At 65.8% G+C, this 42,037-nt stretch carries 40 protein-coding genes, 1 pseudogene and 2 riboswitches; of the genes and pseudogenes, 27 read left to right on the top strand and 14 right to left on the bottom strand.

What is annotated here, in order from left to right:
• Positions 1–123 precede the first annotated feature (123 nt).
• From GWK18_RS11060 to GWK18_RS11050, 3 genes are all read right to left on the bottom strand, one after another.
• Positions 124–1,221: an NAD(P)-dependent alcohol dehydrogenase gene (locus GWK18_RS11060; RefSeq protein WP_166835272.1), complete on the bottom strand. Its 1,098-nt coding sequence runs from the start codon at positions 1,219–1,221 to the stop codon at positions 124–126.
• A 184-nt stretch (positions 1,222–1,405) separates the two neighbouring features.
• Positions 1,406–2,017, bottom strand: coding sequence for a DUF664 domain-containing protein (locus GWK18_RS11055; protein WP_166835270.1), 612 nt, complete (start codon positions 2,015–2,017; stop codon positions 1,406–1,408).
• A gap of 55 nt (positions 2,018–2,072) precedes the next feature.
• Positions 2,073–2,642: a DinB family protein gene (locus tag GWK18_RS11050; protein ID WP_123825978.1), complete on the bottom strand. Its 570-nt coding sequence runs from the start codon at positions 2,640–2,642 to the stop codon at positions 2,073–2,075.
• A gap of 109 nt (positions 2,643–2,751) precedes the next feature.
• Here GWK18_RS11050 and GWK18_RS11045 point away from each other — a divergent pair, with 109 nt between their 5' ends.
• The 5 genes from GWK18_RS11045 to GWK18_RS11025 all read left to right on the top strand — a co-directional run bounded on the left by GWK18_RS11045 (position 2,752) and on the right by GWK18_RS11025 (position 10,073).
• Positions 2,752–3,708, top strand: a complete 957-nt coding sequence (locus GWK18_RS11045) for a YafY family protein (RefSeq protein WP_166835268.1) — start codon at positions 2,752–2,754, stop codon at positions 3,706–3,708.
• A gap of 65 nt (positions 3,709–3,773) precedes the next feature.
• Positions 3,774–3,871, top strand: a riboswitch (glycine riboswitch).
• Positions 3,872–3,979: riboswitch (glycine riboswitch) on the top strand.
• A 46-nt stretch (positions 3,980–4,025) separates the two neighbouring features.
• On the top strand, positions 4,026–6,995 hold the full coding sequence (gene gcvP, locus GWK18_RS11040; protein WP_166835266.1) for an aminomethyl-transferring glycine dehydrogenase: 2,970 nt from the start codon (positions 4,026–4,028) through the stop codon (positions 6,993–6,995).
• Positions 6,995–8,152 carry a glycine cleavage system aminomethyltransferase GcvT gene (gcvT, locus tag GWK18_RS11035; protein ID WP_166835264.1) on the top strand — a complete coding sequence of 386 codons (1,158 nt, stop codon included), beginning with the start codon at positions 6,995–6,997 and terminating at the stop codon, positions 8,150–8,152. The genes gcvP and gcvT overlap by 1 nt, the downstream gene beginning before the upstream one ends.
• A gap of 100 nt (positions 8,153–8,252) precedes the next feature.
• Positions 8,253–8,630 (top strand): glycine cleavage system protein GcvH, encoded by a 378-nt coding sequence (gene gcvH, locus GWK18_RS11030; RefSeq protein ID WP_123826118.1) that lies wholly within the window; start codon positions 8,253–8,255, stop codon positions 8,628–8,630.
• 15 nt (positions 8,631–8,645) lie between these two features.
• Positions 8,646–10,073: an L-serine ammonia-lyase gene (locus tag GWK18_RS11025; protein WP_166835262.1), complete on the top strand. Its 1,428-nt coding sequence runs from the start codon at positions 8,646–8,648 to the stop codon at positions 10,071–10,073.
• Here the strand turns inward: GWK18_RS11025 and GWK18_RS11020 are convergent.
• Together GWK18_RS11020 and GWK18_RS11015 are read right to left on the bottom strand one after the other, a co-directional pair.
• Positions 10,042–10,605, bottom strand: coding sequence for a GNAT family N-acetyltransferase (locus GWK18_RS11020; protein WP_209280945.1), 564 nt, complete (start codon positions 10,603–10,605; stop codon positions 10,042–10,044). The two genes, GWK18_RS11025 and GWK18_RS11020, sit on opposite strands and share 32 nt — an antisense overlap.
• 181 nt (positions 10,606–10,786) lie before the next feature.
• Positions 10,787–12,268, bottom strand: a complete 1,482-nt coding sequence (locus tag GWK18_RS11015; RefSeq protein ID WP_123825966.1) for a PLP-dependent aminotransferase family protein — start codon at positions 12,266–12,268, stop codon at positions 10,787–10,789.
• Positions 12,269–12,362: 94 nt separating this feature from the next.
• Between GWK18_RS11015 and pdxS the strand changes: the two genes are divergently transcribed.
• From pdxS to GWK18_RS11000, 3 genes are read left to right on the top strand one after another with little or no spacing between them, the layout of a single operon-like run.
• A complete protein-coding gene (gene pdxS / locus GWK18_RS11010) occupies positions 12,363–13,268 on the top strand; it encodes a pyridoxal 5'-phosphate synthase lyase subunit PdxS (protein ID WP_166835260.1) in 906 nt (301 codons plus the stop codon).
• A complete protein-coding gene (gene pdxT / locus GWK18_RS11005; RefSeq protein ID WP_233568845.1) occupies positions 13,265–13,891 on the top strand; it encodes a pyridoxal 5'-phosphate synthase glutaminase subunit PdxT in 627 nt (208 codons plus the stop codon). Before pdxS ends, pdxT begins: the two co-directional genes overlap by 4 nt.
• A gap of 35 nt (positions 13,892–13,926) precedes the next feature.
• Entirely contained in the window at positions 13,927–14,460 is a 534-nt protein-coding gene (locus GWK18_RS11000) for a DinB family protein (protein ID WP_123825962.1), read from the top strand.
• 49 nt (positions 14,461–14,509) lie between these two features.
• Here the strand turns inward: GWK18_RS11000 and GWK18_RS10995 are convergent, their stop codons facing one another.
• The 3 genes from GWK18_RS10995 to GWK18_RS10985 all read right to left on the bottom strand — a co-directional run bounded on the left by GWK18_RS10995 (position 14,510) and on the right by GWK18_RS10985 (position 17,453).
• Positions 14,510–15,697: a PLP-dependent aminotransferase family protein gene (locus tag GWK18_RS10995; protein ID WP_166835258.1), complete on the bottom strand. Its 1,188-nt coding sequence runs from the start codon at positions 15,695–15,697 to the stop codon at positions 14,510–14,512.
• Positions 15,694–16,740, bottom strand: a complete 1,047-nt coding sequence (gene speB, locus GWK18_RS10990; RefSeq protein WP_166835280.1) for an agmatinase — start codon at positions 16,738–16,740, stop codon at positions 15,694–15,696. Before speB ends, GWK18_RS10995 begins: the two co-directional genes overlap by 4 nt.
• A gap of 146 nt (positions 16,741–16,886) precedes the next feature.
• Positions 16,887–17,453: an XRE family transcriptional regulator gene (locus GWK18_RS10985; RefSeq protein ID WP_123825958.1), complete on the bottom strand. Its 567-nt coding sequence runs from the start codon at positions 17,451–17,453 to the stop codon at positions 16,887–16,889.
• A 176-nt stretch (positions 17,454–17,629) separates the two neighbouring features.
• On the opposite strand from GWK18_RS10985, the gene GWK18_RS10980 reads away from it, so the two are divergent.
• The 17 genes from GWK18_RS10980 (at position 17,630) to GWK18_RS10900 (ending at position 34,603) form a co-directional block, all read left to right on the top strand.
• Positions 17,630–19,057, top strand: a complete 1,428-nt coding sequence (locus tag GWK18_RS10980; RefSeq protein ID WP_166835256.1) for a sodium:solute symporter — start codon at positions 17,630–17,632, stop codon at positions 19,055–19,057.
• Between the two features lie 44 nt (positions 19,058–19,101).
• Positions 19,102–20,541 (top strand): NAD-dependent succinate-semialdehyde dehydrogenase, encoded by a 1,440-nt coding sequence (locus GWK18_RS10975; protein ID WP_123825954.1) that lies wholly within the window; start codon positions 19,102–19,104, stop codon positions 20,539–20,541.
• A 128-nt stretch (positions 20,542–20,669) separates the two neighbouring features.
• The gene (locus tag GWK18_RS10970; protein ID WP_123825952.1) at positions 20,670–22,280 is read left to right on the top strand and encodes a thiamine pyrophosphate-binding protein; all 1,611 of its coding nucleotides are present in this window, start codon (positions 20,670–20,672) and stop codon (positions 22,278–22,280) included.
• A 136-nt stretch (positions 22,281–22,416) separates the two neighbouring features.
• Complete coding sequence (locus GWK18_RS10965) at positions 22,417–22,911, top strand: hypothetical protein (RefSeq protein ID WP_166835254.1); 495 nt, start codon at positions 22,417–22,419, stop codon at positions 22,909–22,911.
• Positions 22,912–22,933: 22 nt separating this feature from the next.
• Entirely contained in the window at positions 22,934–23,071 is a 138-nt protein-coding gene (locus GWK18_RS10960) for a hypothetical protein (RefSeq protein WP_166835251.1), read from the top strand.
• 224 nt (positions 23,072–23,295) lie between these two features.
• Positions 23,296–24,561, top strand: a complete 1,266-nt coding sequence (urtA, locus tag GWK18_RS10955) for an urea ABC transporter substrate-binding protein (RefSeq protein WP_123826523.1) — start codon at positions 23,296–23,298, stop codon at positions 24,559–24,561.
• Between the two features lie 50 nt (positions 24,562–24,611).
• The gene (gene urtB / locus GWK18_RS10950; RefSeq protein WP_123826524.1) at positions 24,612–25,496 is read left to right on the top strand and encodes an urea ABC transporter permease subunit UrtB; all 885 of its coding nucleotides are present in this window, start codon (positions 24,612–24,614) and stop codon (positions 25,494–25,496) included.
• Positions 25,493–26,656, top strand: coding sequence for an urea ABC transporter permease subunit UrtC (gene urtC, locus GWK18_RS10945; RefSeq protein WP_123826525.1), 1,164 nt, complete (start codon positions 25,493–25,495; stop codon positions 26,654–26,656). Before urtB ends, urtC begins: the two co-directional genes overlap by 4 nt.
• Positions 26,653–27,495, top strand: coding sequence for an urea ABC transporter ATP-binding protein UrtD (gene urtD, locus GWK18_RS10940; RefSeq protein ID WP_123826526.1), 843 nt, complete (start codon positions 26,653–26,655; stop codon positions 27,493–27,495). Before urtC ends, urtD begins: the two co-directional genes overlap by 4 nt.
• Before the next feature lie 17 nt (positions 27,496–27,512).
• The gene (locus GWK18_RS10935; RefSeq protein WP_233568880.1) at positions 27,513–28,187 is read left to right on the top strand and encodes an ATP-binding cassette domain-containing protein; all 675 of its coding nucleotides are present in this window, start codon (positions 27,513–27,515) and stop codon (positions 28,185–28,187) included.
• Positions 28,188–28,245: 58 nt separating this feature from the next.
• Positions 28,246–28,890 carry an urease subunit gamma gene (locus GWK18_RS10930; protein ID WP_123826528.1) on the top strand — a complete coding sequence of 215 codons (645 nt, stop codon included), beginning with the start codon at positions 28,246–28,248 and terminating at the stop codon, positions 28,888–28,890.
• Positions 28,880–30,604 (top strand): urease subunit alpha, encoded by a 1,725-nt coding sequence (gene ureC / locus GWK18_RS10925; RefSeq protein ID WP_123826529.1) that lies wholly within the window; start codon positions 28,880–28,882, stop codon positions 30,602–30,604. Before GWK18_RS10930 ends, ureC begins: the two co-directional genes overlap by 11 nt.
• Positions 30,605–30,665: 61 nt before the next feature.
• Positions 30,666–31,154 (top strand): urease accessory protein UreE, encoded by a 489-nt coding sequence (gene ureE, locus GWK18_RS10920; RefSeq protein WP_123826530.1) that lies wholly within the window; start codon positions 30,666–30,668, stop codon positions 31,152–31,154.
• Between the two features lie 83 nt (positions 31,155–31,237).
• Positions 31,238–31,876, top strand: coding sequence for an urease accessory UreF family protein (locus GWK18_RS10915; RefSeq protein ID WP_166835249.1), 639 nt, complete (start codon positions 31,238–31,240; stop codon positions 31,874–31,876).
• Between the two features lie 64 nt (positions 31,877–31,940).
• Positions 31,941–32,561: an urease accessory protein UreG gene (gene ureG / locus GWK18_RS10910; RefSeq protein ID WP_123826532.1), complete on the top strand. Its 621-nt coding sequence runs from the start codon at positions 31,941–31,943 to the stop codon at positions 32,559–32,561.
• 4 nt (positions 32,562–32,565) lie between these two features.
• Positions 32,566–33,492: an urease accessory protein UreD gene (locus GWK18_RS10905; RefSeq protein ID WP_167739458.1), complete on the top strand. Its 927-nt coding sequence runs from the start codon at positions 32,566–32,568 to the stop codon at positions 33,490–33,492.
• A gap of 22 nt (positions 33,493–33,514) precedes the next feature.
• Positions 33,515–34,603: a HoxN/HupN/NixA family nickel/cobalt transporter gene (locus GWK18_RS10900; protein ID WP_209280944.1), complete on the top strand. Its 1,089-nt coding sequence runs from the start codon at positions 33,515–33,517 to the stop codon at positions 34,601–34,603.
• A gap of 9 nt (positions 34,604–34,612) precedes the next feature.
• On the opposite strand, the gene GWK18_RS10895 is transcribed toward GWK18_RS10900, so the two are convergent.
• The 4 genes and pseudogenes from GWK18_RS10895 to ald all read right to left on the bottom strand — a co-directional run bounded on the left by GWK18_RS10895 (position 34,613) and on the right by ald (position 39,152).
• Entirely contained in the window at positions 34,613–35,047 is a 435-nt protein-coding gene (locus GWK18_RS10895) for a CPBP family intramembrane glutamic endopeptidase (RefSeq protein WP_166835245.1), read from the bottom strand.
• 55 nt (positions 35,048–35,102) lie between these two features.
• Complete coding sequence (locus GWK18_RS10890; protein WP_166835243.1) at positions 35,103–36,551, bottom strand: FAD-linked oxidase C-terminal domain-containing protein; 1,449 nt, start codon at positions 36,549–36,551, stop codon at positions 35,103–35,105.
• Positions 36,552–36,638: 87 nt separating this feature from the next.
• Positions 36,639–38,034 (bottom strand): annotated as a pseudogene (locus tag GWK18_RS10885) (thiamine pyrophosphate-binding protein).
• On the bottom strand, positions 38,034–39,152 hold the full coding sequence (ald, locus tag GWK18_RS10880) for an alanine dehydrogenase (protein WP_123826537.1): 1,119 nt from the start codon (positions 39,150–39,152) through the stop codon (positions 38,034–38,036). The pseudogene GWK18_RS10885 and the gene ald overlap by 1 nt, the downstream one beginning before the upstream one ends.
• 154 nt (positions 39,153–39,306) lie before the next feature.
• On the opposite strand from ald, the gene GWK18_RS10875 reads away from it, so the two are divergent.
• Positions 39,307–39,771, top strand: a complete 465-nt coding sequence (locus GWK18_RS10875) for a GNAT family N-acetyltransferase (RefSeq protein ID WP_209280943.1) — start codon at positions 39,307–39,309, stop codon at positions 39,769–39,771.
• Entirely contained in the window at positions 39,768–40,478 is a 711-nt protein-coding gene (locus GWK18_RS10870) for a M50 family metallopeptidase (protein WP_166835241.1), read from the top strand. The genes GWK18_RS10875 and GWK18_RS10870 overlap by 4 nt, the downstream gene beginning before the upstream one ends.
• A 113-nt stretch (positions 40,479–40,591) precedes the next feature.
• On the opposite strand, the gene GWK18_RS10865 is transcribed toward GWK18_RS10870, so the two are convergent.
• Positions 40,592–41,740: an N-acetylmuramoyl-L-alanine amidase gene (locus GWK18_RS10865; RefSeq protein WP_166835239.1), complete on the bottom strand. Its 1,149-nt coding sequence runs from the start codon at positions 41,738–41,740 to the stop codon at positions 40,592–40,594.
• Positions 41,741–41,830: 90 nt separating this feature from the next.
• Positions 41,831–42,037: peptidoglycan-binding domain-containing protein (locus GWK18_RS10860; protein ID WP_209280942.1), on the bottom strand; the 207-nt coding region annotated here is incomplete at its 5' end.

Genomic DNA, 42,037 nt, shown 5'->3' with positions numbered 1-42,037 from the left:
GTGTGGTAACCCACATCTTGCCCGGAGGCCTTCATCTACCCCGCGTGTTCACAACCTGCCGGGGAAGTACATCTAGGCCGAGTTGTTCCTTGAGGGACATGCTCACTTCCTTGTGCTGCGGGTTCAGAACACGATGACCGGTTTGAGCGTATCCCCGGAGTGACTGTCGTCGAAGGCCTGGTTGATTTCCTGCAAGGTGTAGGTCCGGATCAGCCGGTCGAACGGGAACAGGCCGGCCCGGTGCAGCCTGATGAGTTCGGGGATGAACACCTGTGGCATGGAATCACCCTCGATGACCATGGAGATCTTCTGCCCCGAGAGCATCTGGGTGCCGATGTCGATCGTGGATTCGGTTCCCAGCGCGCTGGCACCCACCAGCGCCGCGTGTCCCAGGATCCCCATGCAGTCCGTCATGGTCCGGAACACCGCCGCCACGCCCGTGGTGTCCAGGGCGTAGTCGGCACCGCCACCGGTGATGTCCTTGATCTGCTGAATCTGGTCCGGGTCGCGGCCGTTGACCGTGTGCGTGGCCCCCAGGGAGAGTGCCAGCTCCAACCGTTCGGCGACGACGTCCACGCAGACGATCGTGGTGGCGTTGCGGATCTTGGCTGCCATGACGGCAGACAGACCCACCGCACCCGCACCGAACACGACGACGGAGGAGCCGGGTCGTGGCTGCAGCACGTTGAGGATTGCCCCGGCCCCCGTCTGGATTCCGCAACCGAGCGGCCCCAGGAGCTCCAGCGGGGCGTGGTCGTCCACCCTGACCACGCTGCGTTCCGCCACGTTCGCGTACGTCGCGAAGGAGGACTGGCCGAAGAAGTGCGAGGAATGGACCTGGCCGTCCTTGCTCAACGCTGAGGAGTCGTCACCGCGCCGACCCTCGAAGTTGTGGGCGTAGAACTGCTCGCAGTAGGCCGGGTGCCCGGTCAGGCACAGACGGCACGAACCGCAGCTGTTGAAACTGAGGAGCACCTTGTCTCCGGGGGCCACCGCCGTGACCGCGCTGCCCACGGCGTCCACCACACCGGCACCTTCATGCCCCAGGACGGCAGGCAGCGGGGTGGGGTACCACTGGTCGCGCACGATGGCGTCCGTGTGGCAGATCCCGGTGGCGACCAGACGCACGCGCACTTCGTCGGGACGGGGTTCGTCCAGGTCCAGCTCGACGATCTCGAACGGGGATTTGGCGGCCGTGGCGACGGCGGCGGTGACCTGCATGGAACTTCTCCCTTGACGTGACCTTGATGCGGCTGGAAGCGAAGTTGAGGTGATCGCTTTTTCTGAAGGTCCGCCGACATGAGGTGAAAGCACTCGCACGGCGGTTGCGTGGACCACTGAATGTGATCCACGCAACCATTATCGAACCTCTGTGGGCGAAGGTGGAGGGCAGGAGATGAAAACCTCAGTTGCCCTGCCGTCCCTCGATCCACGCATCCCATTCCTTGCCCCAGTCCTCTGGCGGCCACGGTTCGCCATCGGCCAGGGCATTGAGTTCGTAGGCGATTTTTCCGTCGATCGATTGGCGGATGATGTCGGCGTGACCCGCGTGACGGGCGTATTCCTCGACGTAGTGCAGTACCACCCACCGGGTGGGCCATGACTCGAGGTCTTGGGGGTACCAGGGAGCGTCCGGCTTCTCCACCCGAGAATCCATGTCCAGTGTGGGGACCAGATTCTCCACCCATCGGGCCATGTCCTCGAGTGCCTCGATGAGGCTCTCCGAGGTGTCCTCCGGGCGGATGCCCGCGGCCAGTGGCTCACCCGCGGAGATGTCGCCCGTGCCGTGTGTCTCAGCCCTTGAAGGATCGACCGCGGTGGCCAGCAGTCCGTCGTTGCCCACGTACAGGCAGTGTCTGGCCAGGGAGGCCAGGCTCATGTCGCTGGCCGTGGGCGTGGCTCGGATCTGTTCGTCGTCCAGCCCGATCAGAGTGGTGGCGAGCTGGTGGATCTGTTGAGCTGCGTACGCAGCCAGGGCATCTTTTTCGGTGGTGACTTGACGGGTGAAGAACGGCATGACTGCTCCTATTGATGGGTTGTTGACACAGGTTGAATGTTCGGTGCGTTCGGGTTCAGCGGGTGTGGGCGTAGAGATCACGCAACAGCGAGACCTCGGACAGGTGGTGGATGAGTTCTCGGTTGATGTGCAGGATCAGGCTCAGCATGGGGCGGTCGGCCCATTCGCCTTCCGCCGGACCACACGGAGCCGCCAGGCGATCGGCGTCGAAACTGCGGATGCCGCTGAACCAGACGTCCAGCTCGTGCTCCAGCTGTTCGATCGCCCCGGCGGCCGTGGGCGAGTAGTCCCAGGTCATGTAGGAGGCCTCCGGGGCGCCCAGGTGGTCGTGGTTGCGAACGGCCAGCACACCGACGATCACGTGTCCGAGCCGCCAGGCGATCGTGGTGAACGGCGCGGGGTCCGGTTCCGGGAACTCGAAGTCGATCACCATCTCACCTGATCCGCCCTGAACGGCAGCCCCTTTGTGATCGCGGGAGTGGACGGTCCAGGCGGAACGGTCGTGGGTGGGGTCGAAGAAGTACTCGTCATCCGTCAAGGCGGAGAGTCGCGATTCCAACTGGTGCTTCCAGTGGATCTCGAACTGCTCGACGACGGCGGTCAGGGTGTCGATCTGGGTGTTCATCGGTGTCGCTCCTCCGAATGCGAACCGGGCGGTCCTTGCGCCCCGGACACCACCAGGTTCGCTCGGTCATAGGTCAAATTTTGTCCTCTGAAAAGGCCATGATGAATCCATGAGCGACACGACCCGACGTGCCCTGCGCCTGTTGACCCTCCTGCAGGCCCGACCGGTGTGGACCGGACAGAACCTGGCGGACGAACTCGGCGTCACCACGCGGTCATTGCGCCGTGACATCGAACGCCTGCGAGACCTGGGCTATCCCGTGCTGTCCGAGAAGGGCCACGGCGGCGGCTACCAATTGGGTGCCGGGCAACGTCTCCCGCCCCTGCTGCTGGAGGCGGACGAAGCCGTGGCCGTGGGGGTTGGGCTGCGTTTGGCCGCGGCTTCCGGCATCACGGGCCTGGACGAGGTGGCGGTCAGGTCCCTGGCCCACCTGGAACAGTTGGTGCACCAATCCATCAAGGATCAGATCGCAACCGTGGGGGCCGCCGTCGACGTCGTGCTCACGGGTGTCCCACCCGTCCAACTGGAGACCCTGCTGGTTCTGGCCCAGGGGGTCCGCGGGCAGGTCCAGCTGCGGCTGGACTACGTGGCACGGGACGGAGCCGCCACGCGACGCCGCGTGGAGCCGTACCGGGTCCTGTCCATGGGGCGGAACTGGTACCTGTTCGCCTGGGACCTGGACCGCGATGACTGGCGCACCTTCCGTCTGGACCGGATCGAATCCGCGCGGGTCACCACGTTCCGTTACACCGCCCGGCCCACCCCGGACATCCAGGAGCACCTGCGCCAAGCGGTGTCCCAAGGGGCTCGAACGACCCGGGTACGTGTGCGGTTCCTGGCATCGCGGGAGGAGGTCGTCGCCGTGATTCCGGCCGACGTGGGGACCTTGGAAGCCGAGGGGCCGGGCAGCTGTGTGCTGACCACGTTCACGGAGGAGTTCGACTGGGTGGCGTTCCGCCTGGTGTCCCTGCCCATGCCCGTCCAAGTGCTCGAACCACCCGAGCTGGTGGCCGCCATGAGCGCGATGAGTGAGCGACTGACCCGCACCGTGGAGCGCAGCCGGTGACCGACCCGGACCTTGGTGCGGAGACCCACGTCACGCTAAGCTCACCGCATAAACGAACATGCCGACGAGCGTTCCCGGGAGAGACCCCGCGGAAACTGCGTGGGGCGCCGTAGGAGCAATCCCTCCCCGGGAAACTCTCAGGCACCCGCACCGGGACGCTCGGCAACTCTGGAAAGTACGGGCCGGTCCTGATGGAGCGGACGCCGTCACCGACGGGGCAAACGGGAAGTTTCCCGTTGAATCTCTCAGGTTCCATGACAGAGCGGGGAGGATCCGGATGGGGCTCGCGCGAGGCCCCACGAACGAGGGAGTCCCGTATGAGTTCGTCAGAAGCACCCGCCCGCCCCGTGGGGCAGGATGCGCACGCTTTCGTGGACCGGCACATCGGTCCCCGGGGCGCCGAGTACGAGCGCCTGCTGAGCACCGTGGGCGTGGATTCCCTGGCCGATTTGGTTGACCGGGCGATTCCCGCCAGCATCAGGCAGGACCAGGAGCTGGAGCTTCCCGACGCACTCACGGAGGCGGAGGTTCTTGCCGAGCTTCGTAAGATCGCCGACCAAAACGACCCCGGCACCCCGATGATCGGCCAGGGCTTCTACGGAACGATCACCCCGCCCGCGATCGCCCGCAACCTGCTGGAGAGCCCGGCCTGGTACACCGCCTACACCCCGTACCAGCCGGAGATCTCGCAGGGCCGCCTCGAGCTGCTGCTGACGTTCCAGACGATGGTCCAGCACCTCACGGGCCTGCCGATCGCCAACGCCTCCCTGCTGGACGAGGCGTCCGCCGTGGCCGAGGCCGCGCTGCTGATGAGCCGCGCCAACCGCAAGGCCAAGAACGGCGTGATCCTGGTGGACCAGGACCTGTTCCCGCAGTCACTCGCGCTGCTTCCCGGCCGTGCCCGCGCCGTCGGCCTGGACCTGCGCATCCTGGACCTGACCGAGGGCCTGCCCGAGATCGACGAGCCGGTGGCCGGTGTGATTCTCCAGCAGTCCGGTTCCTCCGGGCGGCTGCACGACTGGTCCGGGCTGATCGGTGCGGCGCATGAGCGGAACGCGATGGTCACCGTGGTCGCCGACCTCCTGGCGCTGACCCTGGTGGCCGCCCCCGGGGACCTGGGTGCCGACATCTCCGTGGGCACGTCCCAGCGATTCGGTGTGCCGCTGTTCGCCGGTGGCCCCCACGCCGCGTTCATGGCGGTCTCCGAAGGTCTGCAACGTTCCATGCCCGGCCGCCTGGTGGGCGTGAGTCACGACGACGCCGGCCGCCCCGCCTACCGTCTGGCCCTGCAGACCCGCGAACAGCACATCCGCCGCGAGAAGGCGACCTCCAACATCTGCACCGCCCAGGCGCTCCTGGCGGAAGTGGCTGCCTGCTACGCGGCCTACCACGGCCCGGAAGGACTGACGGCGATCGCCAAGCGCGTCCACGGACACGCGGTCAACCTGGCGGCTGCTCTGACCGAGGCCGGAGTGGAGCTGGTGGTCGAGCAGTTCTTCGACACGGTCGTGGCACGAGTGCCCGGCCGGGCGGACGACATCCTGGCCGCCGCCGCAGACCGGGGGATCGACCTGCGGCGCGTCGATGCCGACCACGTGGGTGTCTCCACGGACGAACGCACGACGGCCGCGGACATTGCCGCCGTGGCCGAGGTGTTCGGCGCGAAGGCCCCCAGCTCGGAACTCCGGGAACCGGACCTGCCCGAGAACCTGCGGCGAACCAGCGACTTCCTCACCCACGAGAACTTCCACGCGTACCGCTCCGAAACCCAGATGATGCGCTGGCTGCGGCGGCTGGCCGACCGGGACCTGGCCCTGGACCGCACCATGATCCCCTTGGGCTCGTGCACCATGAAGCTCAACGCTGCCGTGGAGATGGCGGCGATCACCTGGCCGGAGTTCGCGGACGTCCACCCGTACTCACCGGCCAAACGCATGCAGGGGTGGCAGTACCTGGTCACGGACCTGGAGGAGCGGCTGGCCGAGATCACGGGCTACGCGAAGGTCTCCGTCCAGCCCAACGCCGGTTCCCAGGGCGAGTTGGCGGGCCTGCTGGCGATCCGCCGCTGGCACATCTCCCGCGGTGACGAACAGCGTGACATCTGCCTGATCCCCGCCTCCGCGCACGGCACCAACGCGGCGTCCGCAGTGCTCGCCGGGCTCAGGGTGCGGGTGGTCAAGACCGCTGAGAACGGCACGATCGACAGTGCCGACCTGGACAAGGCCATCGCGGAGAACGAGGGTCGGGTGGCCGCCATCATGATCACCTACCCCTCGACCCACGGGGTCTTCGAGTCCGAGGTCAGGGCCGTGTGCGACACGGTGCACGCCGCGGGCGGCCAGGTCTACGTGGACGGGGCCAATCTCAACGCCATGGTGGGACTCGCACGTCCGGGCCGCTTCGGTGGGGACGTCTCCCACCTGAACCTGCACAAGACCTTCTGCATCCCGCACGGTGGCGGCGGACCCGGCGTCGGACCGGTGGCCGTGGCCGAGCACCTGGTGCCCTTCCTGCCCGGTGACCCGCTGGCCGGGGACCCCGGCCGCCCCACGGTGGGTGGGTCCACGAACGACGCCGAACCCCCGAAGGACGCCGAGTCTCTCGGCAAGGGTCTCCCCGTCACGAGCACCCGCTGGGGCTCCACCGGCGTGCTGCCGATCTCCTGGGCGTACCTGGCCCTGATGGGAGCGGAGGGCCTGACCCGGGCGTCGTCGGTGGCGCTGCTGAACGCGAATTACCTGGCCAAGCGGCTCAACGAACACTTCCCGGTGCTCTACACGGGGGAGGACGGGCTGGTGGCCCACGAATGCATCCTGGACTTCCGCAAGCTCACGGCGCGTTCGGGCATCGCGGTGGCCGACGTCTCCAAGCGTCTGATCGACTACGGCTTCCACGCACCCACGGAGTCCTTCCCCGTGAGCGGCACACTGATGGTGGAGCCCACGGAGTCCGAGGACCTGGCCGAACTCGACCGGTTCGTGGACACCATGATCGCGATCCGGGCAGAGATCGAGGAGGTCGCCCAGGGCAAGATCACGGCGGAGGACTCCGTTCTCCGCAACGCCCCGCACACGGCCGCCGTCCTGGTGGCTGACGAATGGGACCGGACCTACAGCCGCGAACAGGCTGCGTTCCCCCTGTCGGCGCTGCGGGTGGACAAGTACTTCCCACCCGTCGGACGCATCGACGGCGCCCACGGTGACCGCAACCTGGTGTGCTCCTGCCCGCCCCCGGAGGCCTTCGCCGACGCGACCACGACCGCCACGACCGCCCAGGAGACCGAGTGATGAACACCGAGGAATCGAAGCCCACCCCGCTCACCGCGGTCCACGAACGCCTGGGTGCCTCCTTCACCGATTTCGGCGGCTGGTGGATGCCCTTGCGTTACGGGTCGGACGTGGCCGAACACAAGGCGGTCCGGGAATCCGCGGGCATCTTCGACCTCTCCCACATGGGTGAGATCTCCGTGACCGGTCCCGATGCCGGGGCCTTCCTGGACCACGCCCTGGTCGGGCGACTGTCCGCGATCAAGGTCGGCAAGGCCAAGTACTCACTGCTGTGCAACGAACAGGGCGGGGTGATCGATGACCTCATCACCTACCGACTCGGGGCCGACGACTTCCTGGTGGTGCCCAACGCGGCCAACACCCCCGCTGCGCTCGCCGCCCTGCGTGAACGGACCACGGGGTTCGACGGTGAGGTCTTCGACGTGACGATCGAGGACCGTACCGCCGCTACCGCGCTGATCGCGGTCCAAGGCCCCGCGTCGGAGGCGATCCTGTTGGAGGTCGTTGCTCCCGAGAGCACGGAGGCCGTCACGTCCCTGCGGTACTACGCGATCGTCGACGTCGTGGTGAACACCCCCTCCGGAGAGCTGCCGGTCAAGTTCGCCCGCACCGGGTACACGGGGGAGGACGGTTTCGAGATCTACGTGGACGCCCAGGACGACGACGGCGCCGCCGAGCGGCTGTGGACTGTGCTGGAATCAGCTGGCCAGGCACACGGACTGGTCCCCTGCGGTCTGGCCTCGCGCGACTCGCTCCGCCTGGAGGCGGGGATGCCGCTGCACGGGCACGAACTCTCCGAGCAGATCGACCCCTACAGCGCGGGACTCGGCATGGTCGTGGCGCTGAAGTCCAAGGAGGCGTTCGTGGGCCGGGACGCGCTCGCGCAGATCAAGGAGAACGGGCCGGCTCGCAAGTTGGTGGGCCTGGCCAATGACACCAAGCGTGCTGCCCGCCCCGGGTACACGGTGCTCCACAACGGTGAACCCGTGGGTGAGGTGACCTCCGGTGCGCCCAGCCCGACCCTTGGTCACGCGATCGCCCTGGCCTTCGTGTCCCCGGACCTCACGGAACCGGGGACGGAGCTCGAGGTCGATCTGCGCGGCAAGCCCACGGCGTTCCGCGTGGTCGAGCTCCCGTTCTACAAGCGAGCACGCTGAGCCGCATCGGGCGCCGGTGGGCCCACCCGACGCACCCCATCCGCACCATCCACCCACCATCACCCCAGGTCAGAACCGAGAGGAACCCACGATGAGCGCCATTGACAAGGTCAACAAGGACTACCGCTACTCCGCCGAACACGAATGGGTGGACTCGTCCACGCCCGCCAAGGTGGGTCTCTCCCAGATCGCGGTGGACGCCCTGGGCGACGTCGTCTACGTGGACCTCCCGGAGGCCGGAACCACGGTGACCGCGGGGGAGGTCTGCGGCGAGGTCGAGTCCACCAAGTCCGTCTCCGAGATCTATTCACCCGTCACCGGAACCGTGGTCGAGGCCAACGACGCCGTCGTCGATGACCCCGCGATGCTCAATTCCGACCCCTACGGCCAGGCCTGGCTGTTCACGGTCGAGGTGGAGTCCGAAGGGGAGCTGCTCACCCCCGAGGAGTACGCGGCGGCTCAGGACGACGAGGACTGAGGCAGGCGGAAACGGGTGGTCGTCAGTGTCTTCGATCTCTTCAGCATCGGCGTGGGGCCGTCCTCCTCTCACACGGTGGGCCCCATGCGCGCTGCAGCCGATTTCGTCACCGATCTGGTCGGGGACGGGTTGCTGGAGCGCGTGGCCACGGTGGGGGTCGACCTCTACGGTTCGCTGTCCTTCACGGGCAAGGGACACGGCACGTTCACCGCTGTGCTCCTGGGGCTCGAGGGGTACCGGCCGGAGCTGATCTCCCCTGAGACCGTCGACCGGCGGCGCGAAGCGTTGGAGGCGGGTGAACCCTTGCAGCTGGCCTCGGCGGTGGAGGGCGTCACGGAACCGCTCCGGTTGGACTTCCACGAAGGCGACATCGTGCAGCGACCGCTGACGCTGCTGCCGTACCACCCGAACGGCATGTGGTTCAGGGCCTTCGACGGTGACGGCGAGGTGATCGGGGAACGTACGGCCTATTCCTGCGGGGGCGGGTTCGTCGTCGTGGATCCGGTGGAGGGGGCCGATCCCATGGCCGATTCCGACGACGTCGCGGTGCCGTACCCGTACTCAGAGGCCACCGACCTCTTGCGGCTCTGCGCGGAGAACGACCTGACCGTGGCCGAACTCGCCCTGGCCAACGAGTGTGCACGGCGTCCGGAGCGGGAAGTGCTGGACGGGCTGGCGGAAATCGCCGCGGTGATGGAGGAGTCCAAGAACTCGAACCTGCGCCGTTCCGGTTGCCTCCCCGGGGGTCTTGCGGTGCGACGACGGGCACCGGAGTGGTACGCCAGGCTCAAGGCCATGGACACCACCTTCGACTCCCAGTACTGGGTCGAATGGGTCAACCTGGTGGCGCTCACGGTCAACGAGGAGAACGCGTCCGGCGGGCGGATCGTCACCGCGCCGACCAACGGGGCAGCGGGGATCGTGCCGGCCGTCCTGTTCTACGCCACCCACTACACCGCCGCGGCCCGCGGGCCCGAGGCGCGACCGCGCGCCGAGATCGTGGCGGACTACCTGCTGGCGGCCGGTGCCATCGGAGCCCTCATCAAGGAGAAGGCCTCGATCTCGGGTGCAGAGGTGGGGTGCCAGGGTGAGGTGGGGTCGGCGTCGTCGATGGCCGCCGCGGGACTGGCTCAGGTCATGGGCGGGACCCCCGAGCAGGTGGAGAACGCCGCGGAAATCGCCATGGAGCATCACCTGGGACTGACCTGCGACCCGGTGGGCGGGTTGGTGCAGGTGCCGTGCATCGAACGCAACGCGATCGCTGCCGTGACGGCGGTCAACGCGGCGCGGATGGCCCTGTTCGAGGACGGGCCCACGCACGTCAGCCTGGATCAGGTGATCGAGACCATGCGCGCGACGGGTGCCGACATGTCCGAGAAGTACAAGGAGACCGCGCGCGGCGGTCTGGCCGTCAGCGTTGGCGTGAACGTGGTCGAGTGCTGACGGCAGCCCCCGTCCCGATGCCTGGTGTCGCAGACCCGAGGCTCTCCGCGGAAGGGGCCTCCGACTGGTTCTCCCAATCCGTGGAGTAGAACCGTTCGTGGTCATCCGCGAAGGAGAAGACCATGCCGGCGCCTTCCATGACCTTCTGGGAAGCCACGTTGTCCCGGTGGGCGCTGCCGCGGATCATGCGGGCACCCTTGAGGTGGGCGATCTTGAGCAGGGCCCGGGCGGCTTCGGTCGCGTAACCCAGGCCTTGTGCCGATTCGGCGACCTCGTACCGGATGGTGGTCATGCCGTCCTCGTCCAGGGGTCGGTTGAACCCGGCGGTGCCCACGGGTCGACCCGAGTCCCGCAGCCGGATTTCGTAAGTGCCGAACGGGTGAGGGTTGCCCCGGAAGCGGTGGATCGTCAGGAAATCTGCGGCGGCTTCGATGTTCGCCGCTGACGGGTAGCCGGGGCTGCGGACGCCCGCGCGGATGACGGCCGTGGCTTCGGCCTCGGTCAGGGGATGCAGAATCAACCGATGGGTCATCAGGTCCTGCATGATGTTGCTGTCCGTTCATCGATTTGCGGTTGTGCGGTCAGAGTGCAAAATATCGCGCGTACACCCGTCTTGGCGAGTGAGAACCGCCGTGGGTGGTCACCGAAAAGTTGATTCCAGGCCCAGACCGGCACGGCAACCGTTCGAGGCCCGGCAGCTTCTTGTTCCCGTGTCACTCCGGTCGATCACAAACCTCCAGTAAGACGGGCAATACCCGTTGAAAATCGCTGTCGTCCGGGCGGGCAAACCCGACAACCACCCCGTGTCCACGATCCCCAGTCGGTGATACCTTGCCGTCGCCCCAGGTCCAGTACTCGGACTGGCCACCGACCACCAAGCCGCGTTCCCGGCAGGCCGCGATGACGTCCTGTTCCGGTCGATCCGTGTGAATCACGGCGTCGATACCCCCGTGCATCGGGACAAGTTGGGCGTGCGTGGCCTCCGAAAACACCGCCTGCACAGCGTCCCGGCGTCGTCGGTACTCGGTGCGCATGCGTTGAGTGTGCCGCCGGACCTGCCCCGAGGACAAAAGGTGAGCGAGCGCGAACTGGGTGATCGCAGCCACCGGGACGCCGAGGGTTTCACGGATGTGCCGCACCGCCGGGAGCAAATTTTCCGGTGCTGTCACGTACCCCGTGGCCAAGGACGGCGTGAGCAGCGTGGAAAAGGTGCCAAGCAGCGCAACCTGCTCACCCAAGGCGTCGAGGGCGGACAACGTGGGCAGCGGTGATCCGACGTACCGCAACTCTGAATCGAAATCGTCCTCGACCAGCAGGACGTCCCAGCGGTGTGCCCAGTCCAGGAGTTCGAGTCGCCGTTCCAGGGTGAGCGACCCTCCCAGAGGGTACTGATGGCTCGGGGTGACCACCAGGACGTCGGGGGCATTGCGGCCCGTGGGCAACTGGTCCACTCGTAGGCCGTTCCGGTCCACTGGGCAGGGCACCACCGTGTGACCGTGCGTGCTCGGCACCTCCCGAAGCCCCGGGTGCCCGGGAGCTTCCAGGCCCACGCGCAACTGGGCCCGTCCGTTGCGTCGTGCCGTGGCCGCCAACAGGAGGGTCAGTCCTTCCCGCGCACCCGCCGTGACCACCAGCGACGACGCCGGCACCGGCAGCGCGCGCATCAAACGCAGGTGTTCGGCTACTGCCTCACGCAAGAGATCAAGACCGATCGGTGCGGGGGAGAGGTCCGTGGGTTGGGCTGCTGCGTGACGCCAGGCGGCTCGCCAGGCGGGCCCCGCCACACGGCTGGAATCGGGTTGCCCGGGCCGCAGGTCGACGAGGGACTGGGTGTCTGTATCGGTGAGGGCGGTTGCGCCGTCGGTGTTCCGAAAGCTGTTTTGTGTTCCCGCTGACTTCGGCTGCCCCGAGAACCGGGGATGAATCTTGTTCAGTGCCGGGTGCACCACGGTCGGTTGCCCTTGCGAGGCTTGCAGGTAGCCCTCGCCCAGGAGCTGGTCGTAGGCGGTGACGACCGTGCCACGGGAAATGCCGAGACGTTCGGAGAGGTGACGGGTGGACGGCACCGACTCTCCGGGTGCCAGAACACCCGAGGTGATCTGCGCGCGGAGTGCGTCGGCCACCTGGACCGGCAACGAGCGGTGGTCGGTGCGGTCCAAGGTCAGGCTCACGTCCGTGGCTGCGCGCGCTGTCATGTTCCCAGTGTGGTCGCAATCCGCTCACTGGTCCATTCAAGGAGGCCTCAAGTGGATCTTGAGCTGAACCAGTCACCGGGCGAGCATGATCGTCATGACTGATTCCACAGCAACCACCGGATCTCCCCTCGTCAAGCGCGGCCTGGCCGAGATGCTCAAGGGCGGGGTGATCATGGACGTGGTCACGGCCGAGCAGGCCAAGATCGCGGAAGATGCGGGCGCCGTCGCCGTCATGGCATTGGAGCGGGTCCCCGCGGACATCCGAGCGCAGGGCGGGGTGGCCCGCATGTCCGACCCCGACCTGATCGACGGGATCGTCGAGGCCGTGTCCATTCCTGTCATGGCTAAGGCGAGGATCGGGCACTTCGTGGAGGCCCAGATCCTGCAAGAGCTGGGAGTGGACTACATCGACGAGTCCGAGGTCCTCAGCCCCGCGGACTACGTCAACCACATCGACAAGCACTCCTTCACCGTGCCGTTCGTGTGCGGGGCGACCAATCTCGGGGAAGCCCTGCGGCGGCTTGCCGAAGGTGCGGCGATGATTCGCTCCAAGGGCGAGGCGGGAACGGGCGACGTCTCGGAAGCCACCAAGCACATCCGAACCATCCGGAAACAGATCGCCGATCTGCAGGCCACGTTGCGCTCCAACCCCGACGAACTGTTCGTGGCCGCCAAGGAGTTGCAGGCCCCGTACGAGATCGTCCGGGAGGTCGCGGAGACCGGAAAGCTCCCCGTGGTCCTGTTCACCGCGGGTGGCGTGGCAACCCCGGCCGATGCGGCCATGATGATGCAGCTCGGGGCTGATGGGGTGTTCGTGGGCTCCGGGATCTTCAAGTCCGGCAACCCCGCCCAGCGGGCCGAGGCGATCGTGGCCGCCACGGCGCAGTACGACGACCCGGCCGCTGTGACCGCAGCCTCCCGTGGACTGGGGGACGCCATGGTGGGCATCAACGTGGCGGACCTCCCCGCGCCGCACCGGCTGGCAGAACGCGGGTGGTGAACCCGGGCATCACCGGGGTGCCGCGCATAGCTGTCCTGGCCCTGCAGGGCGGTGTCGCCGAACACGTGGAGATGTTGCGTGAGCTGGGTGCCGAACCAGTACCCGTGCGGTCTGCGGCGGCACTGTCTTCTGGCCCATGGCACGGCGTGGTTCTTCCCGGGGGTGAGTCCTCCACGATGGACCGACTGCTCAGGCGCTTCAGGATGCGGGACCCGCTCGCGGAACTGATCACCTCCGGGGTGCCAGTCCTGGCCACGTGCGCCGGGCTGATCCTGCTGGCCGAACGCATCGAGGACCCCGCGCCCGGTCAGACGTCGTTGGGAGTTCTCCCCGTCACCGTCCGGCGCAACGCGTTCGGACGGCAGGTCGATTCGTCCAGGGAAGAGGTCAGCACCGCCTTCGGTAAGGTCGATGCCGCCTTCATCCGGGCCCCGGAGGTGACGGCCGTGGGTGGCGATGTCCGGGTGATCGCACGTCGCGGGAGCTCTCCGCAGGGGGCGGGCGCCGTCGTCGCGGTGGCCACCGATCAGGTGATCGGCATGTCCTTCCATCCCGAGCTCACGCATGACCTCACGTTGCACTCGGAGTTCGTGCGTCGTGCGCACCGGCAACGGCACGCATAGCGTGGTGAGAAACCACCAGCACGGAGGAGGCAGTCATGTCAGAGACCCAAGAACCCCAGCCCGTGCCCGCCGACACCAAGAACTGGGTTGCCGTGTTGGACAAGGGGTGTGAACAGTGCGGTTGGCAGCCCTTCGAGCCGCGAGAGACCGCTGCGCGTCTGAGCGATGCTGCCCTGCGCTGGGAGGGCGTCCTGGAGGGCGACGACGTCTCAATGCGCCCCGATCCGCTCGTTTGGTCACCCGTGGAATACGCCTGTCACGTCCGTGATCTGCTGCAGTTGCTGGCGGATCGCGTCGAGGCGATTCTTTCGGAGGATGACCCGGAGTTCGCGAACTACGACGGCGACGCCGCTGCCGTCGAGCAGCGCACCTGGGCCTCGGATCCGCTCGTCGTGTCCCGGGAGATTGCTGAGGCCACGCAACGTGCGGTGGCTGAACTCAAGGCAGTGGGCGCCGACGACTGGCAACGTCCGGGCCACCGGGGTGACGGCGTGAGCTTCACCCTGGGGTCGCTGTGCCAGTTCAAGGTTCACGAGGCCGAGCACCATCTGTGGGACGTGGAGGTCTGACACGGGAGCCTCTAGGCATGCAGTGGCCCGTGACACCGATGTGGATGGTTCAGGCAGGCCGAACAGCCGAGGCCAGGCGGCGAATGCCTTCCTTGGCCCGGTCGGGTGTCACGCCGGAGAAAGCAACTCGTACGGCGTCGGAGGATCGACCGTCGGCGTAGCACGCCGCTCCCGGGACGATGACCACACCTTCCCGGATACCTCGTCCCAGCACGTCCGTCAGGCCCGCTCCCGGCATGCGAACCCAGGTGAAGAAACCACCGGTTGGATCGGTCCATTCGGCGCGGTCACCCAGGTGCTCGGCCAGTGCGCCTGTGACCGCAGCGGCTCGTTCGGCGTACAGCGCGACGGTGCGATCCAGGACGTCGGGCCATTCGGGTGAGCCCAGCCAGGCGACCGCCAACTCCTGGGAGAGCATCGACGGGTGGATCAGCACCGCTTCGGCTGCAATCTGCATCCGCGCACGGACTGGCCTGGGTGCCACCGCCCACCCCACACGCAGACCGGGGGAGAAGATCTTGGACGCGCTGCCCAGGTGGATCACATGGTCCGGGGCCAGCGAGTGCAAAGTGGGCGCGGGATCCGCGCCGCGGTCGAAGGCAAGCAGACCGTAGGGATCGTCCTCCAGGATCATCACGTCCCGCGCGGCGCAGACCTCCACCAGCGCGCGGCGTCGCTCGGTGGACAGGCTCACTCCGGTGGGGTTCTGGAACGTCGGCACGGTGTAGAGGAACGGGACACGTCGTCCCTCGCGCGCCAAGGTGTCCAGGGCGGCCGCGACGTCGTCGGGATTCAGACCCTCACCGTCGATGTCCACGTGACGAACCTCGACCTCGTAACTGCCGAACACGCCCAGCGCGCCCACGTACGTCGGACCTTCCGCGAGCACCACGTCGCCGGGGTTGCAGTACAGCTTGGTCACGAGGTCCAGCCCGGCCTGGGAACCCGCCAGTGGCTGCACCTGGTCCTCGGTGACCTGTGATCCGCGGCTTCTCATGAGATTCACGACGAGCGCGCGGAACGCCTCCGTGCCTGCGCCGGATCCGTACTGCAGGACTTCAGGGCCTCGGTCCGCCAGCAGGGTGGCGGCCAATGTTCCGATCGTCCCTCCCGGCAGTAGTGAGAGGTCAGGGTTTCCGCCGGCCAGAGACACGACGGACGGGTCCATGGCCGTCTCGAATACCGCGCGAACGGGCGACGGGCGGAACTCTTCGGCCCGCTTGGCGAAGGCGGTCATACCCGGCCACCGGGTTCGTCCTGCTCCGCCGACTCCCCGTACGTGGTCTCCGAGATCCCGTAAGCCGGTGAGCCCGGTGCCGCACCGGGGCCCAGAGCCAGCAGGGTCAGCATCTCGTACACCACGTGCGCGGCGGCGATACCCGTCAATTCCGCGTGATCGTAGGCGGGGGAGACTTCCACGACGTCGCAGCCGACGATGTTGAGGCCGCGCAGCCCGCGCAGGATCTCCAGCGTTTCCCGGCTGGTCATGCCCCCGGCCTCCGGGGTCCCCGTGCCGGGCGCGTGTGCCGGGTCGAGGACGTCGATGTCCAGGGAGACGTACAACGGTCGGTCACCCACCTTGTCGCGGAGGACTGCCACCACGGAATCCACTCCGCGGCGCATAACGTCAGCGGAGGACACGATGCCGAAGCCGAACCGTTCGTCGTCGTCGAGGTCCTGGGTGCCGTAGAGCGGGCCACGGGTGCCCACGTGCATGACGGCGTCGGGGTCGATCAGGCCTTCTTCGTGTGCCCGGCGGAACGGGGTGCCGTGGGTGTATTCGGCGCCGAAGTAGGTGTCCCAGGTGTCCAGGTGCGCGTCGAAGTGGAGCAGAGCCACGGGCCCGTGGGCCTTGTGGGCCGCGCGCAGCAGGGGGAGGGCGATGGTGTGGTCCCCACCGATGCTGACCAGCTTGGTGCCCACGTCCATGAGTTCGGAGGCGCCGGTGGCAATGGCGTCGATGGCTTCGGAAATGTCGAACGGGTTGGCCACCAGGTCCCCCGCGTCCGCGACCTGGCACAACGCGAACGGGGAGGCGCTCTGGGCAGGGTTGAAGGGACGAAGCAGTCGCGAGGACTCTCGGACGTGATTCGGCCCGAATCGAGCACCCGAGCGGTACGAAACCCCCGCGTCGAACGGAATACCCACGACGGCGATGTCCGCGTGCTCCACCTCGTCGATCCGCGGGAGCCGGGCGAATGTTCCCAACCCCGCCCACCGGGGGGTCTTGGCGGCGTTGACGGGGCCGACGAGTTGGCGTCCGTCCGGGCCGGTCGCCATGACGCGTTCGGGCTGTGTCCGTGACTGCTTGTCCGTGCTCATCTTGTCCGTGCTCATCTTGTCCGTGCTCATCTTCCTGCTCCTGCTCGCGTGACTGCTGAGTTCCATGCCTGGCTGCTGTGCTCCATGGGCGGTGTCGGTTGTTCTCACGTGGCCATGGCCCACAGGACCACGGCCTCCGTCTCTCCGGGGTTGACCCATCCGTGAGGTTCGGACCCGGGGAAGCTCACGGTGTCGCCCGCTTCCAGTTCGAATCGCCGATCCGGGGTGATCAGGCTGAACCTGCCCGCGATCACGTGCAGGGCCTCGTGCCGGCAGTCCATGCTGTACAGCTCGTCCTCGCTGCGCCCGCCCGGGGCAATGGTCGCGCGGATGAGTTGCAGGCTGCGATTACCCGACGGCGTGACCAGCTGCTCCCGGATGCCCTCCCCACCCAGCCGCACCAAGGGCGCCTCCGCCAACCGCACGACGTCGACGTCGGACTCCGCCGTGAAGACGTCACCGACCTCCACCCGTAGGACCCGGCACAGACGCACCAGGGCGTCCACGGACGGTGAGGTCAGATCCCGTTCGACCCTCGAGACGAAGCCTTTGGACAAGTCGGCCCCGGCGGCCAGCTGCTCCACGGTCATGTGATTGCGACGGCGGAGATTGCGCAGCCGCGCCCCGATCCTCGGGTCCCCGGAACCGCTGTGCACCGGCAGAGATTTCACGAGTCGACCTCCTCTGTGACCTGCGGCCGGACGTCGGATGATGAACCGAACCGACTGGATCTCTATGTCATGGGTCACATCTGTTATTACACTAATACGAAACTCTTGTTTCGCTACAGACAACTGGCGGGACGGCCCGCTCGATGAGCACCCGCAAGGAAGAGGGGGAGTCCCCAATGAACGTCGCAATCATCGTGCTCTACCTGGTCGCAATGGTGGCCATAGGACTCTGGGCTGCTCGCCGCGCGTCGACCACCGAGGACTACCGCGTGGCTGGTCGTCGGTTGGGGCCCTTCTTCTACACGGGGACCATGTCGGCCGTGGTGCTGGGTGGGGCGTCGACCGTCGGCGGCATCGGACTCGGCTACACCTACGGCATCTCTGGAATGTGGCTGGTGTTGGCCATCGCCATCGGCTTGTTGATCCTCAGCGTGGTGTTTGCCGGCCGACTCACCAGGCTCAGGATCTACACGGTCTCCCAGATGCTCGGTTTGCGCTACGGGGAGGGCATCGCCTCGAGGGTTTCGTCCGTCGTGATGCTCGCCTACACGCTGATGCTCGCGGTGACCTCGACCTCCGCGTATGCCTCGATCTTCTCCGTCCTGTTCCCCATCGACCGCACCGGTGCGATTCTGCTGGGTGGCTTGATCGTCGTGTCCTACTCGGTCCTGGGCGGGATGTGGTCCATCACGCTGACGGACATGATGCAGTTCCTGTTCATGACCGTGGGGATCTTCTTGAGCCTGCTCCCCTTCTCCCTGAGCGCGGCCGGTGGGTGGTCCGGGCTGACTGAAAGACTGGACGCCACGTTCTTCGCCGTGGATTCCATGGGGCTGCAGTCGATCGCCACGATGTTCGTGGTCTATGGCTTCGGGATGTTGATCGGTCAGGACATCTGGCAGCGGGTGTTCACCGCCAGATCACCCGGGGTGGCCCGCTGGGGTGGGTTGAGCGCAGCCGTGTACGTCGCCCTCTACGGCGTGGCCGGGGCGCTGATCGGAACAGCTGCCGCAGCTGTTCTCCCCGTGCTGGAGAGTCCCGACGACGCGTTCGCGATGATGGCCCAAGAGCACGTTCCGGCCGGGCTGGGCGGTGTGGTCCTGGCCGCCGGTGTCGCCGCCATGATGTCCACCGCCTCCGGAGCGCTCATCGCGTCGGCCACCGTGGCACGGGTGGACGTGGTGCCGCTGATCAAGACCTTGATCGGCAGCGGTGACGAGTCCCGACCGTCGCTGCGCGGCGACCGCGCCTATCTCCTGGTTTTCGGCGTGCTGGTCACGCTGGCATCGATCCTGGTCAGCGACGTGGTCACGGCGTTGACCATCGCCTACGACATCTTGGTGGGTGGCCTGCTGGTTGCGATCCTGGGTGGACTCGTGTGGCGGCGGGGCAACGCCTTGGGAGCCGCGTGGTCGATGGTCGCCGGATCCGTGGGTGTGGTCATCGGGATGTTCGCCTTCGGGGTCATGGCCAACGCGCCGATCTACATCGGGTTGGGGGTCTCGGCCGTCGTGTACGTCGTCGTGTCCCTTGCCAGCGGCCGTACTGACGACGCCGTGCTGGAGGCGTGGGACAGACGCCTTGCGGCCAAAGAAGTCAACTAGAAGCATGGCAAGCACGTGAACGACGACGCAAAGGAGCGACGACGATGAGCAACGGAACGCAGTACAAGACCGTGAACCCGGCCTCGGGCCAGACCACGGCCGAGTACGACACCGTCACCGACGAGCAGCTCGAAGAGGCTCTGGTGAAGGCCGAGGCAGGGTTCGCCGCGTGGCGGGCCATGCCGATCGAGGATAGGGCCGAGATCGTCACCCACGTGGCCGAACTGTTCAAGAACCGGGCCGACGACCTGGCCGCCATTGCGACCCAGGAGATGGGAAAGCCGTTGGCCGAGTCCCGCGGGGAGGCGGAGTTCTGCGCGGACATTTTCGGTTACTACGCCGATCAGGGGCCCGCGCTGGCCGCCGACCAGCCGATCAAGTCGACGATCGAGGGCAAGGCGGTGATCCAGTCTCGGCCGATCGGCGCCCTGCTGGGGATCATGCCGTGGAATTACCCGTTCTACCAGGTGGCCCGGTTCGCGGCCCCCAACTTGATGCTCGGCAATGTCATCCTGCTCAAGCACGCCGAGAGCGTTCCGCAGTGTGCTCTGGCCATCCAGGACATCATGCGGGAAGCGGGCGTGCCGGAAGGCGTGTATCAGAACATCTTCGCCAGTCATGACCAGATCGAGAGGGTCATCGGTGACCCGCGGATCCAAGGTGTGTCTCTGACCGGGTCCGAGCGGGCCGGTGCCAAGGTGGCCGAAATCGCCGGGCGCAACCTCAAGAAGGTGGTCCTGGAGCTGGGTGGGTCGGACCCGTTCGTCGTCCTGGACACCGACAACGTGGCCGAGTCCGCCCAGCTGGCCTTCGACACCCGGATCGAGAACACCGGGCAGGCGTGTAATTCCAACAAGCGGATCATCGTCTCCGGGGAAATCTATGACGATTTCGTGGCCGAAATGGTCCGCCTGACCTCGGAGCTCGAACCGGCCGATCCTGCCGCCGAGCGTCCGAAGACCTACGGTCCGATGTCCTCGCGTGCTGCCGCGGAGAAGTTGGATCAGCAGGTCAAGACGGCAGTGGAGGAAGGCGCGACCCTGCACGTCGGCGGTGAGCTGTCCTCCGGCCCGGAGGCCTTCTTCAGCCCGGCCGTGCTGACGGATGTCGCCGAGGGGACCCAGGCATACAAGGAGGAACTGTTCGGACCAGTCATCGTGGTCTACCGCGTCGAGTCGGACGAGGAGGCCCTCGCGTTGGCCAACGACACCCCGTTCGGGCTCGGAGGTTCCGTACACAGCACCGACCCCAAACGAGCGGAGGCGATCGCGCAGCTGCTGGAGGTGGGCATGAGCGCTGTCAACGCGCCGTCGGCGGAGACCGCGGAGATGCCCTTCGGGGGTGTCAAGCGTTCCGGCTACGGCCGTGAACTGGGCCCGCTGGGAATGGACGAGTTCGTGAACAAGCGGCTGCTGTTCATCGCGGGGCCGGAGGCCGAAGCCGAGGACGCCGGCGAACACCCGGCCACCGCCGCCCAAGCCTGATCCATGAGCCTGGCTGTCCGTGCCGCCGACCGCACCGCCTGTTGCGAGCACACCGCGTACACCCGGTGTGGTCGACACGAATCGGTGCGGTCGGTGCATCCGGGCCACGAATCCGAAGGGGCAACAGCATGACCGCGCACCGCACCACCGGCCGGGCTGTCTTGGAGGCCCTGCGCGGGTACGGGATCGACACGGTGTTCGGAATTCCGGGAACCCATTCGCTCGAGTTCTACCGGCCCATGCGTGACCTTGGCATCCGCGCGATCACGCCACGGCACGAACAGGGGGCGGCGTACGGCGCGGACGGATGGTCCTTGATCTCCGGCCTTCCGGGGGTGGTGATCACGACGTCGGGTCCTGGGCTGCTCAACTCTCTGTCCGGTGCGGCGACGGCGTACGCGGAGTCCCGACCCATGATTCTGCTCTCTCCGGGGCGGCCACTTGGACAGGACTTCCGCGACATCGGCGACCTGCACGAGACCAAAGACCCGTCGGGTGCGGTCAACTCCATCGTCGGGCGCTCGCGGAGGGTGACCAACGGGTCCGAGGCGATCACGATGATCCACGACGCCATGCGGGACTTCACCCATTCCCGTCCCCGACCCGTACACATCGAGATCCCGCTGGACATCCTGGAAGCGGAGCTCGAGTACACGGACCGCCAGGTCGCGCCCCGACCGTTGGGCGCCCCGCAACCCGCGCCCGTCGACGACGTCGTACGGGCTGCGCACGTGCTCACCGAGGCCGAACGGCCGGTGATCCTGGCCGGTGGCGGGTCCCTGGCCGCCGGTGAACACCTGCTGGAATTGGCCGTCAAACTCGAAGCGCCGGTCATCACCACCACCAACGGAAAGGGAGCGATCCCCGAACGCCATCGGTTGTCCCTGGGCGCGGATCTGCGGCTCACGACCGCGCACGAGTTCCTACGCGCGTCGGATGCTCTGCTGGTGATCGGGTCCAAGGTCGGTGCCGCGGAGCTCTGGGGTGGAGACATCACTCCCGCGGGCCCGATCATCCGCGTGGACATCATGCGGGATCAGATGCTGTGCAACGTGGACCCGGAGATCGAGCTGCCGGGCAACTCGGCCGCCGTCGTTCCGCAGCTGATCGAGGCTCTTGGGGACGTGGCACCACGGGAACCGCGGGACCTGTCCGAGGTCTTCGTTCGCCTGGACGCGGAAGGCCGACAGAGGGCGCCGGAGCTGGCTGAACTCAACGAAGCCATCATGAACGCCGTCCCGGACGACACCATCATCGGTGGGGACTCGTCCCAGGTCACGTACATGGGGTCCACCACATTTTTCCGCGCGCAGTTACCCAAATCACTGCTTTACATGGGGACATACGCCACACTTGGCTATGGGCTGCCCGCCTCGATCGGGGCAAAGCTCGCAGCACCGGAACGTCCCGTCGTGTCTCTGGTTGGCGACGGGGCGTTGATGTTCTCCATTCAGGAGCTCATGACCGCGGTGGAACTCGGACTGACCCTTCCCATCGTGTGCGTGGACAACGGCGGCTATGGAGAAATTAGGGCCAATATGGAAGACCGTCAGATTGATCCTCTGGCGGTCGACCTGCGGCAGCCGGACTGGGTTGCGCTGGCGAAGGCTTTCGGGGCCTGTGGCGTTTCGGCCACCACCGACGACCTCGCCACCCGCGTCCTGGAAGCCCTGGAAGCAGAAGGCCCCACGCTGATCCACTTGCCGATCTCGAAGAGCGTGGAGACACCGACGGGATGATGCGGCCGGATTAAACCTGGCCGACCTCAATGGAATCGGCACGCGACGGGCTGCAATGCAACCAATCAACGTGTGACAAGGTGTCTCCTCGGGACACGGCATACGACTGATGTTTCGATCGATTTGGAGGTCGCGCATGTCCCGGAACTCAGAGAATCCTGTGCCGTCGTTCCTGGGTGCGCTGCCGGAGTCCATCCGACGTGGCGCTGCTTTGGACGAGCTGCACCAGGACCTCTTGATTCTGGAAGCCAACCCCTGTGGCCGGTGGACAGGTGCCGTCTACGTCATTGATGAAGAGAACCCGGGTTACAGGAAGACGCAGGACCTCGACCTGTTGCGGATTCTGGGTTCCCATCCGGGAGCGTGGAGCCTTGAGGCAGCCAAGTTTCTGGCGCTCGGGATGTCGGCAACGTCACCGCAAGCGCGGACTGTGCCAGCCGAGATCATGGTTGACGTTGTCGGGAGACGAATCAGCGCACTGGGCATGGGGGCTGGATTCTCGCAGGTTGTGGCCAAAGTCAAGATCACGCGTTGGATAGGTGCCTTGACCGAGGCCGCGCAGAACAGTGCTGAGGGCAGTCTGACCGGTGACATCCGTCCTGACGTATCTGCTGCCCAGGCTGGAACGTGACACGCATCGTCTAGGTGGGCTCATGAATCTGCTTCTGGACGGTTGCATCCGTGCCGAGTGCGGCGTGCAGGATCCGGTGTTGCGCGTCTGGCTCGAAGGGTTCAGAGGCTCCGGGCAGGCTGCAAAGGCGGCGCGGAGGTTGTTGCAGCTCACTGCTTGAGAAGGGCACCCCGGCCACCGTGTTCACGGAAATCGGAATGGACGAAAGAGGAATTTCGCCACTGTTACAGCGGGTCAGCCCAGGGTGGGCTGCATTAGGACACATTCCTGCAACGAACTCTGCACACATCAGAAATAAAGCGCAAAGCCCAGGAAACACGGCCTCTCTAATGTCAGGTCTGCCTTGACCGCAGCGGGCCCTCCCGCCTGTACAGAGGAGCCGCCGTGTCCCCGCGCGCCACCCTGAGTGCCGTTCTCCCGTTGATTGCAGTTTTGGTCCTGACAGGATGCGGTGAGCGTTACGACCCTGAGGCTGAAGCGGCAGCCCAACAGATTTCACCAGAGTCTTGTGTCGACACCGAAGGTGACACCGTCAAAGTGGGTCTGCTCAATTCCTTGTCCGGGACCATGGCTGTCAGCGAAACCACCGTTAATCGATCCCTCAACATGGCGATCGACGAAATCAACGCCGACGGTGGTGTTTTGGGCAAACAGATTGAACCGGTCACGGAGGACGGTGCCAGCGAACCCACGATCTTTGCTGAACGGGCGAGCAAACTGATCCGTCAGGACTGCGTGGCTGCCACCTTCGGTGGTTGGACCTCGGCCTCCCGCAAGGCCATGCTCCCCGTGTTCGAGGCCCAGAACTCCCTGCTGTTCTATCCGGTCCAGTACGAAGGTCTGGAAGCATCTCCCAACATCTTCTATACGGGGGCAACCACCAACCAGCAGATCATCCCGGCTCTGGACTGGATGAGGGAACAGGGGCACAAGAAGATTTTCCTGGTGGGTTCCGATTACGTCTTTCCACGGACGGCGAACCGGATCATCAACGCATATGCCGAAGCGCATGACATGGAGGTCGTGGGGGAGGAGTACGTACCCCTGGGCTCCACCGAGTTCTCCACGATCGTCAACAAGGCCATGGCGTCCGATGCGGATGCGGTGTTCAACACGCTCAACGGTGATTCCAATGTGGCCTTCTTCCGTCAGTACAACGCGGTGGGCTTGGACGCCCAGTCCCTGCCTGTGATGTCCGTGTCCATCGCCGAGGAGGAAGTGCCGGGGATCGGCGTGGACAACCTGGAAGGCCAGTACGTGGCCTGGGACTACTACCAGACCGTGGACAGCCCCGACAACCAGGAGTTCGTCACCAACTTCAAGGACCGCTACGGCCAAGACCAGGTCACGTCCGATCCCATGGAAGCCGCCTATACCTCGGTTTACCTGTGGAAGGACATGGTGGAAGAAGCGGGTTCCTTCGATGTCGCCGCCGTGCAGGAAGCCGCGGACACAGGCGGGAGTGAGTTCGACGCCCCAGAGGGGCAGGTGAGCGTGGACGGCGAGAACCAGCACATTTCCAAGACTCCTCGCATCGGCCGGATCCGCGAGGACGGGCTGATCGACACAGTGTGGCAGGCACCGGAGCCCGTGGCACCGGATCCGTTCCTGGACACCTATTCCTGGGCAGGTTCCATCAACGGAGCCTGAATCTTCCGTATATCAATCGAGCACCACAACATTTCGAGAAGGGGGGTCTCATGGAGATTCTGATCAGCCAGCTCTTTGCGGGTTTGAGCTTGGGCTCGGTCCTGCTGCTGGCAGCGGTAGGGTTGTCTTTGACTTTCGGTCAAATGGGCGTGATCAACATGGCTCACGGTGAATTCATCATGGCTGGGGCATACACAGCTTTCACGGTCCAACAGATTCTTGGTAGTGCCGGGTGGTCGCTATTGGCCAGTATCCCCGTGGCTTTCCTAGTGGGCGGCGCCTTGGGGCTCATCCTGGAGATCGCGCTGTTGCGCCACATGTATCACCGTCCACTGGACACACTTCTGGTGACTTTCGGCGTCAGTCTGATCCTGCAGCAGCTGGCCCGGGACATCTTCGGTGCCCCGTCCGTGGACGTGAGGCTGCCCGAGCTGCTGTCCGGTCCCGTGACGATCATGGGGACCCCGGTTCCGGCGGCGCGGGTCTTCATTCTGGTCTTGACCGTGTTAGTGGTGGCAGGCCTGTCCCTGGTGATGAACAAGTCGTCCCTGGGGCGCAGGACCCGTGCCGTCGTACAGTCCCGTGATCTCGCCGAGGCCTCAGGCATCTCCTCGCGCCGTACCGATGCCCTGACCTTTTTCGTGGGCTCCGGGCTGGCGGGCGTGGCTGGGGTGGCCATCACGTTGATCGGCTCTACCAGCCCCACACTGGGTACCACCTATATCGTCGATGCCTTTCTGGTGGTGGTGGCCGGAGGCATCGGACAGATCCGCGGCGCCGTGATCGCCGCCGCGGGCCTCGGCCTGTTGCAGGTGTTCTTCGAGTTCGGCACCACCGCCTCAATCGCCAAGGTGATTGTCCTGGTGATTGTGGTTGCCTTCCTTCAGATCCGCCCGCAGGGCATCGTGGCCACGCGCACCAGGGGGTTGGCATGAGCGCCGCAGCACCATCAACTCCGTCAACATCGACGACGCCCACACCCGCCGGGACCCGCACCTTACCTGCGGTGACGGAGGGTGCGGGGGTGTGGACCACCGGACCTCGGGGGGCCCTGCTGGGCCTGGGAGTCGGCGCGATCCTGCTCCTGGTGGTTGCCCCGATGACCCTGAGCGGGTTCGGGTTGGACCTGCTCGGTCGCTACCTGTGCATGGCCATGGTGGCGGTGGGAATCGGCCTCGTCTGGGGCCGCGGCGGCATGCTGGCGATGGGCCAGGGCGTCTACTTCGGTCTGGGTGCCTACATCATGGCCATGCACATGACCCTGGCGGACACGACGCTGGAGGGTGAATCCATCCCCACCTTCATGCGCCAGAACGGTGTGGATCGCCTGCCTGAACTGTGGGGCATAGTGCAGCACCCTGTGGTCGCGGTGGCCGCAGTGGTGTTGGTGCCCACGGGGGTGGCCGGGTTGCTGGGCTGGGCCATTTTCTCTCGACGGGTCAAGGGCGCGTACTTTGCGATCCTGTCCCAGGCGCTGGCCGCGGCTTTCGCCGTTCTGATCATCGGCCAACCGGTGCTGACCAACGGCTCCAACGGCCTGTCCAACTTCCACTCGTTGTTTGGCTGGGACCTCTCCGATTCCACCAACCGCACGATCCTGTTCCTCGTTGTGGCCGCCGTTCTGCTGACCATGCTCGCAGTAACCTGGCAGTTGTACCGCTCCCGATTCGGTGAACTGCTGGTAGCGGTCCGTGACCAGGAGGAGCGCGTCCGCTTCCTGGGCTATGACCCGGCCCTGGTCAAGACCGTCGCCTACATGATCGCCGCCCTGTTCGCAGCTATCGGCGGAGCTCTGTTCGTACCCGTGGTTGGCATCATTTCACCGGCCGACATCGGGGTGGTCCCCTCCATCGCGTTCCTGATCGGCGTGGCCATCGGAGGTCGGGCCACGTGGTTGGGCCCCGTCCTGGGTTCCATCGCGGTGTCCTTTGCCGGAACCCAGTTGGCGTCTGTCTTCCCGTCGTTCTGGGTCTACTTCCAAGGTCTCCTGTTCATCCTGGTCATAGGTTTCCTGCCCGGTGGTTTGGCGTCCGTCACCGGATTTCTGCGCCGCCGGAAGACATCGGAAACCATCGAAATGGAGGTAACACGATGAACCGCGACCACCGGCCCAGTTACTTGGAAATTCGGAACCTGCGCGTGGTGTTCGACAGGTTCGTGGCCGTGGACGGCGTGGACCTGCGCGTGGACCAAGGGGATCTGCGGTTCCTCATCGGGCCGAACGGCGCCGGCAAGACCACGACCATCGATGCTGTCACCGCCTTGGCTCCGGCGCAGGGTTCCATCAATCACAACGGCCACGAGCTGGTGGGGCGCAAAACTCACAAGATCGTGCGTTACGGGGTCGGCCGAACTTTCCAGACCGCCAGCGTGTTCGAGGACCTGACGGTGGTGCAGAACCTGGACATTGCAGCCGGGCTGCGGCGACGTATGCGGGACATGGTGCGCAGCCGTCGTGGCGTGTCCCCGCGGATCCAGGAGGTTCTGGAGGCCATCGGGCTCACGGATCACCAGGAGACAAAGGCAGGGGTACTGTCCCACGGGCAGAAGCAGTGGCTGGAGATCGGCATGTTGATCGTCCAGGACGCCACCGTGCTGCTGTTGGACGAACCCGTGGCAGGCATGAGCCAGGATGAACGCGATGCCACGGGGGACCTACTGGCTGCATTGGCCGAACGGCACGTGGTGATCGTGGTGGAGCACGACATGGAGTTCCTGCGCAAGTACGCCCAGTCCGTGACCGTGATGGCCGCGGGGAAAATCGTTGCCGAAGGAACGGTAGCCGAGGTCCAGGCCAGTCCTCTGGTCCAGGAGATTTACCTTGGGGCTGCCGGTACCAAGAGCCTCGAAGAAGCACGGGTGGATGCACAGTTGGTGGGCCTGGATCCCGATGCGGTGACCGCGGACAGTGCACCTGAAGGGGCGAAGAACTGATGTTCAAACTCGAAAGCTTGCGATCAGGTTATGGGCGCACGGAAGTCCTGCACGGTGTGGACCTTGTGGTTCCTGACGACGGAGTGACCACCGTGCTGGGACACAACGGTGCTGGGAAGACCACACTTCTCAAGACCGTGATGGGGCTGCTTCCAGCCCGCTCCGGGAGGATCACCTGGGATGGTGAGGACATCACCCGCCTGTCCGCACACCAGAGAGTGCGCAGAGGTTTGGCCTGGGTGCCGCAAGGACAACAATCATTTGGCACTCTGACCACCCGTGAGAATTTGCTGGTGGTGGCCGAAGCTCATCCCGGCGGCCGCGGTCGCCTTGATGAGGTCCTTGCTCTCTTCCCCGCACTGGAGGAGTTGATGGAACGTCGGGCAGGTCTGCTCTCAGGGGGCCAGCGCCAGCAACTCTCAATTGCCCGTGCGCTGCTGACCGGGCCTCGGCTGCTGGTGCTGGATGAACCGTCCGAAGGCATCCAGCCGTCGGTGGTGCAGGAAATCGAGGAGAAGATCGTGGGCCTCGCCTCCCGCTCCGGTACCCAGGTGCTACTGGCCGAGCAGAAGGTGGGTTTTGCCCTGAACGCCGCTGACGAATACGCCGTCCTGGCGACCGGGCGGGTGGTTCGGGCCGGCCGGGCTGACGAAGCCGCGGTCGACGCCGCCAGGGAGGCACTCGCCGTGTAGACACGGGCAGGATCAGCGTGTCACAGGGCTGTAACGTGGCGCCGCTAACGTTCGGCACATGCAGTTGACACCCCGGGAACAAGAGAAGCTGCTGATCGTCACCGCTGGTGAGGTGGCGCGGCGTCGTCTGGACCGTGGTCTCAGGCTGAACCACCCGGAGGCCGTGGCTCTGATCACTGCGGAGCTCCTGGAGGCTGCCCGGGACGGGCGGACTGTGGCCGATCTGATGTCCTGGGGCGCCACGATTCTCTCCACGGAGCAAGTCATGGACGGTGTTCCAGAAATGATCCAGTCGGTGCAGGTGGAAGCGACCTTCCCGGACGGCACCAAACTGGTCACGGTTCACGATCCCATCCGCTCAGGCCCGGGGGCCACGGCCCCAGGCGGACCGAGGGTGAGACCCGGCGAATACGTCTTGCGGGACTCCCCGGTGACCATCAATCCGGACCGCTCCACAGTGGAAGTTGAGGTGGTCAACCGCGGAGACCGTCCGGTGCAGGTGGGCTCCCACTTTCCGTTCGCCCAGGCCAACCCGGGGCTTGAATTTGACCGCGATGCCACGGACGGCTATCGGCTCGATGTGCCGGCGGGAACGGCCGTCCGTTTCGAACCCGGGGACCGCAAGACCGTGCGGTTGGTGAGCTTTGCGGGGACGGGCGAGGTCGTTGTCGTCGGATGGAACGGAGAAGATCGTGGCGCGTGAGCTGACTCGGGCCGAGTACACGTCCCTTTACGGGCCCACCGTCGGCGATCGGGTGCGGCTGGCCGACACGGAGCTATTCGCGGAGATAGAACGCGACTTGACGAACCAGGATCTGACCGCTGCCGGAGATGAGGTCGTGTTCGGTGGCGGTAAGGTCATCCGTGACGGCATGGGCCACAATGGCCGTCTGACCAGGGGCGACGGTGTGGTGGACACTGTCATCACCAGCGCGTTGATCATCGACCACTCCGGGATCTACAAAGCGGACGTGGGGATCGTGGACGGCCGAATCTGTGCGATCGGCAAGGCAGGCAACCCGGACACCATGGACAACGTGAACATCCTGATCGGTGCCGCAACGGAGGTGATCGCCGGCGAGCACAAGATTCTGACTGCGGGGGGAGTGGACACACACATCCACTTCATCGGCTCCGATCAGGTGGGTACGGCTCTGGCCAGTGGCGTCACCACCATGATCGGTGGTGGTACGGGACCCGCGGAAGGCTCCAAGGCCACGACCGTCACCCCCGGGGCATGGCACATCGAGCGCATGTTCCAAGCTCTGGATGGGTACCCCATGAATTTCGGGCTGCTGGGCAAGGGGCATACCGCCGATCCGGCTCCCCTCGAGGAGCAGGTCCGCGCGGGTGTGGTTGGCTTCAAGATCCACGAAGACTGGGGAGCAACTCATGGGTCCATCAACGCCGCATTGAGTTCCGCGGACCGATTTGATCTTCAGGTGGCCATTCATACGGACACCCTCAACGAATGTGGGTTTGTTGAGGACACCATTCGGGCCATCGACGGGCGGGTGATTCACACCTTCCACACCGAAGGTGCCGGTGGTGGTCACGCCCCGGACATCATCGCCATGGCGGGGATGCCCAACGTGCTGCCTTCGTCGACCAATCCCACGCTCCCGTTCACCCGGAACACGGCGGAAGAGCATCTGGACATGCTCATGGTTTGTCACCACCTGAACCCGTCCATTCCGGAGGACGTGGCCTTCGCGGATTCGCGAATTCGGCCCGAAACCATCGCGGCCGAGGATGTGCTGCACGACTTGGGGGTGTTCTCCATGACCTCTTCCGATTCCCAGGCCATGGGGCGCGTGGGAGAGGTCGTGTTGCGCACCTGGCAACTCGCGGACCAGATGAAGAAGCGCACCGGTTCACTTGCCGGGGACCACGATGCGGACAACTTCCGGATCAGGCGCTACATCTCCAAATACACGATCAACCCCGCCATCACCCACGGAATCGCGCAGCACGTTGGATCCGTGGAAGTCGGAAAGCTGGCAGACCTCGTGTTGTGGGAGCCCGCATTCTTCGGGGTCAAACCAACTACCGTGCTCAAGAGCGGTCAGATCGTGCACTCCGTGATGGGTGACCCCAATGCCTCCATTCCCACGCCGCAACCACAGCTCATGCGTGATGCTTTCGGGGCCCAGGGCCAGGCTCCCGCTCACAATTCCGTGCATTTCACCTCGCAGGCAGCGCACGACGACGACGTCCGCGCCCGTTACGGTCTGGCCAAACAAACGCTGCCGGTCGGCGGGATCCGTGCTCTGGCCAAGGCTGACCTCAAGCACAATGACCAGACTCCGAATATTGAAGTTGACCCGCAGACCTACCAAGTGCGCGTGGACGGTGAACTCATCTCCGCCGAGCCCGCGCAGGAACTCGCGATGGCGCAACGCTACTTCTTGTTCTGACCGCCATGCCTTGACCACCCGCCCGTGATCTCATGTCAAGACCGAAAGGACCCCCGCCCTCGTGATCGTTGAGAAAGTCCTTGGCAACCTGCACGAGCTTCCCGCCGACCAGCGAGCCGACATTCATGTGGAACGCGTGGCCTTGGAAGGCGCTGCCTTGCGCCAACGGGTGCAGCGAGTGACCACGGATCACGGCAAAGAGTTCGGACTGCGTCTCAGCGATCGTAGGGAACTGCGCGACGGGGACATCCTGGTCAGGGACGGGCGAAACGTCGTGGTGGTCTCCACACTGCCCACGGAGGTCCTGGCCATTGCGCCGGCTACCGTGCAGGAAGCTGCGTTCGTGGCGCATTCCCTGGGGAATCGCCACCTACCCGCCCAGTTCTTTGGGCCGGACACCTCCATTGCGGGGCTGGAACCACACAACGGGGTGATGGTGATCCAGTACGATCACACGGCCGAGCACTTCCTGACGGACCATGGAGTGCGTTTCATGCGTGTGGACCGGGTCATGGAGGTCCCTTTCCGACACGCAGAGCACACTCACTGATCGTGGTGTCCCTGAATTCCGGGCTGCTCACGGTTCTTCAGTTCGCCGATTCGGCGCTGCCGACCGGTGCTTTCAGCCAGTCCATGGGCCTGGAGACCGCGATCAATGACGGCGCCGTGAATGACGAAGCCACGTTCCGGCAATGGCTCACACATTTCCTGCACCACCAACTGGTACCGGCCGATGGCTGGGCCATCCGAACGCTGGTCCGGGACGACGCCGATGCCTTGACGGTGGATGCCATGTTGCATGCAATGAGCCTGCCGGTGGAGGTGCGCGACGGCAACGCCGCAATGGGCAGGAGGGCGATCGAGATTGCCCGAGCGAACTTCCCATCCCCAGACATCGAGCGATACGCAGTGGCTGTCCTTGGGAAGGGTGGAGATGAGGTGGAGCCCGGAGAGTTCAGAACCGGCGTGGCTGCGGGCAGTGTGCCCGTAGTGATCGGATTGTTCGCGCGCGACCACGGATCCGGTTGGCGTGATGCATGTGCTGCTCACCTGTTCACCTCGCTGACCTCTTTGACGCAGAACGCAGTACGCGGAATTCCGATCGGGCAGAACGCCGGGCAGAGAGTGCTGCGCAGCATGCACGACGAGATCGAAACTGCCGTGCGACGGATCGACGGCATGACCGATGACCACGTGGGCGCCGTGAGCCCCGCCTTGGAGATCGATCAAATGCGTCATGTCTGGCAGCGCGCTCGAATGTTCATGTCCTGACAGATTGACGACGGCGTGTTTCGCCGTCGTGGTTAGCGGAAAGCAATATAGACAGGAGGACCTGATGGCGACGGACCCGGTTCGGATCGGCGTGGGCGGCCCCGTGGGTGCGGGGAAGACGCAACTGGTGGAACGTATTACGCGGGCATTGGACGGGGAGGTATCCACCGCGGCGATCACGAATGACATCTACACAATTGAGGACGCCAAGATTCTGGCGCGAACCTCAGTGCTCTCCGAGGACCGCATCGTAGGCCTGGAAACCGGCGGATGCCCGCACACGGCGATCCGTGAGGACACATCCATGAACGAGGCGGCGATCAGGGACCTCACGGACAAGCACCCTGACCTGCAGGTGATCTTCGTGGAGTCGGGGGGCGACAACCTGTCTGCCACGTTCTCCCCGGAGCTCGTGGATTTCTCGATCTACGTCATCGACGTTGCTCAAGGGGAGAAGATTCCGCGCAAGGCCGGACAGGGCATGATCAAGTCAGACCTCTTCGTGATCAACAAGACCGACCTGGCCCCGTACGTGGGCGCAGACCTGAGCGTGATGGAGGCCGATTCCAGGGTGTTCCGGAAGGACAAACCGTTCGCTTTCACGAATCTGAAGACGGACGAGGGCCTGGATACGGTGTTGGAATGGATTCGTCGCGACGTGTTGATGATGGATCTCGCGGGCTGATCCGTTGTCCGTCTCTGCTTCATTGACCGGTGGCCTGTGGCTGGGGGTCCAGCGCCACGGTGAACGCAACGTGGTCGCATCGCAGCGTCACCACGGTGGATTGCGGTTGCTTCGTCCCTTGTACCTGGACTCCTCCGGCCAGCCCTGTCTGACCGTGGTCAATCCTGGTGGGGGGTATGTAGGGGGAGACCGGTACGAACTCGGGGTCTCGGTGGGCGAATCGTCCTCTGCCCTGGTCACCACTCAGTCCGCGACCAAGGTCTATCGGACCCCTGGGCAGCCCGTGGAGCAGAAGCAACGGTTCGTGGTGGAACCGGATGCTGTCCTGGAAGTGGTTCCGGACCCATTGATCGCATATCGGGACGCCGACTACGTTCAACGCACGCGGGCCACGGTGGCCCGCGGGGGGAGGCTGGTCATGACAGACATCGTGACGCCGGGGTGGGCCCCAGATGGATCGCTCTACCAGTGGAAATCGGTCCTGCTGAAGACCGTAATCGGGCGTCCGACAGGAGCCCTGATCGCCTGGGACACGGTCCATATGGCGCACGGTGCGTACAGGGGCGAGAGTCTCACGAACTTTTCGGTCTCCGGCGACCTGGACCCGCACGGCTTCGCTGCCGAGCGGACCCACTTGGGCACGTTGCTGGCCGTTGCCCCAGAGTTGGACGCGGACGCCGTCGAAGAAGTCCATGACCTCCTCGTGGAGTACGAAGCGACTGTTCCGGGGTCACGTGGTGGGGTGACGCCGCTGGCCGAGCCGCGTGATTCCGCAGTTGCAGCACATCCACAGGTGCGCGAGACAGCCGGTCTGGCAGTTCGCTTGATGGGCCCTGGAACAGGTCCTCTCCACGAGTTGCTGCTCGACATCCACGCCGCGCTGCGTCGTCGTTGGGGGCATAAGACCAGGCTGAACTTGAGAAAGTACTGACCGTATGGAGAGTGTCACCCGCTTGAGTGCCGCACCAGCCGACGTGCGCGGAGCCGAACGCCGTTCCACGTTCCTAGTGTCACTGACCGTCCTTTTACTGCATGCCGTCGGCTGGGGGACGTTGCTGCTCTTCGTGGTGCCTGCGGACCTCAGACTTGGAGTCCAAAGCGATGGCAGCGCAGCGGTGTTCGGCACCACGCTGGGCGTGACGGCGTTCTTCTTGGGCGTGCGCCACGCCTTCGACGCTGATCACATCGCGGCCATCGACAACACCACGCGACGGCTGCTCATCGAAGGCAGACCGGCCGCAACCGTGGGGTTCTGGTTCTCCATGGGACATTCGAGTGTCGTGGTTGGTCTGTGTCTGCTGCTGGCTTTCGGGTTGTCAGCGGTCATGGGTCCCGTGGCCGATCAGGACTCCCCCTGGCATCACTTCACGGGAGTGTGGGGGCCTTTGATCGCGGGATTATTCCTGCTTGTGATCGCGGCATTGAACGTCCTGACACTGCGGCGAAGTCTTGCCGAGAGGGGCCGTGCCGGGCAGACCGGCACATATTCTCCCGCTCCGGTGGGTGACCTCGCGGGTGGGCCGATCACCAAGGTCATCAACGGGGTCGGCGCACGCATCCGAACACCGCGGCAGATGTACCTGGTGGGCCTGCTGTTTGGTTTGGGCTTCGACACCGCCACGGAAATCGGTCTCTTGCTGTTGGCAGGTACAGCAGGAATGGCCGCCGTTCCCTGGTGGGCGGTACTTACCCTGCCGCTGCTGTTCACCGCTGGGATGAGTACCTTCGACTTGGCTCAAGGGTGGGTGGCTCGTCGCGCATATGGTTGGGCGGAAACCCACCCGAAACGGCTGCTCACCTACAACGTGGCAATCACGTCGGTGTCCGTCGTGGTGGCGTTGGTGGTGGGATCGGCGTCGCTATCCGGGGCCTTGTCCGAATGGCTCGGGATACCTGACCTGTTCGCTTGGACGCGATTGATCGGTGTAGATGCCTGGGGATTCGCTCTGGCCGGGTTGCTGTTGGTGGCGTGGATCGCGGTAGGAGTGGCCATGGGCCTCAGTCGTGCTCCGGCCCCGCCGCCCGACCCAGCTGACCGTTAAAGTGGGAGTTCAGGTCGACAGGAGCGCCACGAGCGCCGCCCCAGTCACCAGTGCGTTGTTGCACATGTGCGCGATCCAGGATGCCCAGAGGCTTGCGTACCAAATCCGGAGCAGGGTCCAGAAGCCTTCACAAACCAGGATGTAGAGCATGACGGGTGGGGTGACATGGATCGCCGCAAAGGCCACGGTGACGACGATGAACGCCAGCGCCGCGGATGTTCGCGCCAGCAGCCAGTCCAACAGAAGTCGGCGGAAGATGATCTCCTCGGCCAGCGGCAAAGCAACGACCGTAAAGACTGGGGTGATCACCGCGAGGACCCACCCGTGGCCCAACTCCGATGTTGACGACGAATCTCCGGCCGGTGTCACGGACAGGGCAGCGGCGAGCAGGACCGTGATGATCAACGATGCGGTGATGACCAGGCGCACCTGCCATGGGGGCATGACCGACCATACGGAGGGCTGATCCCTGTCGCGTCCTTCGAAAGGACGGCCTCGGTCAGATGGCTCGTCCGGGGCTGAGGATGCCGACGGGGTCGAAGAAACCCTTCAGCTGATGCTGCAGGTCCAGGGTGTCAGGGTCGAACTGCTGGGCGAGCATCCCGGTCTTGAGCGATCCGATTCTGTGCTCGCCGGAGATCACGCCCCCCATGTCCAGCGCCGCCTCGGTGATCAGTGTCAGGACGTGCTCGGCCGCGGCAACCTCCTCGGCAGAGTCGTTCGCGGCGAGCACCGATGGGTGCATGTTGCCGTCCCCGGCATGGGCGCAGGTGTTCACCGGGTAGCCGGTCTGAACGGAGATGTCGTCGATGCGTTCGAACATCTCGGCCAGTCGGGAAGGTGGGACGGCCACGTCACAGGACAGGGCAAGCCCGGCGGCGTTGAGCGCGGGGTTGACCATGCGCCGCGTGTCCAGGAGCTCCTCACCCCCGCCCGCTTCGGCGAGCAAAGCGCCCGCGTCGCGGCAGGCGGAGACCACGGCTTCGGCCTGTTGCTGTGCGTCGGTACCGATGGTCTGGCCCACCAACAGGGCCTCCCCTTCGGCAGCGACGGCGGAGGGAAAGTGCCGCTGGACGATGTCGATGCTGTTGCGGTCCATGAGCTCCAGCATTTCCGGGGTGGTCGCGGAGGCCATGATCGTCGCCACCGCGGCCCCGGCGGCGGCCATGGTCGGGAACTGGGCCGAGAAGGTGACCGCTTCGCCGACGGGTCGGGGCTTGAGCCGGGCGATCACCCTGGTGACCACCCCGAGGGTGCCTTCGGAACCGATGAACAAACCGGTGAGGTCGTAACCGGTGCTGTTCTTTCGGGTCCTCGAACCGGTCCGGATGAGCCGGCCGTCAGCCAACACGACTTCCAGGCCGGCAATGACGTCGCGGGTGACGCCGTGGGCCAGGCAGCGCAGGCCGCCGGCGTTGGTGGCCACCGTGCCGCCGATCGTGGCGGTCTGGTAACTCACCGGGTCCGGTGCGTACATCAATTCGTGCGCTGCCGCCGCCTGATCGAGCTGGTCAACGATGATGCCGGGATCCACCTCGGCGATCCGGTTGGGAGCATCGATCTCGAGCACTTGATTCATGGCGGCCAGGGACACGACCAATCCGCCGGGGTAGGCCAGGGCCCCACCGCTGACCCCGGTGCCGGCCCCTCGCACGGACACCGGCACCCTGTGGGTAGTTGCCCAGCGCAACACCGTCTGAACCTCGGTGGCCGAATGGACCCGGACCACCGCAGCGGGCAGACCCCCCGGCTCGGCTCGTGAGGTGTCCCGGCTGTGCTCTTCCAGCACGGCGGCATCGGTGCTCACGGCGTCGCCTAACTCCCGGACCAGTTCCTCAATGGCCTCATCTGACGCCGTCTGGAGGTGACCGGGAAGTGTTGCGGCCGACTGGTCCTGGTCGAGGAGTGCGTCGGTGGGTTGGCTGTGGTCGAACTCTGTGGTCGGCATGATCGGTCTCTCTCTCGGTCACCGTTCGAGGGCTGGGCGACGTCGTCGTCTCGGTCAGCGGGTGGCAGGGCTGGTGGAGCGGGCGCGCTACGCGGCCGCGAGGATCTCGCTCATGTAGGGGGCGATGACGTCGGCCGAGATCTTGCAGTCGAGCAGGAGCACACCTCTGGCCCCCGCGTCCGTCCAATCGCTCAGGGTCTGAAGGTCCTCGAGCGTGCGGACGGTGGCGGCGTGCGCGCCGAGCGCGGTGGCCATCCCGGCGAAGTCGACGTCGGGGATGCGCATCGGCGCATCGGCCAGTCCCAGGGGACCGTACTGATGGACTTCCGCGGCGTAAGTGGCGTCGTTGAACACCACGACGACGCCACTGGCCACGCTGCGCACGACGGTCTCCAGGTCGGCCAGGCACATCAGCAGCCCACCGTCACCAGTGGTCAACACGGTCGTGGATTCCGGGGCGGCCCGTCCGGCCCCGACGGCTGCGGGCAGCCCCAGACCGATCGTCTGGTAGGCGGTGCCCACCAGGTTCAGAGCGACGGACAGAGAACGGGGTCCAGGCGCCCGTCGGGAGCCAATGGTCCACCCGGTTCACGGTGTGCTGCTCGATGGACGCGGTCTGCGGCCGTCTTGCGCCAGGACTGCTGTGTAGGTGCATCAAGCATCTCGGTGAGTTGTTCCGCGACCACCCGCGCGTCCGCGCACACGTGGTGGTCGACGCGAGGATGGGTGGCTTGCTCGGCGAGATCGACCTGGATCACGGTGGCCTCCGGGCCGAAGAGGTGCCCGAACCGGGTGGTGAACTGATTCAGCCCGGCCCCGAACACCACCACGACGTCGGCCTCGGCCATCAGCTCAGCCCAGTCGTCGCTGCCGAAGCCCCCGGCGATGCCCAGATGACCGGCGCCGTTCAGCAGGTTCCGGGCCGCGACGGTGGTCGCGGTGAGGGCACCGAGCCGGTCTGACAGCACGTTCAACGCCGGTCCGGCATCGGACACGCGTGCCCCTCGCCCGGCCAGCAGCAGGGGGCGCCGTGCGGTGTTCAGCACCGCGGCGATCCGATCAAGGTCGGCCTGGGTGGGGTGCGGGGCAGGGCTCCGTAGCTCGGGTGCCTGCAGGGTCTCGGGGTCGGCCGCGGCGGCTGCCAGGTCGTAGGGGATGGCCAGGATCACGGGCACCCGGTGGTGGGAGCCTCGCCGGTGACCAGAATCAAGGGAATCCGCGTCTGGCGTGCTTCGGCCAGGGGTGTGATCGCGTTGGTGAATCCCGCCCCGTACGTCGTCGTGGCTACCGCCAACCGTCCCGAGACCCGCCCGTAGGCGTCGGCCGCGGCGACCGCACCCGCCTCGTGCCGCACGGCCGTGAACGTCATGTCCGAGGAGTCCACGGCGTCGAGGAAGTGGGCGTTCCCGTTGCCCATCAGCCCGAAGACGTCGGTGACGTAGGGGGACAGGGCTTCGACGATGCGAGCGGAAACAGTGGTCATCAGTGCTCCTCCGGAAGGGAAGTGTCAATACGGTGTGGCACTCCGGGGAACTCCGCGGCGATCGCCGAATGCCGGATTCGGCCCCCGGCGACCAGGACACCGCGGCCCAGGGCGACATTGTCGGCGCAGGCCGCTTCCCATCCGGAGTCGGCCAACTGGAGCGCGTACGGCAGGGTTGCGTTGGTCAACCCGTACGTCGCGGTCACCGGCGCTGCGCCGGGCATGTTGGCCACGCAGTAGAACGTCGCCGGGCCCACGGTGAACGTGGGGTCGTCGTGCGAGGTGGCCCGGGTGCCCTCGAAGCACCCGCCCTGGTCCACGGCAATGTCCACCAGAACGGAACCTTCCATCATGCGTTCCACGGTGGAATGCTCCACGACCTTCGGGGCCCGCCGCCCGGGCACCAGCACCGCACCGATGACCAGGTCGGACTTCAGGACGCACCGCTCGATCTCGAAGGGGCTGGAGACCACGGTCCGCACTCGCCCGCCGTACTGCTCGTCGACCCGCCGCAGCGCGTCGATTGACAGGTCCAGCACGGTCACGTCCGCGCCCAGCCCGACCAGTTGGCTCAAGGCGTTCGATCCGGCGTTCCCCGCACCGATCACCGTTACGACGGCGGGCCGCACACCCGGGATTCCCGGCATCAGGATTCCGCGGCCTCCGCTCGTGGACAACAGAAGGTGCGTTCCGACCAGCGCCGACATACGCCCGGCGACCTCGGACATGGGCGCCAGGAGGGGCAGGGCGCCGTTGTCGGTCTGCACGTTCTCGTAGGCGATCGCCGTCGTTCCCGCCTCGACCAGGGCGCGGGTCAGCTCTTCCGAGGCTGCCAGGTGAAGGTAGGTGAACAGCACCAGGTCCGAGCGCAGGTACTGGTACTCGGACGGGGTGGGCTCCTTGACCTTGAGGACCAGCTCCGCTCCCCACGCCTGCTCCGCGGAGCCCAGTTCCGCCCCGGCCTCCGTGTACTCCTCGTCAGGGATTCGTGAGCCCGAACCGGCGCCCTCCTGCACGACCACACGGTGTCCGTGGCGCACCAGTTGGTGAACACCGGCCGGGGTGATGGCCACGCGATCTTCGTGGTTCTTGGTCTCTGTGGGAATGCCGACGATCATGTCGTGCGCCTTTCGTCTTGGGGCAACCGCCACGGAGCCGGGGTGTCGGCCGGACGGTTCGATGACCCCAGTGTGCTTCAGCTCACGGCCCGACTCAATTGGGTCACGTGAGCTTCCCGGCCCGCCTTCAGCACCCGGTCCTAGGATCGGGTCCATGACCGAACCGCGCGTATTCGAACTCACCGCACAGGACATGACCGCCGTCCAGATGCAGCGGATCCTGCAGCTGAGGGTGTCTGTGTTCGTGGCAGAGCAGGGGATCATCTGCGAAGAGGTCGACGACCTGGACCGGGCCGAGACCACGGTGCACATGTGGCTCGAGGTGGACGGGGCACCGGTGTCCGTGCTGAGGCTCCTGTTGGACGGTCCCGTGGTGCGGATCGGCCGGGTGGCCACCCACGCGGGGCACCGTCGTCGCGGGTATTCGGAGCAACTCATGCGCGAGGCGTTGCAGCGCGCCGCTGCCACGGGCCGACCCGTGGAGATCCACGCCCAGGCGTACCTGGAGAACTGGTACGGGAAGTTCGGCTTCGAGCGCACCGGTCCGGATTTCCTGGAGGAAGGCGTGGACCACACCCCCATGACCTGGCGCGGTGAGCCGCAGGCCGTAGACGCGTGACCGCGGGGGAATTCGTCACCGGCCTCTTGGAAGCCAGGCCCGCGTCCCCGGCCGACACCTGGATCCTGGTCCTGTGCGCTGCGGCGGCGGTGGCCATCAGCATCCCGCGGGGTACGTGGCGCTGGTTCGGCCTGGTGGTCACCGTGGTCCACGAACTCGGGCACGCGCTCGCCGGACTGGTGACCGGCCGCCGCATCATGACCATCCGGATCGAAGCCGACCACTCCGGCGTCACACATTCCATGGGGCGCGGCGCATCCGCCATGTGGTCGACATTCTGGGGTTACCCGTTCCCCGCGCTCGTGGGAGCGGCGTGGACCGCAGCCGTCGGCGCCGGGTACTGGCCTCTGGCGGCCGTGGTTTCCGCCCTGGTCCTGGTCGTCTCCCTGGCCGTGATGCGCGGGTGGCTCTCGTGGTTCGTCACGACGACGACCGCGGCCGCCCTGCTGGCTCTTGCCTGGTTCGAGGTAGCGCCCGGGCGGTGGTTCATGCTCGCCGTGGGAGCGGCGTTGTGGATCGGCGCGTTCCGGGCCTGGCTGAACCTGACCCGGGCCCATCTTGCCGGCCAACGGCGTCGCCGTCGACCGTTGGCATCCGATGCGGCAATCCTGGCGCAGGGAACTGGCGTGCCCGCCGGGCTCTGGCTGGTGGGATTTCTGGCCGTGATCGTCCTGTGCGGCCTGTGGATCGTGGGGGCTTGGGTGTGAGGGGGCTGACGGGCAACAAGGTGAGGTCCCGCCGTAGCCCCACCGAGTTCTCCAGTCCCACAGCGGATGTGGGATCGCGGAACTCGATGGGGCCTGGCTGGTGGCTGATGTGATCAGCGGCCGCCCTTGAGTGCGCCCCAGGTCTTGGCGCCTACGATGCCGTCGTCGGTCAGGCCACGGCTGCGCTGGTAGTTGCGCACGGCGCTGTGAGTCCCAGGGCCGAACTGGCCATCGACCGCCAGATTTGCTGTGATGACGGCGTTGAGTGCCTTCTGCAGTGCCCGTACGTTATTCCCGCTTGAGCCTTGCTTGAGTGTGGCGTTGCTCGCTGCACGGGCCTCCAGGGCACCCCAGGTCTTTGGCCCGACGACGCCGTCGGCTTCGGTGCCGATGGCGCGCTGAAACGCCTTCACGGCTCCCAGGGTTCCGTCTCCGAAAACTCCGTCGGCAGCACCGGGACTGTGCCCCCGAGCGGTCAGCAGCTTCTGAAGTCGAGTCACTACTGCACCAGTCGCCCCCTTCTTGAGCAGCGGGTAGTTCGACGTTGGCGTGGGCTGAGGCGGTGTGGTGGATCCGACCGGTGAAACGATCACCCGCCCGGCGGCAAGGGATTTGGAGACGTCCGAACGCAGCGTCGGCAGGGCCGCGACAAAAGCGTCACCGCAGCACGACGTGTCACTGAAATGGCGATGCGGCACGATGTTGGCCACTGGGATGCCGTACTGCTGACAGATGTAGGTGGCCAGGTGAACCAAGGTGGCGTAGAGCTTCTGCGGAGGGAGCTCGGTGCCGTACCGGCCTTCGCACTCGATGCCCACAGCCTTGGAATTGTTGTTGGCGACGTGCGCACCCAGGATGAACGAGGTTCCGCTTTGCAGGGCTCGCAGAGAACCGTGTCGACCTTCCAGGGCGTGGCCACCGCGGCTGATGGAGAACTGCTGACCGGAGTCGGCCCACCCTCGGGCGAAATGCCAGCTCTGGACCTGACGGGCGATGCTGTGAGCGGCACCGACCGAAAAGTCGGAGGTGTTTGCGGAATCCATGTGGTGGATGACGAGGTAGGTCGGGCGGTGCTTCAACGTGGTCAACGCCCTCTTGGCCGGCTTGGCACCCCAGGTCGCCGTCGAGATGATGGACGGTGGGGCGATGGCGGCGAACGCGGGTGCCTGAGCGACGGCGCCTGCCGCCCCGAGGCCGCCGATCACCGCCGAAGCCTTGAGCAAGGTCCTGCGGGTCAACCGCGTGTATTCGTGTGCAGACATGATCATGGGTCCTTTCGGATGGGCGGTTCCGCGGCCCGGTGGATAGGGCCACGGAACCGGCCGGATGGGTTGTGGAACAGCGGAACTTGCTCAGCGCCCGCCCTTGAGCGCCCCCCATGTCTTGGGCCCGACGACCCCGTCGTCATCCAGCCCCATGCTCTTCTGGTATCCGGCCACCGCATTGTGAGTTGCCGGACCGAATTTCCCGTCCACACTCAGGTTTGCCGGCTCATCATGATCCAGGGTGTAGTTGGGGTCTGAACCCGCCGGTCTCGAGCAGCGATCTGGCGATGTAGT

The sequence above is a fragment of the Kocuria sp. JC486 genome (genome assembly GCF_011602805.1).
Taxonomy (GTDB): domain Bacteria; phylum Actinomycetota; class Actinomycetes; order Actinomycetales; family Micrococcaceae; genus Kocuria; species Kocuria soli.
This window is presented reverse-complemented; position numbering and strand designations above follow the sequence as displayed.

What these genes read in the sequence shown, in the direction of transcription:
- GWK18_RS11060 (WP_166835272.1), bottom strand. Translation starts at nt 1,221, where the DNA reads ATGCAGGTCACCGCCGCCGTCGCCACGGCCGCCAAATCCCCGTTCGAG.
- GWK18_RS11055 (WP_166835270.1), bottom strand. Translation starts at nt 2,017, where the DNA reads ATGCCGTTCTTCACCCGTCAAGTCACCACCGAAAAAGATGCCCTGGCT.
- GWK18_RS11050 (WP_123825978.1), bottom strand. Translation starts at nt 2,642, where the DNA reads ATGAACACCCAGATCGACACCCTGACCGCCGTCGTCGAGCAGTTCGAG.
- GWK18_RS11045 (WP_166835268.1), top strand. Translation starts at nt 2,752, where the DNA reads ATGAGCGACACGACCCGACGTGCCCTGCGCCTGTTGACCCTCCTGCAG.
- gcvP (WP_166835266.1), top strand. Translation starts at nt 4,026, where the DNA reads ATGAGTTCGTCAGAAGCACCCGCCCGCCCCGTGGGGCAGGATGCGCAC.
- gcvT (WP_166835264.1), top strand. Translation starts at nt 6,995, where the DNA reads ATGAACACCGAGGAATCGAAGCCCACCCCGCTCACCGCGGTCCACGAA.
- GWK18_RS11020 (WP_209280945.1), bottom strand. Translation starts at nt 10,605, where the DNA reads ATGACCCATCGGTTGATTCTGCATCCCCTGACCGAGGCCGAAGCCACG.
- GWK18_RS11015 (WP_123825966.1), bottom strand. Translation starts at nt 12,268, where the DNA reads ATGACAGCGCGCGCAGCCACGGACGTGAGCCTGACCTTGGACCGCACC.
- pdxS (WP_166835260.1), top strand. Translation starts at nt 12,363, where the DNA reads ATGACTGATTCCACAGCAACCACCGGATCTCCCCTCGTCAAGCGCGGC.
- GWK18_RS11000 (WP_123825962.1), top strand. Translation starts at nt 13,927, where the DNA reads ATGTCAGAGACCCAAGAACCCCAGCCCGTGCCCGCCGACACCAAGAAC.
- GWK18_RS10995 (WP_166835258.1), bottom strand. Translation starts at nt 15,697, where the DNA reads ATGACCGCCTTCGCCAAGCGGGCCGAAGAGTTCCGCCCGTCGCCCGTT.
- speB (WP_166835280.1), bottom strand. Translation starts at nt 16,740, where the DNA reads ATGGCGACCGGCCCGGACGGACGCCAACTCGTCGGCCCCGTCAACGCC.
- GWK18_RS10980 (WP_166835256.1), top strand. Translation starts at nt 17,630, where the DNA reads ATGAACGTCGCAATCATCGTGCTCTACCTGGTCGCAATGGTGGCCATA.
- GWK18_RS10975 (WP_123825954.1), top strand. Translation starts at nt 19,102, where the DNA reads ATGAGCAACGGAACGCAGTACAAGACCGTGAACCCGGCCTCGGGCCAG.
- GWK18_RS10970 (WP_123825952.1), top strand. Translation starts at nt 20,670, where the DNA reads ATGACCGCGCACCGCACCACCGGCCGGGCTGTCTTGGAGGCCCTGCGC.
- GWK18_RS10965 (WP_166835254.1), top strand. Translation starts at nt 22,417, where the DNA reads ATGTCCCGGAACTCAGAGAATCCTGTGCCGTCGTTCCTGGGTGCGCTG.
- GWK18_RS10960 (WP_166835251.1), top strand. Translation starts at nt 22,934, where the DNA reads ATGAATCTGCTTCTGGACGGTTGCATCCGTGCCGAGTGCGGCGTGCAG.
- urtB (WP_123826524.1), top strand. Translation starts at nt 24,612, where the DNA reads ATGGAGATTCTGATCAGCCAGCTCTTTGCGGGTTTGAGCTTGGGCTCG.
- urtC (WP_123826525.1), top strand. Translation starts at nt 25,493, where the DNA reads ATGAGCGCCGCAGCACCATCAACTCCGTCAACATCGACGACGCCCACA.
- urtD (WP_123826526.1), top strand. Translation starts at nt 26,653, where the DNA reads ATGAACCGCGACCACCGGCCCAGTTACTTGGAAATTCGGAACCTGCGC.
- GWK18_RS10930 (WP_123826528.1), top strand. Translation starts at nt 28,246, where the DNA reads ATGCAGTTGACACCCCGGGAACAAGAGAAGCTGCTGATCGTCACCGCT.
- GWK18_RS10915 (WP_166835249.1), top strand. Translation starts at nt 31,238, where the DNA reads ATGGGCCTGGAGACCGCGATCAATGACGGCGCCGTGAATGACGAAGCC.
- ureG (WP_123826532.1), top strand. Translation starts at nt 31,941, where the DNA reads ATGGCGACGGACCCGGTTCGGATCGGCGTGGGCGGCCCCGTGGGTGCG.
- GWK18_RS10895 (WP_166835245.1), bottom strand. Translation starts at nt 35,047, where the DNA reads ATGCCCCCATGGCAGGTGCGCCTGGTCATCACCGCATCGTTGATCATC.
- GWK18_RS10890 (WP_166835243.1), bottom strand. Translation starts at nt 36,551, where the DNA reads ATGCCGACCACAGAGTTCGACCACAGCCAACCCACCGACGCACTCCTC.
- ald (WP_123826537.1), bottom strand. Translation starts at nt 39,152, where the DNA reads ATGATCGTCGGCATTCCCACAGAGACCAAGAACCACGAAGATCGCGTG.
- GWK18_RS10875 (WP_209280943.1), top strand. Translation starts at nt 39,307, where the DNA reads ATGACCGAACCGCGCGTATTCGAACTCACCGCACAGGACATGACCGCC.
- GWK18_RS10865 (WP_166835239.1), bottom strand. Translation starts at nt 41,740, where the DNA reads ATGTCTGCACACGAATACACGCGGTTGACCCGCAGGACCTTGCTCAAG.